The 57671-nt window shown below is 38.9% G+C and carries 49 protein-coding genes (2 of these 49 only partly in view); 31 read left to right on the top strand and 18 right to left on the bottom strand.

Going from position 1 to position 57671, the window contains the following annotated elements; translation table 11 throughout:
• Both rimO and D0T08_RS11740 read right to left on the bottom strand, forming a co-directional pair.
• Nucleotides 1-381: the start of a 30S ribosomal protein S12 methylthiotransferase RimO gene (gene rimO, locus D0T08_RS11735; RefSeq protein WP_116982826.1), read on the bottom strand. The gene continues 930 nt to the left of window position 1, outside the view; the window shows 381 of its 1311 coding nt (coding positions 1-381); the start codon lies at nt 379-381; its stop codon lies off the left edge, out of view.
• A 258-nt stretch (nt 382-639) separates the two neighbouring features.
• On the bottom strand, nt 640-1410 hold the full coding sequence (locus tag D0T08_RS11740) for a DeoR/GlpR family DNA-binding transcription regulator (RefSeq protein ID WP_116982827.1): 771 nt from the start codon (nt 1408-1410) through the stop codon (nt 640-642).
• Between the two features lie 206 nt (nt 1411-1616).
• Between D0T08_RS11740 and D0T08_RS11745 the strand changes: the two genes are divergently transcribed.
• A complete protein-coding gene (locus tag D0T08_RS11745) occupies nt 1617-4787 on the top strand; it encodes a SusC/RagA family TonB-linked outer membrane protein (protein WP_116982828.1) in 3171 nt (1056 codons plus the stop codon).
• A gap of 95 nt (nt 4788-4882) precedes the next feature.
• Nucleotides 4883-6175, top strand: coding sequence for a RagB/SusD family nutrient uptake outer membrane protein (locus tag D0T08_RS11750; RefSeq protein WP_116982829.1), 1293 nt, complete (start codon nt 4883-4885; stop codon nt 6173-6175).
• Between the two features lie 124 nt (nt 6176-6299).
• Here the strand turns inward: D0T08_RS11750 and D0T08_RS11755 are convergent, their stop codons facing one another.
• The 3 genes from D0T08_RS11755 to D0T08_RS11765 all read right to left on the bottom strand — a co-directional run bounded on the left by D0T08_RS11755 (nt 6300) and on the right by D0T08_RS11765 (nt 8918).
• Nucleotides 6300-7298, bottom strand: coding sequence for an aspartate-semialdehyde dehydrogenase (locus D0T08_RS11755; protein WP_116982830.1), 999 nt, complete (start codon nt 7296-7298; stop codon nt 6300-6302).
• A gap of 183 nt (nt 7299-7481) precedes the next feature.
• Nucleotides 7482-8063, bottom strand: coding sequence for a 5-formyltetrahydrofolate cyclo-ligase (locus D0T08_RS11760; RefSeq protein WP_116982831.1), 582 nt, complete (start codon nt 8061-8063; stop codon nt 7482-7484).
• 3 nt (nt 8064-8066) lie between these two features.
• Entirely contained in the window at nt 8067-8918 is an 852-nt protein-coding gene (locus D0T08_RS11765; protein ID WP_116982832.1) for a cupin-like domain-containing protein, read from the bottom strand.
• A 321-nt stretch (nt 8919-9239) separates the two neighbouring features.
• Here D0T08_RS11765 and D0T08_RS11770 point away from each other — a divergent pair, with 321 nt between their 5' ends.
• From D0T08_RS11770 to D0T08_RS11800, 8 genes are all read left to right on the top strand, one after another.
• Entirely contained in the window at nt 9240-9728 is a 489-nt protein-coding gene (locus D0T08_RS11770; protein ID WP_116982833.1) for a DUF4442 domain-containing protein, read from the top strand.
• Nucleotides 9729-9920: 192 nt separating this feature from the next.
• Nucleotides 9921-12329, top strand: coding sequence for a 3-hydroxyacyl-CoA dehydrogenase/enoyl-CoA hydratase family protein (locus D0T08_RS11775; RefSeq protein WP_116982834.1), 2409 nt, complete (start codon nt 9921-9923; stop codon nt 12327-12329).
• 76 nt (nt 12330-12405) lie between these two features.
• Nucleotides 12406-13584 carry an acetyl-CoA C-acyltransferase gene (locus D0T08_RS11780; protein WP_116982835.1) on the top strand — a complete coding sequence of 393 codons (1179 nt, stop codon included), beginning with the start codon at nt 12406-12408 and terminating at the stop codon, nt 13582-13584.
• Nucleotides 13585-13758: 174 nt separating this feature from the next.
• Nucleotides 13759-14010, top strand: coding sequence for a ThuA domain-containing protein (locus tag D0T08_RS27940; RefSeq protein WP_229238949.1), 252 nt, complete (start codon nt 13759-13761; stop codon nt 14008-14010).
• On the top strand, nt 14010-14528 hold the full coding sequence (locus D0T08_RS11785) for a ThuA domain-containing protein (protein ID WP_229238954.1): 519 nt from the start codon (nt 14010-14012) through the stop codon (nt 14526-14528). The genes D0T08_RS27940 and D0T08_RS11785 overlap by 1 nt, the downstream gene beginning before the upstream one ends.
• Nucleotides 14529-14729: 201 nt before the next feature.
• Complete coding sequence (locus tag D0T08_RS11790; RefSeq protein ID WP_116982836.1) at nt 14730-15524, top strand: SDR family NAD(P)-dependent oxidoreductase; 795 nt, start codon at nt 14730-14732, stop codon at nt 15522-15524.
• Between the two features lie 90 nt (nt 15525-15614).
• Nucleotides 15615-16844 carry an MFS transporter gene (locus D0T08_RS11795; protein WP_116982837.1) on the top strand — a complete coding sequence of 410 codons (1230 nt, stop codon included), beginning with the start codon at nt 15615-15617 and terminating at the stop codon, nt 16842-16844.
• Between the two features lie 17 nt (nt 16845-16861).
• Nucleotides 16862-17470, top strand: a complete 609-nt coding sequence (locus D0T08_RS11800) for a DUF1684 domain-containing protein (RefSeq protein WP_116982838.1) — start codon at nt 16862-16864, stop codon at nt 17468-17470.
• Between the two features lie 16 nt (nt 17471-17486).
• On the opposite strand, the gene D0T08_RS11805 is transcribed toward D0T08_RS11800, so the two are convergent.
• From D0T08_RS11805 to D0T08_RS11815, 3 genes are all read right to left on the bottom strand, one after another.
• Nucleotides 17487-18119, bottom strand: a complete 633-nt coding sequence (locus D0T08_RS11805; protein WP_116982839.1) for an acetyltransferase — start codon at nt 18117-18119, stop codon at nt 17487-17489.
• A 69-nt stretch (nt 18120-18188) separates the two neighbouring features.
• Nucleotides 18189-19106, bottom strand: coding sequence for a hypothetical protein (locus D0T08_RS27590; protein ID WP_158561248.1), 918 nt, complete (start codon nt 19104-19106; stop codon nt 18189-18191).
• 4 nt (nt 19107-19110) lie between these two features.
• Nucleotides 19111-19974, bottom strand: a complete 864-nt coding sequence (locus tag D0T08_RS11815; protein ID WP_116982840.1) for a DUF58 domain-containing protein — start codon at nt 19972-19974, stop codon at nt 19111-19113.
• Between the two features lie 113 nt (nt 19975-20087).
• Here D0T08_RS11815 and D0T08_RS11820 point away from each other — a divergent pair, with 113 nt between their 5' ends.
• Nucleotides 20088-20453 carry a DUF4296 domain-containing protein gene (locus tag D0T08_RS11820; protein ID WP_116982841.1) on the top strand — a complete coding sequence of 122 codons (366 nt, stop codon included), beginning with the start codon at nt 20088-20090 and terminating at the stop codon, nt 20451-20453.
• Nucleotides 20454-20479: 26 nt separating this feature from the next.
• Nucleotides 20480-21214, top strand: a complete 735-nt coding sequence (locus D0T08_RS11825; protein ID WP_116982842.1) for a polyprenol monophosphomannose synthase — start codon at nt 20480-20482, stop codon at nt 21212-21214.
• Between the two features lie 2 nt (nt 21215-21216).
• Here D0T08_RS11825 and D0T08_RS11830 read toward each other — a convergent pair whose 3' ends face one another.
• The 5 genes from D0T08_RS11830 to D0T08_RS11850 form a co-directional block, all read right to left on the bottom strand.
• Nucleotides 21217-23025, bottom strand: a complete 1809-nt coding sequence (locus D0T08_RS11830; protein WP_158561249.1) for a MutS-related protein — start codon at nt 23023-23025, stop codon at nt 21217-21219.
• Nucleotides 23026-23082: 57 nt separating this feature from the next.
• On the bottom strand, nt 23083-24282 hold the full coding sequence (locus D0T08_RS11835; protein WP_116982844.1) for a serine hydrolase: 1200 nt from the start codon (nt 24280-24282) through the stop codon (nt 23083-23085).
• A gap of 66 nt (nt 24283-24348) precedes the next feature.
• The gene (locus D0T08_RS11840) at nt 24349-24855 is read right to left on the bottom strand and encodes a hypothetical protein (RefSeq protein ID WP_116982845.1); all 507 of its coding nucleotides are present in this window, start codon (nt 24853-24855) and stop codon (nt 24349-24351) included.
• 71 nt (nt 24856-24926) lie between these two features.
• Complete coding sequence (gene mreC / locus D0T08_RS11845) at nt 24927-25790, bottom strand: rod shape-determining protein MreC (RefSeq protein WP_116982847.1); 864 nt, start codon at nt 25788-25790, stop codon at nt 24927-24929.
• Nucleotides 25791-25872: 82 nt separating this feature from the next.
• Nucleotides 25873-26904, bottom strand: a complete 1032-nt coding sequence (locus tag D0T08_RS11850) for a rod shape-determining protein (RefSeq protein WP_101728069.1) — start codon at nt 26902-26904, stop codon at nt 25873-25875.
• A gap of 369 nt (nt 26905-27273) precedes the next feature.
• Here D0T08_RS11850 and D0T08_RS11855 point away from each other — a divergent pair, with 369 nt between their 5' ends.
• From D0T08_RS11855 to D0T08_RS11885, 7 genes are all read left to right on the top strand, one after another.
• A complete protein-coding gene (locus D0T08_RS11855; protein ID WP_116982848.1) occupies nt 27274-28767 on the top strand; it encodes a GH3 auxin-responsive promoter family protein in 1494 nt (497 codons plus the stop codon).
• Nucleotides 28768-29017: 250 nt separating this feature from the next.
• The gene (locus D0T08_RS11860; RefSeq protein ID WP_116982849.1) at nt 29018-30412 is read left to right on the top strand and encodes a rhodanese-like domain-containing protein; all 1395 of its coding nucleotides are present in this window, start codon (nt 29018-29020) and stop codon (nt 30410-30412) included.
• Between the two features lie 261 nt (nt 30413-30673).
• Complete coding sequence (gene sppA, locus D0T08_RS11865) at nt 30674-32443, top strand: signal peptide peptidase SppA (RefSeq protein WP_116982850.1); 1770 nt, start codon at nt 30674-30676, stop codon at nt 32441-32443.
• A gap of 160 nt (nt 32444-32603) precedes the next feature.
• Entirely contained in the window at nt 32604-33206 is a 603-nt protein-coding gene (gene yihA / locus D0T08_RS11870) for a ribosome biogenesis GTP-binding protein YihA/YsxC (protein WP_116982851.1), read from the top strand.
• A 117-nt stretch (nt 33207-33323) separates the two neighbouring features.
• A complete protein-coding gene (locus D0T08_RS11875; RefSeq protein WP_116982852.1) occupies nt 33324-33782 on the top strand; it encodes a DUF5606 domain-containing protein in 459 nt (152 codons plus the stop codon).
• Between the two features lie 181 nt (nt 33783-33963).
• Nucleotides 33964-34965, top strand: a complete 1002-nt coding sequence (locus D0T08_RS11880; RefSeq protein WP_116983028.1) for an SDR family NAD(P)-dependent oxidoreductase — start codon at nt 33964-33966, stop codon at nt 34963-34965.
• Between the two features lie 255 nt (nt 34966-35220).
• Entirely contained in the window at nt 35221-36633 is a 1413-nt protein-coding gene (locus D0T08_RS11885; RefSeq protein WP_116982853.1) for a tetratricopeptide repeat protein, read from the top strand.
• A 50-nt stretch (nt 36634-36683) separates the two neighbouring features.
• On the opposite strand, the gene D0T08_RS11890 is transcribed toward D0T08_RS11885, so the two are convergent.
• Nucleotides 36684-37778 (bottom strand): phosphotransferase family protein, encoded by a 1095-nt coding sequence (locus tag D0T08_RS11890; protein WP_116982854.1) that lies wholly within the window; start codon nt 37776-37778, stop codon nt 36684-36686.
• A 5-nt stretch (nt 37779-37783) separates the two neighbouring features.
• The gene (locus D0T08_RS11895; RefSeq protein WP_116982856.1) at nt 37784-39268 is read right to left on the bottom strand and encodes a DUF4301 family protein; all 1485 of its coding nucleotides are present in this window, start codon (nt 39266-39268) and stop codon (nt 37784-37786) included.
• A 100-nt stretch (nt 39269-39368) separates the two neighbouring features.
• Between D0T08_RS11895 and D0T08_RS11900 the strand changes: the two genes are divergently transcribed.
• The 6 genes from D0T08_RS11900 (at nt 39369) to D0T08_RS11925 (ending at nt 48996) form a co-directional block, all read left to right on the top strand.
• Nucleotides 39369-40619 (top strand): glutamate-5-semialdehyde dehydrogenase, encoded by a 1251-nt coding sequence (locus tag D0T08_RS11900; RefSeq protein WP_116982857.1) that lies wholly within the window; start codon nt 39369-39371, stop codon nt 40617-40619.
• A gap of 157 nt (nt 40620-40776) precedes the next feature.
• The gene (gene glgP / locus D0T08_RS11905; protein ID WP_116982859.1) at nt 40777-42423 is read left to right on the top strand and encodes an alpha-glucan family phosphorylase; all 1647 of its coding nucleotides are present in this window, start codon (nt 40777-40779) and stop codon (nt 42421-42423) included.
• Between the two features lie 234 nt (nt 42424-42657).
• Complete coding sequence (locus D0T08_RS11910; protein ID WP_147322764.1) at nt 42658-42996, top strand: hypothetical protein; 339 nt, start codon at nt 42658-42660, stop codon at nt 42994-42996.
• 267 nt (nt 42997-43263) lie between these two features.
• The gene (locus tag D0T08_RS11915; RefSeq protein ID WP_116982862.1) at nt 43264-44400 is read left to right on the top strand and encodes an efflux RND transporter periplasmic adaptor subunit; all 1137 of its coding nucleotides are present in this window, start codon (nt 43264-43266) and stop codon (nt 44398-44400) included.
• Between the two features lie 11 nt (nt 44401-44411).
• Nucleotides 44412-47564 (top strand): efflux RND transporter permease subunit, encoded by a 3153-nt coding sequence (locus D0T08_RS11920; RefSeq protein ID WP_116982863.1) that lies wholly within the window; start codon nt 44412-44414, stop codon nt 47562-47564.
• Nucleotides 47551-48996: an efflux transporter outer membrane subunit gene (locus D0T08_RS11925; protein ID WP_158561250.1), complete on the top strand. Its 1446-nt coding sequence runs from the start codon at nt 47551-47553 to the stop codon at nt 48994-48996. Before D0T08_RS11920 ends, D0T08_RS11925 begins: the two co-directional genes overlap by 14 nt.
• A 50-nt stretch (nt 48997-49046) precedes the next feature.
• On the opposite strand, the gene D0T08_RS11930 is transcribed toward D0T08_RS11925, so the two are convergent.
• Together D0T08_RS11930 and D0T08_RS28065 are read right to left on the bottom strand one after the other, a co-directional pair.
• The gene (locus tag D0T08_RS11930; protein ID WP_116982866.1) at nt 49047-51479 is read right to left on the bottom strand and encodes an outer membrane beta-barrel family protein; all 2433 of its coding nucleotides are present in this window, start codon (nt 51477-51479) and stop codon (nt 49047-49049) included.
• 51 nt (nt 51480-51530) lie between these two features.
• A complete protein-coding gene (locus D0T08_RS28065; RefSeq protein WP_255413516.1) occupies nt 51531-51662 on the bottom strand; it encodes a hypothetical protein in 132 nt (43 codons plus the stop codon).
• A 231-nt stretch (nt 51663-51893) separates the two neighbouring features.
• Here D0T08_RS28065 and D0T08_RS11935 point away from each other — a divergent pair, with 231 nt between their 5' ends.
• The 6 genes from D0T08_RS11935 to D0T08_RS11960 all read left to right on the top strand — a co-directional run bounded on the left by D0T08_RS11935 (nt 51894) and on the right by D0T08_RS11960 (nt 56131).
• Nucleotides 51894-52523: a deoxyribose-phosphate aldolase gene (locus D0T08_RS11935; protein ID WP_116982867.1), complete on the top strand. Its 630-nt coding sequence runs from the start codon at nt 51894-51896 to the stop codon at nt 52521-52523.
• A 90-nt stretch (nt 52524-52613) separates the two neighbouring features.
• Nucleotides 52614-53408 (top strand): (Fe-S)-binding protein, encoded by a 795-nt coding sequence (locus D0T08_RS11940; RefSeq protein WP_116982869.1) that lies wholly within the window; start codon nt 52614-52616, stop codon nt 53406-53408.
• 65 nt (nt 53409-53473) lie between these two features.
• On the top strand, nt 53474-53980 hold the full coding sequence (locus D0T08_RS11945) for a hypothetical protein (RefSeq protein ID WP_116982870.1): 507 nt from the start codon (nt 53474-53476) through the stop codon (nt 53978-53980).
• Nucleotides 53981-54002: 22 nt separating this feature from the next.
• Complete coding sequence (locus D0T08_RS11950; RefSeq protein ID WP_116982872.1) at nt 54003-55043, top strand: Atu2307/SP_0267 family LLM class monooxygenase; 1041 nt, start codon at nt 54003-54005, stop codon at nt 55041-55043.
• Between the two features lie 25 nt (nt 55044-55068).
• On the top strand, nt 55069-55560 hold the full coding sequence (locus D0T08_RS11955; protein WP_116983029.1) for a GAF domain-containing protein: 492 nt from the start codon (nt 55069-55071) through the stop codon (nt 55558-55560).
• A gap of 1 nt (nt 55561) precedes the next feature.
• Complete coding sequence (locus D0T08_RS11960) at nt 55562-56131, top strand: bifunctional precorrin-2 dehydrogenase/sirohydrochlorin ferrochelatase (RefSeq protein WP_116982874.1); 570 nt, start codon at nt 55562-55564, stop codon at nt 56129-56131.
• Between the two features lie 205 nt (nt 56132-56336).
• On the opposite strand, the gene D0T08_RS11965 is transcribed toward D0T08_RS11960, so the two are convergent.
• Nucleotides 56337-57671: the 3' portion of an ABC transporter ATP-binding protein gene (locus D0T08_RS11965; RefSeq protein ID WP_116982876.1), read on the bottom strand. It continues 426 nt past the right edge of the window; 1335 of the gene's 1761 nt are visible here — the last part of the coding sequence; its start codon lies off the right edge, out of view — the gene reads right to left on this strand; it ends in the stop codon at nt 56337-56339.

Consider the following 57671-nt stretch of genomic DNA (forward strand, 5'->3'; position numbering starts at 1 on the left):
CTTATAATCAGCTTTTAAGGTCTTTAATATACGTGGTAATTCGTTGGTGCCGAACCAGGCATCAACGGTCGGAATTTCAACTTCTAATTCGTCTTTGTAACGATGTGATAAACAGCCTGTTACATATACTTTATCTACTACACCAGCGTCTTTAGCATCGGTATAGCGAAGAATGGTATCTATTGATTCCTGTTTGGCATTATCAATGAAACCACAGGTATTAATGATAACTATATTAGCATCATCCTTTTTTGACTCATGTGTTACGTTATACCCATTCCCTTTCAACTGTGTGTAAAGCTCCTCAGAATCGACCAGATTTTTCGAACAGCCAAGCGTAACTATATTTACTTTATTTTTAACCGAACCTTTTGTTTTCAACTTTTTATTAATTGGTATATGATAGGCATAGAATAGTTAAACGACTATTCAGCCTACAAAGTTCGGAAAAGAATGGGATATTAAAAAACTTCGGGAGATTAACAGGCTTAATTACAAGTATTTATAAATAAAGCCACATTTATAGAATACAAAATTTTGCCACGATGTACACAATAAAACACAATGTTACACTATAAAAAAATTGTGTCACATCGTGCATTTAGTGTACATTGTGGCAAAATTCATATACCACATTATTCATAATAATTTTATCCCTGCCTGATGATAGCTTGCCAACTCTGGAGCATGATTATCTAATTCAGTAATCAGATAATCTATTTCATTGGGTTTACAGATACCCCCTCTACAAACGGTATTGAGTTTTTCAGAGATAGATAATACCACTATTTTTTTAGAAGCCCTGATCATAGCCTTTTTTACCTGCACTACTTCAAGATCAGAGTCTGTCACCCCAAACTTGGCATCAATACCATTAGTACCTACCATGCATAAGTCGAATGACATCTCGCTTAGTTTCAGAATAGAGTCTCCACCCACAGATATCTTGGCATCTTTTGATAATTTACCACCTATAAAAATTACCTCAATATTCGGGTGTTTCAATAGTTCCTCTGCTGTCATTAGACTTACCGTGCAAAAGGTAGCGTTCAGGTCTTTAGGCAATAGCTTGATTACCTCTCTCAAAGTAGTTCCTCCACTGGTTAGAATCAGCATCCCATCCTGAATAAGGCTGACTGCTTTTTTCGCAATAATCAATTTTTGCTCCCTGGCATAAACCACATCCTCGCTACTATTGCCCGAATAAGAAACCGATAAAGCCCCGCCGTGCACCTTAACCAATTTACCGCTTTCTGCCAGTTCGTTCAGGTCTCGTCTGATGGTGTCTTCTGAAACATTGAGCTGGCTGCAAAGGTCTGACGACAGAACTTTATTATGTAAATTAAGTTCTTTAATAATGAAATCCTGACGTTCTTTTTTTAATAGCAGAGGCGTTGCGACTTTGTGCATTATTGATTTGCGGTTTTATGCAATTTTATATAAGCTAAATTATATAATTTTTCTCAAAGGTAAAGTAAATCGAATAAATATTTCAAATAAGTATTTTACAATCAATTTTTTAGTAGTAAATATGCAAATCAATCTGCTATTCAGAAATGCGGTTTTATGCGTTTTTCAAACAGCTATTTACTTAATCATATTAAACTCTTATTCTTATGATGAAAAATTACCAGGTAAAATTAAGGACTTTTACTTATGTAGCTGTGATGCTGCTATGCTCGCTGAGCGTATGGGCACAAAGAACAGCTTACGTAATTAAAGGTAAAGTTTCAGATGCTTCAGGAGGTGTGCCCGGAGCAACTGTTAAAATTGACGGAACAGCCTTTGGAACGATGACCGACTTAGAAGGGTCATACACATTGAATGTCAATCTTAACCCGGGAAGATACAAAATTTCGGTGAGCTCGGTAGGATATGCTACGAAAGTACAAGAAGTAAATCTCGATAATCAGACAGTAATTACCTTAGATGCAACCCTGACAGATGATGTAATGAACCTTGATGAGGTGGTGGTAACGGGTTCTACTATCCGTACGTCCCGTCGTGAGTTAGGAAATGCCATCAGTGCGGTGAATGCCGACCAATTGAAAGAGACAGGATCATCAAACCTGGTAAGTGCCTTACAAGGTAAAGTACCCGGTGCACAAATTACCCAGAATTCAGGAGACCCTGCCGGTGGAATTACCGTTCGTTTGCGTGGGGTAAAATCAATTCAGGGCAGTTCAGACCCTTTATATGTAATTGACGGGGTTATTGTGAGTAACTCATCTGCCAACGTTTCGCAAACAGCTTTGGGTAATCAGGTAGGTGCGGCAACCATCGGTACCAACCGTTTGGCTGATATCAATCCGTCAGATATTGAAAGCATCAATGTGATTAATGGTGCGGCAGCTGCAGCGCAATATGGTTCGCGGGCAGCGAATGGAGTGGTTTTGATTACCACCAAACGTGGTAAAACAGGTACTCCCCGCGTTACTTTTACAACCAGTGTTAATGCTAATGAGCTACGCAAAAAGGTATTTATCTCTACGTATGGCAAGCAGTTTGGTTTTGCAGGACTTCGTTTGCATACGATTGGCGTTGTTTCACCCGCCCAGATTGCAGCTAATCCGGGAACAACTGTTGTAAATATTCAACGTGACGGAACCAATAACAATCTGGCTAGTAACCTCGTTGATGTAAAACGCTACGATTATCAGGACCAGATATTCCAGACAGGTCTGGGAACAGATAATAATGTATCCATCAGTGGTGGCAATGATAGAACCCAATATTTTGCTTCGTTGTCGTACATGAAAAATGAGGGTATCATTAAAGGTACAGATTTCAACCGTTATGGGGTAAGAGCCAGAGTTGACCAACGTCTGGCCAACTGGGCAAAAATGTCGGTAGGTCTAAGTTATACCAATAGTTTTTCAAATGAAAAAGCCAATGGTAACGTATTCTACAGCCCTATCAACTCGGTTAATATCACCAATAATATTTACGATATTACCGTACGCGATGCAGCAGGAAATTTACAAGCAGTTGAGCCAACCCGTGTAAATCCATTGACTACTATTGAAGCCATGAAGTTTACGCAAGCTGTTAATCGTACAGTAAATGACTTCCAGTTAAACCTAACGCCTTTTAAAGGTTTTGCTATTGACTGGATTGTTGGGGTTGATGCTTATGCAGCTTTAGGTAAAAACTATATTCCGGCTTACCCTTATCAGGCAGTTGCAGGTCTTCCTGCTGAGCGCTATCCGAATGGTTATGCAGCTAATGCCAACAATAACTCTTTGCTTTTCAATACTGACTTAAACATTTCATATCAGCGAGAATTAAGCAAAGATTTCACCATGAACCTGATTGCAGGGGGTAACTACCAATCGAGCAAAGTAGAATTTGCCAGGGCAAGTGGTGAAAACCTTGCTCCTTTCATTGAAACGGTAAGTGGAGCGGCAAGTACAACCGTAACAGCAGGTTTTGGTGTAGACCAATACAATCTAAGTGGATTTTTCGGACAGGCTACTTTTGGGTATAAAAACCTGGCTTTCATAACAGGAGCTATCCGTCAGGATCGTTCGTCTAAATTCTCTCCAAGCGAAACCAAACAATTATATCCTAAGTTAAGCGGTAGCTTCGTACCATCTGATCTGGATTTCTGGAAAAACAGTAAAATTAACAATATCATAAGTGGTTTAAAACTACGTGCTTCGTGGGGAGAGGCCGGAAACCTGACAGGTATTGGCTCTTACGACCGTTTCTGGCAATTCCTGCCTGTACCGCTTTTAGGAAGAAACACGATTGTTCCGAGTTCAACTTTAGCTAACCCAAGTGTGCGTCCTGAACGTATGACCGAGACAGAAGGTGGTGCAGACCTTTCGTTCTGGAAAAACAAAATCAACTTAGGTGTAACAATTTACAAACAAACTATCTCAGACCTTGTGGTAAACCGTGTATTAGCAGCTACAACAGGTGGAACAAGTATCGTTAATAACGTGGGTACCATGGAGAACAAAGGACTTGAAATCGCTTTGAATGTAACACCTGTTAAAACAAAAGATTTCAACTGGGATTTCACCATTATTTACAACCGCAATCGCAACAAAGTTATCAGCTTGGGTAGTCCAACTGTAGCTATTGCCAATGCAGCCGGTGCTCCTGTTTTCTTGATTCAGGGACAACCAGCCTCTGTATTCTATGAGTTCCCTTACGCCAGAAACACAGATGGAACTTTATTGCTTACCTCACAAGGTTTGCCACAACGTGAAAGAGGTACACAAGCCAATAATGCTGTTGTATATGAACCAAAACGCGATGCTGCAGGACAACCTTCGTACGAGGCAGGAACTACTTTTGTAAGAACAATTATTGGTAACCCTAATCCTGATTGGACAGGCTCATTCGTTAACTCACTTGGCTGGAAAAACTTCAGTTTCAGATTCTTGTTAGATGCCGTGCAAGGGGTTAGCGTATTCAATGCTGATAAACGTACAAGAAACAACGTAGGAATAGGTGATATTGCAGAAAAAGAAATGACCGGAGAATTACCTCGTGGGTATGTATTCTCATTGGCGAACATCAGCGAATATCGTGTGGATAATGGTTCATTTGTGAAGCTACGTGAATTGTCGTTTGGCTACCAATTGCCTAATATCATTAAGGGTATCAGCAATATCAATCTTACTTTGGTTGGTCGTAACCTGATGTCGTGGGATAAATACAATGGCTATGACCCTGAAACCAATGCTGGTGGTAACAACGATTTATTGCGTAACGTAGACTTCGGTAACGTACCGATTCCGAAAACTTATCAGGTTCAGTTAACAGCTACATTCTGATAATCAGTTCATTTGGTTCTTTTCAAAAAACAGATTTCATGCATATAATTTACCCCGAAGCATGAGAAGCATTTGACAGGGGATTTAAAAAAAAGATGAAAAAAACATTCATATATTCAGTTCTGACGGCTACTACTCTGTTGGCAACTTCTTGTAATCAGGAGTTCCTAAACCCGAGTGCTGCCAGTGAACAACAGGTAGTCAACGACGTGAACGGTCTGATTGCCTTAGCCAATGGTTTACAATATCGCTTAACTATCGGGCGTGCAAGCCCGGGTTATGCACTACCGACAGCCATTGGTTTAACAACCAAAGAACTAAAAGTACTCAACGCAGGTAATGGCGATGAGGCATTCCTTGAAACTGGAGCAGGCAGCGTACAAAACCCTAACTCGGTTATCTCGAACCTTTGGAATCAAAGCCACTTAGTGAAAGCAAATGCTGACAATATCTTAAATAATGTCAATATTGTGCAGGATGCAGGTACCAAGAGCGGTCTGATAGCTTATGCCTCTATTTTCAAAGCATTGGCTTTGGGAAATCTGGCAACAGGTTGGGAACAAGCGCCATTGGTAGTAGGTACGAACGCCGCCTTTGTTCCGCGTGCAGATGTATTAAAAGCTGCCATAACAACACTTGAAAGTGCTGCTACAGCCTTGGCTACTCCAGTTTCTGCTAGCTTCACCAGCCGTATTGTGCCGGGCATTGACTTGGCCAACACCATTCAGGCGCTTATCGCTCGCTATAGTATTATGCTTGGTGATTATGACAAAGCTTTAGCAGCTGCTGCAAAGGTAGATTTAACCAAAAAATCGGCCTTTAATTTTGATGATACTTCCCGTAACCCGATGTTCGACGTTGTATTCAGCAACCGTAACGTAACTGAACCTACTAATACTGACTTCGGCCTTCCCGCTAGCTTGAAACCAGAAGCGGCTGATAAAAGAATTCCTTTCTTTTTCCAGACTTCAAGCGCCACTAACAACTTAGGCAGAGCAAGTTTTTATACAGCCAATAACTCTGCCCTTCCGGTGTATTTACCGGGAGAAATTATCCTGATTAAAGCAGAAGCCCAGGCTCGCAAAGGTAACCTTGATGCCGCAGTAACAGAATTAAATAATGTTTTAACCAAAACTACTGATGCCTGGGGGATTGGCGCAGGCTTACCTGCTTATGCCGGAGAAAAAACTGCAACGGCTATTCTGACAGAGATTTACAGACAGCGCAGTATTGAATTATTCCTGCAAGGCTTCCGCTTAGAAGATAGCCGTCGCTTTGGTCGCCCAGGCCCAGGTACCGCAGGTGCAGAACGCACCCGTAACTGGTATCCTTACCCAACGACCGAGAAAGATAACAATACCAATACGCCAAATGACCCGGCAATCTGATATTTTACAAAATAGCCTATTAACCATAGGCTATTTTGTATCGCTAAATTAGTCGCAAACACTTCATCTTCAAACAAAAAAGGGTCTCTATTGAGACCCTTTTACTTTTCTTATATGCTTGCTATTAAGCCAGTAAGTTTTTACCTAATAGATATTCTGCAATTTGTACAGCGTTGGTAGCAGCACCTTTGCGAAGGTTATCTGCTACAATCCAAAGATTCAAAGTTTTTGCCTGAGACTCATCACGACGGATACGTCCTACAAAAACTTCGTCTTTACCATGCGCATTGATTGGCATCGGGTATACAAAATTCTTAGGGTCATCCTGAACAATTACACCCTCTGTTTCGCTCAACAATTTTGAAACTTCTGCCAAATCGAAATCATTTTCAAACTCTATATTTACCGCCTCTGAGTGACCACCGATAGTTGGGATACGAACAGTAGTAGCTGTAACAGCTATACTATCATCACCCATGATTTTCTTGGTTTCGTTGGTCATTTTCATTTCCTCTTTGGTATAACCATTGTCAAGGAAAACATCGATATGAGGCAATACATTCAAATCTATTTTGTGTGGGTATACTTTCTTAGTTGCATCGTCATCGCCACCTCTTTCTGCAAAAAGCTGGTCAACTGCTGCCTTACCTGTACCTGTAACCGATTGGTAAGTTGAAACAACCACACGTTTAATCTTGTATTTATCGTGCAATGGTTTCATTACAACTACCATCTGAATAGTTGAGCAATTCGGGTTAGCAATAATTTTGTCTTCTGCTGTTAAGGTATCAGCATTTACTTCCGGCACTACCAGTTTTTTGGTAGGATCCATTCTCCAGGCTGATGAATTATCAATAACCGGGATGCCTGCTTCTGCAAATTTCGGAGCCAACGCCAACGAAGTACTTCCACCAGCCGAAAATATTGCCACCGCAGGCTTCATCTTGATTGCGTCTTCGTAGCCTACTACCGTAAACTGCTTACCCTTAAATTCAACCTGCTTACCAATAGATTTTTCAGAAGCAACAGGAATAATTTCGGTAACGGGGAAATTGCGTTCCGCCAAGACTTTCAAGATTTCAGTGCCTACCAGTCCGGTAGCACCTACAACTGCGATTTTCATGATTGAAACCCCACGGTTTACATGGGAAAATTTTAGTTAGACATATATTTACAAGAAAGCCCCAATTTGCAAAGGGGCTGGGAGTGCAAAAATAATAGAAATTTTTGTTTGTTTTTCTTGGAATAATACAAAATATTTTAAAAGTCTGTTTAAAAATTATAATCCGACCTGCAGAGGCAATATTTAAACAGATTCGAAATTCCAGATTCCGTTAGGTGTAACGCAATAATTAAGCTTTACATCTTCACCATTTATATCTTCAATAACATCAACAGGTTCAAAAAAAGAAACACCAATTTTCACTACATCCGGTCGGCATTCGGCTAAAAAGCGGTCATAATACCCCTTTCCATACCCTACTCGATACCCTTGTTTATCGAAAGCCAATAGAGGGAGTATTACTAAATCAACTTCTTTAGGATCTACTTTCAGTGGCGAACCATTGAGAGGCTCGGGTACTCCGAATTTATTTTCCAATAAGATAGTATCATCTTTAAGCGGATAATGGGTCATGCTTCCATCATCATGGCTTTTAGGTATCACAATATCAGCCTTAAAATCTTTTCTTAAAGTATCAATTACCAGATGCGTATCAACCTCGTTCTTTCTTCTGATAGGCAAAAATGTATGAATCACAGCATAGTTATGCATAGGAAAACTCTTGAAAATCCAATCATGGATTTTCTTCGAATACCCTTTAATATCAGTATTCGGCAGGTCGTTCCTTTTTTGAAGATATTCTTTCCTTAATGCTGCTTTCATCATAAATCATGCTTCCTGTAACGATTGATTTGCTTTTTCCTGGGCTTTATTTTCTTTCCATTCTTTCCACTGCGGGCCTAACATCTTGGCCATTCCTTTATCTACAAAAGTATGACGCACCAGATTCCAGCCACCTCTTACAGTTGTAAAGATAGAGTCATTCGCTCTTAGTGCCAGACTAAAACCACCATCTACATACTTGATATAGTGCCACCATAACGATGGAATGAAAGCTGTTTCGCCGTGACCAAAAGTAGCTTCATAACCTACCGATTTTTCGAAAGCAGGGAATTTCTTGAAGTCTGGTTTTAATGGGTGTACGTGACTTTGTACCGTAAATGGGTGATGGTACAGATTAACGCTTTCTTCCTGTGGAAAAAGGACGATTTTCTTACGAGTCTGGAATTGCGTCAGGAACACGTGCGAGCAATCCATATCATAATGAAGGTTTACTTCAGCATCCTGACCACCAAAAAACATAAATTTATAGCTTTTCAAAAAGCCATCCATAATCGTCGGGAAACGAATGTCGTTAGCCAGTTCGGGTACTTTCTTAAAGATATCAAATAAGAAAATACGTAATTCGGTAGGCCCTTGCTCTATTAGACTCAGATAATCGCCAAAAGGCATGGTTTTAGCAGCCTTATAGTAATTTTTGGCATCATGAACTTTATTATCAAATAATGGTACTTCAATGTGCCCGTAATTTGTTCGAAGCCAATCAAATGTCCATTTATCCAAAGCAGGCCAATCTTTCACAAGGTCAGTAAAAATAACTGGTTTCTTGGGCTTTAGATAATTCTCGATGAACTCTTCTCGACTTAAGTTGCTGCGTCTTTCGATAGGTATCAGTTTCATAAAAACAATAGTGATTTTTAATTTTTATCGAATAATATCAAATCAATAAAAAATAATAATAATGTAGCGAATTATATCTGAGTGTTATTAATAAAAACCAATGCCACAAAAAAATGGTTTCATAAAAACACTTGCCAATCAAAATTTTTATTGTCTGATTTATCCGGGATTTATTACAAATAAATTTTATATTAGTATGCTTGCATAATATTTTCTTTACTGTATCTTTGTTGTGAAATTATGCTTGCATACTATTTTTTTAGTCGCAGAATGGTTAGTAAAAAAATCATTTAAAGATACTAAATCTTTCTCTCAATCCTAATGGAATATAACAACGCCCTTAACCGAAACCTTGCAAAGGTTCAGAAAATGCCAGCTTTTCTGCAAAATTGGTTACGCGATTATTCCATTGGTAAATTCGTTAAATTCGTTGGCACAGCAGGTATTCATTTCGAAAAAATGACTTGCCACGAGGTCGTAATTATACTTCCCAATAAAACCAGAGTCCAGAATCATATCGGACAAATTCATGCCGCCGCCACTACCCTTTTAGCTGAAACCGCTACGGGTATGGTTGTGGGTATGAATATCCCCGACAACAAGCTCCCTTTGATGAAAAATCTCTCAGTGAAATTCATCAAACGAAGCCAAGGGCAACAAAAAGCGGTTGCTACGCTAACGGAGCAGCAAATTAGTCAGATTCGGGAAACTGATAAAGGCGATGTAAACGTAGCCGTAAAAATCACCGACGAAACGGAAGAAGAAGTTGTTGTGACAGAGATGAATTGGGCGTGGATTTTGAAGAAGTAGTTTTCGTCAACAGAAAATGTAAAAAGTTCTGATATACTTTATTTAAAAATTTTAACCACGGAGTGACACAGAGTTCAAAACATGGAGTTTCACGAAGTTAAATATTTTTTCGGTGAAACTCCGTGCCTAACTCATTGCTACTCCGTGGTAAAATAATTTATCTATTTGCTATAAAAATCATATTCAATCAGCATGAATCGTAGTATAAAAAAAGTAGTTGTTTTAGGTGCGGGTATTATGGGTAGTCGTATTGCCTTGCACTTTGCTAATATTGGAGTAGAAGTATTGCTACTCGACATGGTACCGAAAGAACCCAATGATGCTGAAAAAGCCAAAGGTCTTGATACTACTCATCCGGCGGTACGCAATAGAATCGTTGGTGAATTATTTCAGGCGGCCGTTAAAGCTAGTCCATCTCCTGTTTTTAGTCAGCAGTCGGTTACTCGTGTGAAATTGGGTAATTTCGATGATGATATGCCTAAAATCAAGGATTACGACTGGATTATTGAGGTAGTCGTTGAGCGTCTGGACATCAAGAAGTCGATTTATGAAAAAGTAGAGCAATTCCGTAAACCAGGCACATTAATTACTTCTAATACTTCGGGTATTCCTATTCACCTGATGGCAGAGGGACGTTCAGAAGATTTCCAGAAACATTTCTGTGGTACACACTTCTTTAACCCTCCACGTTATCTGCGTTTGTTGGAAATTATCCCAACTCCACAGACAGACTCGGCCATAGTTGATTTCTTAATGCACTATGGCGATTTGTATCTGGGAAAAACCACTGTATTGTGTAAAGATACCCCTGCTTTTATTGCTAACCGCTTAGGAATTTATGCGATGGTGCAAACCATAAGAGTAGCTGAAGAAATGGGCTTAACGGTAGAGGAAGTTGATAAACTGACAGGCCCGGTAGTAGGTCGCCCCAAATCAGGCACCTTCCGATTATCTGATGTAGTTGGTTTGGATACAACTGTGAATGTCTGTAATAACCTGATAAAAGTTTTGCAACATGATGAGTCAAAAGATGCTTTCCAGTTGCCTCCGGTAATGGCTAAGCTGATGGAAAACAAATGGCTCGGTGATAAAACCGGGCAAGGATTCTATAAGAAAACCAAAGACGAAAAAGGTCAGACAGTTATTCTGGCTTTAGACCTGAAAACTTTTGAGTATAAGCCATCTCAAAAAGTAAAATTCGCTACACTTGAAACTACTAAGAGCATTGATGATTTGAAGAAACGTTTCTCGGTGCTATTGGCAGGAAAAGATAATGCGGGTGAGTTTTATAGAAAAACATTCGCCGATTTCTTCCGCTATGCTACCAATCGCATTCCTGAAATCTCTGATGAACTATATAGAATAGATTCAGCTATATGTGCGGGCTTTGGTTGGGAATTAGGTCTTTTTGAAACATGGGATACCATTGGTGTAAAATCAATGCTCAAAATCATGGAAGATCTCAATATGAAACCTGCCGCATGGGTATACGAAATGTTGGAAGCTGGCAATGAGACTTTCTATAAAATAGAGGGTGGCAAGAAGAAATACTATGATATCCCGAGCAAGGCATACAAAGTAATTCCAGGTACTGAGTCGTTTATTATCCTTGATAATCTTCGTCAAACTAACGTCATCTGGAAGAATGCAGGCTCTACTATCTTCGATTTAGGGGATGGCATTGCGGGGGTAGAGTTCCATTCAAAAATGAACACTTTCGGTGCTGAGGTTGTGGAAGGTTTAAACAAGGCCTATGCCATTGCAGAGAAAGATTTCAGAGGATTAGTAGTGGGAAATGATTCAAACGAAGCATTCTCAGCTGGTGCAAATTTAGCCATGCTATTCATGTTTGCCATTGAGCAGGAATACGACGAAATCAATATGATGATTGCTCAATTCCAGCAAACGATGATGCGTGCCAGATATTCATCAGTGCCTGTAGTATCGGCTGTTCATAGCCTTGCTTTAGGTGGTGGTTGTGAATTGAACCTACACGCTGACAGAGTTTTGGCCCATGCCGAAACCTATATGGGTCTGGTTGAATTAGGCGTTGGTCTCATTCCTGCGGGTGGTGGCACCAAAGAAATGGCGGTTCGTTGCTCAGATATGTATCAGACAGGTGACCCTGAACTGAATATTCTGCAAGGGGCTTTTATGAATATTGCCCAGGCAAAAGTGTCAACCTCAGCACAAGAGGCATTTGATATGAATTACCTGAAACCGGATAAAGATAGAATCGTGCTGAATCGTAGCCGATTGATTGCTGAGGCAAAAGAAGAAGCTATCAAACTGGCAGAAGATGGTTATACACAACCTAAACAACGCACCGACATAAAAGTACAAGGTAAAACCGGAATCGCCCTTTTCAAAGCCGGAATTACAGGTATGTTAATGGGTAAATATATCACTGAACACGATGCTAAAATTGCAGATAAATTAGCCTATGTGATTTGTGGTGGCGATTTGAGTTATCCGCAGAAAGTTTCAGAACAATATCTTTTGGATCTTGAAAGAGAAGCATTCCTTTCTTTGACAGGTGAAAAGAAAACCCTTGAACGTATGCAGGGATTATTAAGCGGTGGGAAACCTCCAAGAAATTAATATTGTTATATTAGTATAAATCATTTACTCTTGGTTATTTCGAGAATGACTAAGAATTTAGATAAAAGGACAAAACATGAATGCATATATAGTCGCTGGCTACCGTAGTGCAGTCGGCAAAGCACCAAAAGGGGTATTCCGTTTCACCCGCCCCGATGATTTAGCAGCTGATGTTATTAAACATCTGATGGCAAGTGTACCTAACTTAGACCCTGCTCGCGTAGAAGACGTAATTGTAGGGAATGCAGTGCCGGAAGCCGAGCAAGGCATGCAGATGGCGCGTTACATTTCATTATTGGCTCTAGGTAAAAGTGTACCTGGTGTAACAGTGAACCGCTATTGTGGTTCGGGCATAGAAACCATTGCCATGGCAGCCGCTAAAATCCACGCCGGGATGGCTGATTGTATTGTGGCAGGTGGTACAGAATCGATGTCTTTAGTACCGACCATGGGTTGGAAAACTGCCTTGAACTATAATCTGGCTTCTACTCACCCTGATTATTATATTGGCATGGGCTTGACTGCTGAGCAGGTAGCACAACAATTCGGTATCAGTCGTGAAGACCAGGACTTATTTTCTTATAACTCTCACCAAAAAGCCTTAGCTGCGCAAGCTGCCGGTAAATTTGATGAAGAGATTGTGCCGATAAAAGTACAGGAAACTTTCTTCGACGAAAATTCAGGTAAGAAGAAAACCAAAGAATATACCGTTACGAAAGACGAAGGCCCACGCGCTGATACAAGTGTAGAAGCGCTAGCCAAGCTAAAACCAGTGTTTACGATGGGTGGAAGTGTAACTGCCGGAAACTCTTCGCAAACCTCTGACGGTGCAGCTTTTGTGATTGTCATGTCAGAGAAAATGGTGAATGAATTAGGTTTGAAACCAATTGCGCGAATGATGGCATATGCTTCGGCAGGAGTTGAGCCTCGTATTATGGGTATTGGTCCTGTGGCGGCTATTCCTGTTGCTTTAAAACAGGCTGGTCTGAAACAGGATGATATTGATGTAATAGAACTGAACGAAGCTTTTGCTGCACAGTCGTTGGCGGTTATCAAAGAATTAGGATTAGATGCCAGCAAAATTAATCCGAATGGTGGAGCTATTGCATTAGGTCACGCTCTAGGCTCTACAGGTGGTAGATTGTCTGTTCAGGTATTGAATGAGCTTCGTCGCCAGAATAAAAAATATGGTATGGTAACTGCCTGTGTAGGTGGTGGACAAGGTGTAGCAGGTATCTACGAATTCCTAAACTAAGAGACCTTACTGTTTATATAGCAATATAGTTTACTAAGGGGAGATTAAAATTATCAGAGGATAGTTTTTAATCTCCCCTCTTTTGTTTGTTGCTATCAGACAAAATAATACATTTGTTAAATTAATAAGTGTTTTTTTGACACTAAATATTTATTCTACCTTAATTATTAAACAATGAAACTACTACTTACGCCTAAGGCATTACTAGTGCTTATATTAGCGCTTTGCTTTTCTGCCTCTTCTTTTGCCCAAAGAAAACAATTCAGAGTACTTTTATTCAGCAAGACCGATGGCTTCCATCATGAATCAATCAATGAAGGTGTAACGGCTATCAAGGCTATGGCTGAAAGACAATTCTTCTCAGTTAACTGGCAGGAAACGCTTCAGTTTTCAATGATAAAGACCTGGCTAATTATGAAGCGGTAATTTTTCTAAACACTACCGGAAATATTCTAACCCCTGAGCAACAAACGGCTTTTGAGAAATTCATTCAATCTGGCAAAGGTTATGTAGGTATCCATAGTGCTAGTGATACCGAATATGATTGGGAATGGTATACTAAAATGGTGGGTATGATGTTCAAGATTCACCCGACTATACAAACTGCTTATCTCAAAGTAGAAGACAAGAATTTCCCGGGTATGGAGCGCCTGCCGGCCAAGTTCTTATGGACAGACGAATGGTATGAGTTCAGTCCTGCCGTTTCGAAAGACTTACATTTTTTGATTTCTATTGATGAGAAAACCTACAATCCAAATGTAAAGTGGGGTACTAACGAGGGAAAAGGTATGGGCTTCCACCCAATATCATGGTATCATACCTATGATGGTGGCAGAGCCTTTTATACGGCTATGGGTCACGTACCACAAAATTTCAGCGATCCGCTTTTCCTTGACCATTTGTTTGGTGGCATTTATTGGGCAGCTACCGGGAAGGGGTTGTAATACTCAAGTATGACAGCGAATAGAATTCGCCGTCTAAGATAACAAAAGTATTTTTTGTATACATTGCCGGACTCAAGTCCGGCTAACATTATAAAAACATTTCATGTGGCGGCCCAACGGCCGCCTCTATTATTTTAGTACCGAATTCATTCGGTGAAATCTGAATTTTATTACTTTTGACTTTCAATATTCTATTCAACCATGCGATTAAAAAATAAAGTTACACTCATTACAGGTGCCGGACGTGGAATTGGCGAAGCTATAGCATTAGGATTTGCCCGAGAGGGTGCCGATGTCATTATCAACGAAGTAGCAGGAGCTAATTATGCTGAAGAAGTAGCTGCTAAAATCAGAGCGATGGGCAGACAATCGGAAGTGATGTATGCCGATATTTCAAAAGTTGCTGAAATCAGAGAGATGTTTGCAAAGATTGCTGAGAAGTATAAAAAATTGGATGTATTAGTCAATAATGCAGGTATTACAGGCTGGAGCGACTTTTTTGAAACTGATGAAGCTGTTTTTGATACGGTAATGGGAGTTAACCTGAAAGGTACTTTGTTTTGTTCTATTGAAGCCGCCAAAATCATGCGGGTCAATGGAGGCGGAAGCATTATTAACATTTCTACTATCTGCGCTGCTTTAAGTGTGAAAAATCTCATTACTTATTCTACCAGCAAAGGCGGTATTCATGCAATGGCCGAACAAATGGCGGTTGAATTAGCGCCTTATAATATCCGTGTGAATACCTTTGGCCCCGGCCCTATTAATGTTGAGCGTAATCTCAGAGAAGACCCTAACTACCGTACTAACTGGGGCGGTGTAGTACCATTGGGCCGCACTGGTGAACCCGAAGAAATGGTTGGTCCAGCCGTCTTTTTGGCATCTGACGACTCGAGTTATGTTTCAGGACAACTATTCTTTGTAGATGGTGCCTGGAGTGTACAGGGTAAAATTCCCATAAATAGTATGGATAGTCAGTTAGCAAATAGCAAGTAAGTAGTGAACTACGCCAGGAATATTTTCGTTGGAAATATAGAGTCTGTTTAAATATTCAAATAAGCTCATATACCTCGAAGATATTCTGTGATGAGTTCAAAAGAAAAACTACTACTTTTCGTACTTGCCTGCATCAACTTTACACATATTGTTGATTTCATGATTATGATGCCCCTTGGGCCTCAACTCATGGAAATTTTCAAAATCTCTCCCCGACATTTCGGATTCATTGTCTCTGCTTATGGTTTGAGTGCCGGAATTTCGGGGTTTTTAGCCGCTTTTTTTGTAGATAATTACGACCGCAAAAAAGTAATCCTATTTGCTTATATAGGCTTCGTTGTAGGCACTTTTGCCTGTGCCTTTGCCCCTACTCATCAGTTTTTGATTGCAGCGCGGGTGATAGCTGGTACTTTCGGTGGACTTTTAGGTGCGCAGGTCATGTCAATTGTAGCTGATACTTTTGATTATCAGCGCAGAGCCACTGCCGTAGGTTTTGTCACTACCGCCTTTTCTATAGCTTCTGTAGTAGGTATTCCGGCAGGTTTGTTTTTAGCTAATAAATTAGGCTGGCATACCCCTTTTCTGGTTGTGGGCGCTCTTGGGCTTATTGTAATTTTTCTCATTATCAGGTATGTTCCTGTATTGGATAAACATCTGAAAAACCGTCGGGAAAAGCCGAACCCTCTGGCTGTTATCACTAATATTCTCAAAAATCCGAATCAGTTAAGAGCCTTATTATTATCAGTGACTATTATGCTAGGGCATTTTAGTATTATTCCTTATATCGCTCCTACGCTGGTTGCTAATGTTGGTTTTAGTCAGAACGATATTTATCTGATTTATCTTGTTGGAGGGGCCTTGACTATTTTCTCAGCGCCTATGGTGGGTAAATTAGCCGATAAAAAAGGTAAGTATCCTATTTTTGTCATATTCGCGCTCTTATCCCTGATTCCAATTTATCTCATTACCAATATGTTCACTGGTGCATTATGGGCTATTCTGGGAGTATCAGGTATATTTTTTGTATTCTCCAACGGGCGCATGATTCCGACTCAAGCTATTATTTCTAACGTAGTAACCCCTCAGCAAAGAGGAAGTTTTATGGCTATCAACTCGTCTTTACAATTGTTTGCACAAGCGATGGCTGCCAATATTGGTGGTATTCTTATTCATAAAACAGCATCTGGATATATTGAGAACTATCATTGGGTTGGTTATTTTTGTATAATTATGATAAGCCTGAGCATTTTTATTGCACGGGCAGTGAAACCAATTCCGCAATCAATTGTTACTAATGAAAGTCCTGTAAAAGTTTCATAGATAAACCTTTTAAGACCATGCTACGTGTAAACAACTTTCTGACTTATGTATTCATACTGTTATCAATGAGTACATTCGCACAAGATTTCAAGACTGAGATAGGACAATTCAGAGAAGAATATAAAGCCGAATTTTTGAAGTCAAAGTTTGCGCCTTTAAAAGAAGACGATTTTAAGTATCTACGCTTTTATGAGCCCAATGAGAAATTTCGGGTAGAATGCCAGTTTACAGCTACTACAGGTGGTAGACCTTTTCAGATTCCCACTACTACAGGTGAAACTAAGACTTATGCCAAATTTGGAGAGTTGAGTTTCCAGATAGATGGTAAAACTTACAAACTATCAGTTTACAGGTCGCCTGATTTACAACGCATACCACAATACCGAGACTATCTTTTTATTCCGTTTAAGGATTTAACCAATGGAAAAGAAACTTATGGCGGAGGGCGCTATCTTGATTTACGTATGAAGCAAATCGAGAATGAAAAAATCATTCTCGATTTCAACAAAGCTTATAATCCTTATTGTGCATTCGGTGCGGGTTATAGCTGCCCGATACCGCCGAGAGAAAATCATTTACAAGTAGCTATTGAAGCCGGAGAGCAGAATTATGCCAAAGAGCATTAAGAGGCTAATATGAAACTTAAACTTTCTTGGCCGGGTTTCCGAAAACAGTGGCGTTATCAGGTACGTCTTCTATCACTACCGAGCCTGCTCCTACACGTGCATTTTTGCCAACTTTAATACCTGTTACAATAATTGAACCTGAGCCAATAAAGGCACCTTCAGCCAGTTCTGCCCCTGCGTTTATCATGGCCCCTGAAGCAATAGTTATATAGTCAGCTACTTTAGCATCGGTATCTACTACTGCCCCAGATTGCACAATACAATGGTTACCTATCTTGGCAAATGGGTTAATAGCTGCGTTAGCCATCACTAGGTTCCCATGTCCGATTATAGCAGTTTCCGAAACGATTGCACGGTCGTGTATGGCATTTACGGGCATTACCTTGCGACGTTCAGTAAGAATCTCAACTATTTTCTTCTTTACTTTTGCATTGCTGATGGCTACAAAAGCTTCTGTTTTTTGTCCGATAATTTTAAGGAAACCATCATCGTCTGTATCACCTAATATTACTATCTCTCCTAGCTCGGTATTATGCAGTTTTTTATCATCATCTAAAAAACCATATACCAATACATTATTACGGTTAAAAATGTCCAGAGCAATTTTACCAAGAGTACCAGCTCCAAAAATCAATACGGGGTTCTGCATTTCTTAATTTCTTTTATTGAATGATTGTGTAGCTTACCATCTGATGAGGTGTCAATCAAACTACTTAGTTTATGAATTGAGTGCCATTTCTTCACGGCGTTTCCGAAATAATTCAACAGCCTTATCTAATAAAACGTTCATTGCTATGGGCATATGTGTAGATAGAATACCCCCATAAATGGCAGTGTCTACATCTCTCAACGATTCTTCTAGAGATTCACTTGGGAGTCGATTAATGATTTCTTTACTGGTATAAGAAGTATATGGGCGTTTTTCCAGCCATTCTAGATGCTCTTTCCACATTACCAGTGCCTTACCTATATTGTCGCTATCAAGGGTGCCTTTGGTTATCTTTTTATAACTGGTTACAAAGTCTTTATGCTTACGACCAAACATAAATAGTCTGTACTGTTTCTCAATCCATTTACCAAAAAAGGCGTAGATAATACCTAAAATACCTAATATACCCAGCAGGTAGCCCAGAATCTTAGGATAGTTTACCTGTTGCTGCAAGGGCATCAGTTTGGTATCTGTCTTAAGTGTCAGAGAATCTACGCTTGTTTTAATCATCTCTTTCAGAAAAACCGAATCTAAGGATGCAAATACAGCTGTACAATCCCGTTTGCCTAAAACATATACAGGCAAGTTAAATTTCTGTGTTTTGCTAATATCGAAAGTTACCAGAGTATATACTATACTGTCCAGGCTTCGGTTGTTATTGGTACTGGTTGTGAAATAGTTTCGACGCACCATTTCGAATGGATAGAAATTATAGGTAGTATCAGGAAAAAATATTTCAGCAGAGGGGGAATGATAATAGCTTAAGGCATACTCAAAGGGACGGCCGAGTTCGACACTATCTGTTAAAAAACGTCCGATTGGTTTTTGCGCATAGGTTTTATTAAACATCAAACATAAAATCATTATCCCACTATATACGATACGAATAGCAGAAAAACCGAATCTATGGGATAGAGAATAAGACATCACTTTACTTTCTGACTCTAAACAATTGTATAAGTTTTGAAACATAATCTTCTCTTGAATCAATAGCCAGATAGTTCGCATTGTGTTGTTTACAGAGTTTCTCCAAGCGTTCTTGGTTATCTTCAAACATCTCTTTCATTTCTTTTTTGAAAGTAGGCGAAGACGTATTTACCCATACAGTCCTCTTAGTTTCTTTATCAAGTACTGGAATAATACCCAGGCTCGGGAGTTTTATCTCTCTCTGGTCGTAGATATGAATTACAACAAGATCATGTTTACGTGCAAGGGCTTTTAGATTATGCTCGTAGCCTTTATCCAGAAAATCAGAAATCAAAAATACGACACTTCGGCGTTTCAGGATATTGAGTGCAAAACCTATGGCAGCAGGGATATTGGTTAGCTGCGATAACGGTTTCATTTTAAATAAACTCAATATAATTTCATATCCATGCTTTAAACCATTGGCAGGCTTAAAATAGAGTTCTTTCTGGTCTGAGAAGCAATATAACCCTACGTGCCCGGCTTCCTTAATAGCTGATAATGACAATACACCACAAATCTCTTTGGCCGTATCTAATTTCAATTGTCCGTTATTTCCTACTTCCTGCGAGGCACTCACGTCTAACATAAAGAAAACCGTCTGCTCTTTCTCTTCCTTGAAAATCTTTACATAAGCCCCATGACCTTTAGCAGTGGTTATCCAGTCGATAGTCCGAACATCATCGCCATACTGATAGGTACGTAAGTCGCTAAACTCCAAGCCGGAGCCCTTGAAAACCGAACGAAAGTTTCCGTGCATCTGCGAATCTACAGCCTTACGGATTTTTATTTCGTACTTATTGAGTTTAGATATTATATCTTCTACCACTGTCTTTTAGCAATTAATATCCCGAATTTTTTTAGCGTGATTAACAAACTTTAACGTATTCAATCTCTTATTTTTTTCCGTAATTTGTTCTTTAATCTGAAAACGAAGATAAAGTGAAAATACTGACAAAAAAAATATTCTTGCATTTAGCCATTATTTCAACACTTATTTCCTGCATTGGAGACCCTACTCCTCCCAGCGATGTGATTGATATAAAAACTATGGCAAAAATTCTGGCAGATATTCACTTGACAGAAGCAAAAGTAAACCGGATAAGTTTTCAGGTGTATGATTCGACAAGAGTAGTTTATTTAGAATATGAACGTAGAATTATGGCCAAGTACAAGGTTGATACTGCTCGCTATAAGACCAGTTATCAATTCTACGTGCAGAATCCCGGGCTGATGGTAAAAGTATATGATGAAACGCTTAATATTCTGGACGAGAAGAAAAAAAATAAACAAATCAAAACTGACTAATAGAACCCACAAAAGAATCCTGAATAATGCCTAAAGAGAACCTTGTTATTATACCGACCTACAACGAAATTGAGAATATCGAAGCTATTATCAGAAAAGTGATGCACCTGGATGAAAGATTTGATGTGCTGATTATTGACGATGGCTCACCCGATGGCACTGGCTTTCAAGTAAAAGAACTACAGTTGGAATACCCGAATGAACTGCATCTGATAGAGCGTAGTGGTAAACTGGGCTTGGGTACGGCTTATATTCACGGTTTCAAGTGGGCTATAGAACAAGGTTATGAATTTATTTATGAAATGGATGCCGATTTTTCTCACAACCCCGAAGATTTGGTACGTTTATATAAAGCTGCTAAAATAGCTGGTTTTGATGTGGCGGTAGGTTCAAGGTATATCAAGGGGGTTAATGTAGTAAACTGGCCTATGGGACGTGTATTGATGTCTTATTTTGCCGGAGTATATGTGCGATTCATCACGGGCATGAAAATCATGGATCCTACTGCTGGATTCATCTGCTATCGACGGGAAGTATTAAAGACTATTCCCCTGGATAAGATTGTCTTTGTAGGCTATGCTTTCCAGATAGAAATGAAATTCAATGCGTTTCTGTATAAATTCAATATAACTGAAGTACCTATCATCTTTACCGACCGTACCAAAGGTGTCTCCAAAATGTCGACCAAGATTTTCAGAGAGGCTGTTTTCGGCGTTATTATGATGAAAGTCTGGAGTTGGTTTAAGAGTTTTAAGCGATAAAGCTATACAATCCCCATTTGCTTCATCAGAAACAGGGCATTCATATTTTGGGTAACTCCTGCCCGTAGTTTATAATCGAATGTCATTTTGTCTCCATCGATGATAATTTCAAAACAGATATTCTTGATTTTTTCGGGATATTTAGCAGCCATATTGGTCAAATCTAAATCATGAGTAGCAATCATTCCAAAGGCTGTTTTATATTGAATGAGTTTCTCTAAAAACAACTCTGAGCCTTGAAGCTTATCTTTTGAGTTTGTGCCCTTTAGTAATTCATCTAATATCACAAATATCTCTTTTCCAGTTTCAAGCATTTTTACTACGTGCTGTAAACGTAATAATTCGGCATGGAAATATGATTCTCCCTCATCTATCGAATCTGTGATCCGCATACAGGTATATACCTGGATTGGCTTGAATACAAACTTTTCTGCATGTACTCTTGCCCCAAGCATAGCTAAAATAAAATTTGATCCCACTGCACGTAGGAAAGTACTTTTCCCGGCCATATTAGCCCCCGTGACAATAAATATCTGTTCATTTTTATTAACGCTGAAATCGTTATTTACACTTTTGCCTTTTTTAAGCAAAGGGTGACCTAACTGAGTAACATCAAGAATTACGCTATCTGAAACCTCAGGAACAGTATAAGTATTATTGGCATAATCATAGCAAGCGATACTCACTAAAACTTCCATCTCGTGCAATATCGTAAAGGCTTGCAATAGAGCTTCACTGGATTGTCTTTTCCATATTTCGAATCTGTGTGCACATTGGTAATCCCATAAGAAAAAGGCATTCAGTATGGGTGCAAAGAAGCTATTTCTGATGGCAAAATAAGCCGAGATAGTAGCCAGTTTCTGAATAGCAACAGAAATATAAGCCGGTTTGGTCAAAGTGTCTTTCCAGGCACTTAAGATTGGCGCTTTAAATTCCTCTTTTTCTATTAGTTGAAATAGCTGAATATATCTTTGTAAATTCGATGTATTCTTGCTTATATTCAGATACATCGCATTCAGTTTCTTACGATTAACAAATGAAAAGACTGATTGCAGAATTAAAGTCAGCAACCAAACTTTAAAGGAAATTACACCGAAAATCCATAGGCCTAATATGATGGCGTTAATTGCAGGTACTAGCCACAATAGGATTCTATATTTCCCCATCAAATCAATATCTTCGCTTTTCAGCCAGGTTATCAATTGCTGATATTTGGCTTCGTCTTTTTCTAAGAGATTCCCTGTCGCTAAAAAATCAACTCGCCAATCAATTTTCTGGCCTAGTTCTTCAACGGCAGCCTGTCTTGACTCAATAGCCTCTCTTGTAAGAAAAGGGAATTTTAGTTGATTAGCCAAAGAATCACTGCCTGATTTGGTGATGCTTCTATTGAGCAATTGAAAAATGGAATGATTGCCGAAAATATCTAAATCGTAAGAAAAATAATGTATTTTATCTTCGTATTCTTTTCCATCTGCAAACTGGTCGTAAACACCCTCTGTGGCTAAAATTTCTTTCTCACAAACCTTGAGTTTTGATTCATAGTATTGAATCTTTTCGAGGATTTTCTGGTGCAAATTAACAAAGAAGAAAAATGCAGCTAAAACCACTAAGGCACTAATGACTAACCAGGTAGTAGCGCCATCTCTAATAATCATAAACAGGAGATATGCCTCAATAATAGCTAAAACCAGCCTTAAATAAGAAATGACATTAGCGGTGGATTTATTCTTTTCTATAAATGCGGTAGCATCGTTGGCGATACGGTTATAGCTCATAATTTTGTTTTGTGGGTCGATTCTATAAAAAAGCATGTTTAAACCGGATTTAAACATGCTCTCAATTAATACTCTCTATAAGTTGAAAAAGTTCTATTCGTCCAGAATATTTTCTTCTACACTCGATTGTTTGCCTCCGTGCATAATATCTACAATTTCTTTAATATTATATACAGAGCGGTTATAACGATTACTTAGGAGAATAATCACAAAGTCTTCGCGAGGGTCAAAGAACATGATGGTATTATAACCTTTCCACCAGCCTGTGTGGTAGATATAGTCGGTTTTCTGTTTGGCGTCAACCCACAATCTGAATCCATAACCATAATTACGCAAGCCAGGGTGTTCGAAACTACGGGGCAATATCATTTCTTTGAAAGACTCTTTTGAGATAAGCGTGTTATCTCTTAAAGCTTTATACCATTTCAACAAGTCTTCTACCGTCGAATATACCCCCTTATCACCTGTCACATCATCGTAATAATCTTTTGGCAAGCGTTGACCGAACTGGTAGCCATAAGTACGATTGATATTGATAGAATCATTTTTTGTGGTACCAATGAAAGAATTTTTCATACCGATTGGTAGAAAAATATTTTCACGCATATATTCATCAAATGATTTCCCTGAGGCCTTTTCGACTAAGGCCGCCAGAATAGCATAATTGGTATTGTTATAGCTAAAGAAATGGTCAGGTAAATTAAATCTTGGCGGAACAGGTATTGCCTTAGCAAACCATCGCATAATATCCTGATTAGTCGGATAAAGCTTCCCCTCCCTTACCAATTTATCGAAAGTGTATTGATAAAATGGCAAACCCGAACGGTGACAAAGCAAACTGCGAACCGTTACACCATCGTAAGGAAAATCAGGAAAATAGTCTTTTACGGTATTATCCAGTCCTAACTTACCTTGCTCGGTCAGTTTCATCACTGCTACTGCCGTAAAAGTTTTAGATAAGGAGGCTAACTGAAATTTTGATTGCAATACATTGCGGATGGTATCTTTAAAATTGGCATAGCCAAAGGCTTTTTCGTAGACAATCACATCTTTCTGGGCCACCAATACATTGCCATTGAAACCTTGTGCCAGTTTTTTCTGCATTATCTCTTCAATCAAAGCTGCTTTTACATCAGCTTTAATATCTTTCCTGATTTTGGCTTCTTTTCTTTTTAATTCGGCACTATCTACTACTGTTAAAGGCGCCTTAGTGGAATCAGCAGTTTTGGTTTGGCATGAAAAAAGAGAAACAGAACAGAAGAAAACAAAAATATATAAATACAAACGCATCATTAAAACCCTCTAAATAAGTTCTTACAATAACCTCAACACGATTGATAACAATCGTGTGTGCCAACATTAGTTTCCTCTTACGTACTGCAGAATAATAATCATGAATGAAGTGAAAACTACGCTACAAATGATTTTCAGAATCGTAATAAGAAAGAAAGCAAAACCTCCTGCTTCCACAAAGAACAAAGTCGAGTGATGTATCAAAGTCAGAATTGCAACATACCGAACAAAGCGCTCGGCGCCCATATCCTTTAAGGATATGACAATCTCATTTTCAATACCTTTTGTCGGAAAAAGGAATTTTATGATATAGCCTCTCAGATACCCTACCAATACACTTGCCGAGGCATGTACTCCTGCCGTATTATAGAAAATATCGACCAGTAACCCAGTAAGGAAACTTATAAGGATAACCCATACCGGTGGAATCTCGTCTGGCAATAATAAGATACAAGCAATATAAACGAAGCAAAAAGCCACATCAAAAAATACAAAATTGCGAAGCACCACAATTTGTAATATCAAATAAATAAAAAAAGTAACGATTAACCGTATGACTGTTTGCGAATTCATTTATAGTCCAGGGTATGATTAAAATAGCTTGTGTAGTATCTACATCTACTATTTATGGTTTGTCTGAAATCTTATTTTTTAACGTCAACCTTTGTGCTTTCTTCTAATTTCTCCTGTTCGTTTTTCAACTTATTGTTCACCACATATACATAAGAAATGTTCTGAAAATCGGTTGCTAACTCTACTTCAATATCAAAGAAAGCCTGGTCTTGTTTAGCGCTTAGTTTGCGTATTTTACCGACCATTGTTCCTGATGGGAAAATTACATTTTGCTCTGAAGTAGTGACAGAGTCACCTTTCTTGATTGGCTTAAATCTGTCGATAGTAGTCAGGTCAATCACTCTCGGGTTTAGTCCACCCCATTTGGCAATACCTAATGCTTTATCACTTTTCACTCTTAATGCCTGATTTCTTACCTCACTTGATACATTGAAGTCTGAATGAAGAATAGAATATACACGCGAGAAATGGTCTGAACATTGCATCACCTGTCCAACTACTCCTTGCGGACAAATAACACCCATGCCTGGCTCAATACCATCTAATTTACCTTTATCAATAGTCAGGTAGTTTTTCGATAAATTAACCGTATTATTCACCACCTTGGCGACCTTAAAGTCAAATCTTTGTGCAAAAGCGGAATCTACCTTGTAGTAGTCTCCCTCACGACCTTTAAACTGTTGCATGGCAATTACTGCCTTATTCAGTTCAGCATTTTCTTTTACCAACTGTTCGTTTACATTTCCCAAGTTCATGTAACTCTTCACGTAATTGGAAGTTTCGAGGGTTTTAGCAGCATAGTAGTTTGAGGTATTAAAAAAAGATACGTCCCAGTAATAATCATTCTTGACTATTAACCAGAAACTAACTAATTCTAAAATCACAAACAATAGGAAATTTCGTATCCGAAATATTAAACGGAAGAGTTGCGACATAAGTCTTTGTTGTATTGAAACTACAAGCTACAAGTCATAATAGTACAACTTGTAGCTCATAGCTTGAAGCTTATTAAATCTACTACTGAACAATAACAGCTCTATATTTTTCTATGTTTTTCAAAACTTCGCCAGTACCACGGACTACTGCACGAAGTGGATCGTCAGCTACGTGAATCGGCAATTTTGTTTTGATAGCCAAACGTTTGTCTAGGCCATGTAATAAGGCACCACCACCTGTCAGATAAATACCGTTTTCGTAAATATCGGCAGAAAGCTCTGGCGGAGACATCTCAAGTGCACGCATGATAGCCTCTTCAATTTTAGAAATAGATTTATCTAAAGCGTAAGCTATTTCGCTATACGTTACTTTAATTTCTTTCGGAATTCCAGTCATCAAGTCACGACCACGGATTTCAATATCAGCCGGAGGATTATCCAGATCAGGTAAAGCTGCACCTACCTGAATTTTGATAAATTCTGCTGAACGCTCCCCAATTAACAGGTTATGCTCACGGCGCATATAATCTACGATATCTCTTGTAAACAAGTCACCTGCGATACGGATAGATGCCTCACAAACAATGCCTGAAAGCGCAATAACCGCAATCTCAGTTGTACCTCCACCAATATCCGCAATCATTGACCCATTTGGTTGCTCAATATCAATACCGATTCCAATAGCCGCTGCAATAGGCTCGTGCACCATATATACTTCTTTTGCACCTGCGTGTTCGCAAGAATCCTTAACCGCACGTTTCTCTACCTCAGTAATACCAGACGGAATACAAACTACCATGCGGTGCGATGGTGAAAAAAACCAGTTACGTCCGGTTTCAATCATTTTAATCATCCCGCGAATCATTAATTCGGCAGCGGTAAAGTCGGCAATTACACCGTCTTTTAATGGACGGATAGTTTTTATATTTTCGTTTGTTTTTTCATGCATTTGCATTGCTTTGTGTCCTATCGCCAACACTTTTCCGGTAATTTTGTCCAAAGCAATAATAGAAGGTTCATCTACCACAATCTGGTCTTTGTAGATAATAAGGGTATTTGCTGTACCCAGGTCAATCGCGATGTCACTCGTGAGAAAGTTAAACAATCCAGCCATATCGAGCTTTATGAGTTAATGAGTTTTTTAAATTTGCCCGCAAATTTACAATTATTATTTGCAAAGTTCTGTGAAAAATAAATTTTTTACTTTTTAATTGGTGCAATAGTATAAATAAATTCAACAGAATCTTCCTCTATTTTATTTTTGGAAGTTTTTTTTGAATTTTTAGGAGAACCTACCATTTGTAAATAATTCAGATTACCAGGTAATGCTTGGTTTTAATTGTAATTTTGCATAAATGTTATAACAAATTCCCTTTTCATTTGTTTAGAAGCATTGCAAAAGGTGTGGATAAATTTACTCCATAAACAAACTAATAACTAGTTTTAATTAAAATTTATTCTAAAATCCTATATTTGCCACATTATGGGAATACGTTCAATATTAAGTAAACCTCTGGCGGCTTATGTAGTTGCCCAACAAAAAAAATGGATTGCGCGCTCGGCGGAAGTACAGGCTGAATGGAGAAAAAAACTCGTTGAGCAGGCAGGCAATACCACCTTTGGCAAAGACCATCATTTTAAGGATATACAGTCTTACGAAGATTACAAACAGGCTGTGCCTGTGCGTGATTATGAAGATGGGAAACACTATATCAATCAAATTTTAGCTGGTGAGGAAAATGTATTATGGCCTGGCAAACCGCTATACTTCGCCAAGACTTCGGGCACTACTTCGGGCACAAAATATATTCCAATCTCCAAAGACTCTATACATAATCATATTGATTCGGCTAAGAATGCTTTGCTCAATTATATTAACGAAACAGGCAAATCAGCGTTTCTAGATTACAAACTCATTTTTCTATCAGGTAGCCCCGAATTGAAAGAAAAACACGGAATTCATATCGGGCGACTTTCTGGTATTTCTACCCACCATGTTCCGGCCTATCTGCAAAGTAACCGGATGCCGTCGTACGAAACTAATTGTATAGAAGACTGGGAAGAAAAACTTGAGAAAATCATTGACGAAACCATCAATCAACCCATGAGTCTTATCTCAGGCATTCCACCCTGGGTACAGATGTATTTCGACCGAATTCAGGCACGCACGGGTAAAAAGATAAAAGATGTGTTCCCGAAATTTGATCTGTTTGTGTATGGTGGTGTAAATTTTGAGCCTTACCGGGCCAAGCTTTTTGAATCTATTGGTAAGCCCGTTGATTCAGTAGAATTATACCCGGCTTCCGAAGGTTTCTTTGCCTATCAGAATGAGCAGCATGATTTGGGTATGTTGTTGCTATTAGATACTGGAATCTTTTATGAATTTATTCCTGCGGAAGAATATTTCAGCGAAAAACCTACTCGCCTGAGTATTGAACAAGTAGAGCTTGGCAAAAATTATGCATTAGTCATTAACAACAATGCCGGACTATGGGGATATTCAATTGGCGATACAGTGAAGTTTGTTTCATTAAACCCATATAAAGTGATTGTTTCGGGTAGAATTAAACATTTTATTTCAGCTTTTGGAGAACATGTGATTGGGGAAGAAGTGGAGAAGGCTATGAAATTTGCCTGTCAGCGCCATCCGGAAGTAGAAGTGATTGAGTTTACCGTTGCTCCTATGGTGAGCCCCGAAGAAGGATTGCCTTATCATGAATGGCTGGTTGAATTTGCTACCCCACCTAAAGATATGGAACAGTTTATTGAAGATTTGGATAAGAAAATGACTGAACTGAATGTCTATTATGATGATCTCATTACAGGTAGTATTCTTCGAAAACTAGTCATTACTTCGGTAAAAAGAGATGCCTTTATTGACTATATGCGCTCGCAAGGAAAATTAGGTGGGCAAAATAAAGTGCCGCGTTTGTCTAACGACCGCAAAATTGCAGATGTGTTGGGGAAAATGGTGTAAATAATAGTTTTTTCGTAGAGACGTATTGCTATACGTCTTCATTGGTATGTATAAGTGAGAATAATATCTATCCCTTAGATTTTTCAGTAAATACGTTTATTGAAATGCATAGTCCTTTGGAGACGTATTGCAATACGTCTCTACCAAATTAGTCAAATTTTTAAATTGATGTTCATTTACACTAAAAGCGTATATGAACATTTTTTTTTAATTTCACGTTGGAAAATCAACCAACATTGCATCAACAAATATGAAAGTCGAACAAATCTACACGGGTTGTCTGGCACAGGGAGCCTATTATATTGAATCAGACGGAGAAGCTGCCATTATTGACCCACTGCGTGAAGTAAATACCTATATTAATAAAGCAAAGAAAAGTGGAGCGACCATTAAATACATTTTTGAGACCCACTTCCATGCAGATTTTGTTTCAGGCCATGTAGAATTGTCAGAAAAAACCAATGCACCCATTATCTATGGTCCCAATGCCAATCCGGCCTTTGAAAGCATCATTGCTACTGACGGACAAGTATTTGAATTAGGCCAAATCAAAATCAAAGTTTTGCACACGCCCGGCCATACAATGGAATCTTCGTGCTATTTATTGTTCGACGAAAATGGCAAAGAATATTGTATTTTCACTGGTGATACTTTGTTTATAGGAGATGTTGGTCGCCCGGACCTTGCTCAAAAATCAGACCTGACTGTGCATGATTTGGCAGGAAAGTTATACGATTCTTTAAGAACTCAAATTCTTCCCCTACCCGACCATCTGATTGTCTATCCGGCTCACGGAGCAGGCTCAGCTTGTGGCAAAAATATGAGTAAAGAAACGTTTGATTCTTTGGGGCATCAGAAACAGGTAAACTACGCCTTGCAGAAACAAAGCAAGGAAGATTTCATTAATGCGGTAACTGATGGGTTGACTCCTCCACCCTATTACTTTCCAAAAAACGTACAACTGAATAAAACAGGCTCGGCAAGTCTTGAAACCGTGATGGAATCAGGTTTGCAGGCGCTATCACCTGAAGCTTTTGAAGTAGCTGCCAATGAAACCGGAGCAATCATTCTTGATACTCGTCAGGCTACCGATTTCAAAGATGCTTTTATTCCTAATAGCATCAATATAGGTATCAAAGGCGATTTCGCTCCTTGGGTAGGTACACTCATTACAGATATTCAACAACCCATTATCTTCGTGGCCGATGAAGGTTTGGAAAAAGAAGTAATTACGCGCTTATCGAGAGTAGGTTATGACAATATTCTGGGCTATCTCGCAGGAGGTATTGAGGCGTGGAAAGAAGCAGGTAAAGAAACGGATAGTATTGAATCTATTTCTCCGCAAGAATTTGCTGACAGATACCAACAAGAAGATTTATTAGTTAAAGACGTTCGGAAAAATACAGAGTTCGAAACTGAGCATTTAGCCAACGCTGAAAATATACCTTTGGCTTATATCAGCGAAAATATGGCTGAGTTTTCCAAGAAATCCACTAATTATATTCATTGTGCAGGCGGCTATCGTTCTATGATTGCTGCCTCTATACTCAAATCGAGAGGTTTCGACAATGTAGTGAATGTTGAAGGGGGTATAGGTGCTATTAAGCAGCTATTACCTGCATCCGATTTAGTCTCTTCTCATTAAAAATCAGGCACTTGTACCCTAAAGAGTATAAGTGCCTTTTTACCTTATCCTCTCAAATTTCCTCTTAGCTAAATCTTCTGCCATTTATCATAATATTGACGCAAATTACTGTATATACATATACTTTTGTACAATAAAACTATTTGGGGATTACTGTAGATATTTTTTATCGTCAAACTGCTGTTTATTTTGTACCCTGCAATAAGTTTTACAGTTTTAATATAACGTGAAAACTCTAATAACTATACCGTTTTATAAATTATGTTACAATTTTTGAAATATGTCTTTGCGACAATCGTCGGGCTATTTTTGTTCCTTGTGTTTTGTTTCTTCATTTTAGTGGGTATTGGCTCAATGATGTCGAGTTCTGACGAGAAAACTTTTGTTTCTAAAAACTCTGTCCTTAAAATAGATCTTAATCAAGTCATACGGGAAAATACACCACAAGACGACCCATTTACTGAAATTTTATCAGGTGGCCGTGGCCCCGGTCAGATAGGCTTACCACAAATCAAAGAAGCCATTGCTAATGCCAAGCTAGACCCGAATATCGAGGGTATTTATCTTCATGCCGAATATCCATCAGCAGGTTTTGCTACGTTAGAAGAAATCAGAAGCTATCTGGAAGATTTCAAGAAATCTAAAAAGTTTGTGTATTCTTATGCCGAAGTGATGTCAGAAGGGTCTGTTTATCTTTCTTCTGTGGCGGATAAAATTTACCTGACCCCAAGCGGTGGCTTAGATTTCAATGGTTTAAATGCCAAATATACTTTCATGAAAGGCTTATTCGAAAAGATTGGGGTAAAACCAGAGATTTTCAGAGTAGGTGAATATAAAAGTGCAGTTGAACCGTTTTTCAGAACCAATATGAGTGAGGCTAATCGTGAACAAACACAATCTTTTATTAATGATATTGCAGCCCGTTTCTATGGCGATATTTCAAAATCAAGAAATATCCCGATGGATGAATTGAATAATATTCTGAACAATGCTTTGATACAAGAACCGGGTGATGCAGTAAAATATAAATTGATTACCAATACGGGTTATTGGGATGAATTTGAGCAGGCAATCCGCCATGAATTAGGAGTAGAGAAAGATAAAAAAATTGAATATGTTACCCTACATAAATACCTGAAAGCCGAGAAATACGTAAAGGAGGGAAGTCTTTCTAAAAAAATTGCAGTGATTGTAGGTGAAGGTGACATTGTAACAGGAGAAGGTGCTGAAGGAAGCATTGGTTCTGATAAAATTGTGAAAGAATTACAGAGAGCTCGTAACGACTCTAAAGTAAAAGCAGTAGTACTAAGAATCAATTCAGGTGGTGGTAGCTCGTTAGCTTCTGATATAATGTGGAGAGAGGTTGAATTGACAAAAAAAGTAAAACCTGTGATTGCTTCTATGGGCGATTATGCCGCTTCGGGAGGTTATTATATGGCGATGGCTTGTGATACTATAGTGGCTCGTCCGACTACTATTACAGGTTCTATCGGTATTTTTGGTATGATTTTCAATGTTGAGACGCTGATGAATCAGAAATTGGGAATTACTTTTGATGCAGTTGGTTCACATAAATTCTCTGATTTCCCATCGGCAACCCGTACCATGAGTGATGCTGAAAAAATGATGATTCAGAATAGTGTAAATCATGGTTATGAAAGCTTTACATCTAAAGCAGCCAAAGGTCGCCGAATGAGCGTTGAGCAATTAAAATCTCTGGCAGGTGGTAGAGTATGGACAGGCACACAAGCCAAAGCGAATGGTTTAGTTGATGTATTGGGCGGTATAGATGATGCCATCAGAATTGCGGCACAAAAAGCCAAATTGAAAGAAGGTGAATATCGTGTAAAATATTATCCAATCGAAAAATCAGGCATTGAAGCTGTCTTAGATAAATTTGGAAAAGATCAAGAAGAAGAGAAAGTGAGAGCTTATTTAGGTGCGCTTGCTCCATTTGCGAAGCAGATAAAAACACTTCAAACGATGGATAAATTACAGGCAAGAATACCGTTCGAATTGGAAGTAAAATAATAATAGCAAGCTTATTAAAACATAAGCCCAGGCAATAAAACCACAAGAAGAGAGAAAAAAGTGCTACCTTTGTGCTTTATTCTCTCTTCTTTTTTGTGGCTAATAATCCCATAAGAAGAAAAAATGCAATCACTTATGATTGTCTGAATCTGAAAATAGCATGAAATTCACCGAAGCAAAATTTGTTCAAAGCGCCTCTGATTATCGCAAAAGCCCTAAGCCTTTGCTACCCGAATATGCCTTTATTGGCAGATCAAACGTAGGCAAATCGTCTTTGATTAATATGCTCACGGCTAATAAAAACTTAGCCAAAACTTCCCAAACACCTGGTAAGACTCAATTAATTAACCATTTTATCGTAAATAATAATTGGTTTCTGGTCGATTTACCCGGTTATGGTTTTGCCAAAGCACCTAAAGCCGAACGTGAGAAATGGGATAAAATGATTTGGGATTATCTGGCGCACAGAGAAAACCTGATGTGTGTCTTTGTGTTGATTGATATAAGAATAGAGCCTCAAACGGTTGATTTGAACTTTATAGATGCCCTCGGAGAAAAAGGCATTCCATTTTATCTGATATTTACCAAAGCCGATAAAGTAGGAAAAGTAACGGCCGAAGAAAACATTGACTTATTCAAGAAAACGATGTTAATGACCTGGAGTAAGGTTCCACCTTATTTTGTTACTTCTTCTGAAAAAAGAATAGGTAGGGAAGAATTATTGAAAGCAATAGACGAGTTAAATCAGTCTTTTAAAAAATAATTTATAATTTTGCATCAATATGAATCGTTGATTAGCATAGCTATCAGCTGAATTTATCCAACAATTTAGAACTCTGGCAAGTACATTGCCATTCATAAAGCTTACTTTATTTATCAAATGGAATTATTAAGAGACATCGCCCATATTTCGGGAAAAAGCGGATTGTATAAAATTTTAAAACCTGGTCGTGGTGGCGTAATTGTAGAAACGCTTGACGATAAGAAACAACGTGAAATGGTAAGCGCCAATGCACGTGTATCTGTATTAAAAGATATTTCGATTTATACCGAAGACCAGAACAAATCTATACCACTTTCGGATATTTTCCTTAAAATCCGTGAATTACACGGCGAAACTGTGGCAGATGATTATAAGAGCTTTTCAAATAATCAACTATTCGATTTCTTTGCACAGGTAATGCCTGATTTTGACCGTCAGAAAGTATATCCGGCAGACGTTAAGAAAATTGTTGGCTGGTATAATCTTCTTTCAAAAAACCTGCCTGAGGTATTCATTGCCCCTACAACAGAAGAAGCAACTGAACCGGTAGCCGAGGATACAAAAGCTGAAGCATAAGATATTAGTTTTATAGATACGTAATCCCTGATTAAGCAATAGCTGTAATCAGGGATTTTTTGTTTAGAACAATGTATCTGCATTTTATCTTCCTGACAGACTTTAGGACTTTTTTTTATTTGTTTTGCTATTACCTTTGCAGTAATGTATGCGAACTGGAAGTTCGCACCACAAATATCTTATGAACCGTATTCTTATAACAGGCGCTAACGGGCTGCTGGGTAGTGCTACCGCTAAAAGATTTGTTGAAGCAGGTTTTGAAGTACTGGCCTTGTGTCGTGCTGAAAGTGACCTGACTGCCCTGAAAGATATTGCCAACAAAATAACTATCGTAGAAGGTGATATTCTGGATGTTGTTGCATTAGAAAAAGCCTTAGAGGATGTAGATTTTGTAGTGCATTCGGCGGCAGTGGTGTCTTACACTCCAAAAGACAAAAACCGCATGTATAAGACGAATGTGGAGGGTACGGCTAATGTGGTAAACGTATGTTTGATGAAAGGCGTAAAAAAGCTTTGCCATATCAGTTCTATTGCTGCCTTGGGCAAGCCTGCTGCCCCTCAGAATTTATCGAACAAGGATACTATCATAGATGAAGATCAGAAGTGGGAAGACTCCCCTATCAATTCCAACTATGCTAAAACCAAATATCTTTCTGAACTGGAAGTATGGCGTGGTAAAGCCGAAGGCTTACCTATTGTCATTGTCAATCCATCTGTAATACTAGGCGAAAGCGACTGGACTAAAAGCAGTACTCAATTGTTTAAATATGCCTACGATGAGCATCGTTTCTACAGCGAGGGCAATATGAACTACGTAGACGTAAAAGATGTGATTGAAGCTATTTATCAATTAACTATCTCAGATATTGAGGGCGAAAGATTTATCTTAAATGGTGGAACTGTTAGTTATAAAGAATTCTTCGAAAAGGTTGCCAGACTATTCAATAAAAAACCTCCTACCAGCAAAGTTTCCCCTATACTCACCGAAATCATCTGGCGGGTAGAAGCCCTCAGGTCTTTTATTACCGGAAAAGCTCCGCTGATTACCAAAGAAACCGCCAAAAATTCTTTAATGAAGTTTGTTTACAGGAGCGATAAGATTCGTCAATCACTCAATTTTAAGTTTACTGATTTCGACGAAACCATTAAGCGGGTAAGTATGTTTTTATTAAAGAGTCATTGATCTTTTGAGTAGATTCATGCGTAAAAATAGCTTTTATCCAGCTAATCCTTACAGTAAATTTATTGAGAGAAATCCTTGACATTTGATAAAAAATACTTATATTGAATCATAATTGTTGTCGGGATTGAGTATTTTTAATTGAAAACACTTTAAATCCTTTATTTAAAGCTGTTTATAAAAGATTAAGACTATCCGAGCAAATATATATAATTACCGTCCTATGGTTGGGCCGTAAAAAACTTTGGGTAATCTTACATGCAACACGAATTCAGCGACAGATTCGAAAACTTCGATGGCGCAGATGTAAAAGCGACTGTTGAACGTTTTGAAGGAATGCTCAAAAGCCAAGAAACGGTCTTCTTCGATGAAGAGACGTATGAACAACTCTCTGAGTACTATCTTCTAGCCGGAAAATGGGAGATGGCTATGCAAGCCTGTCAGATGGGACTTGAACAGTACCCTTACTCTCTCGACCTCCTTTTGGATCAAGCACAGATTCATGCCAATAATGAACGGTTTGAAGAAGCAATGGAAGTGTTGGACAGAGCCTCCACTTTTAATCCGGCAGACAATGAAATCACTTATATGCGTGGTGTGATATGTAACCTTATGGGTAGCTACGAAGAAGCTATTGAGCATCTGAGAGAAGCATTGTTGATGTCGGAAGAAAAAGAGTCGGTGTATTTCCAATTGGCTCAAACTTATCAGAACTGGCAGAAATTTGAAGAAGCCGCTCATTTCTACAAAAAGGCTATCAAACATCAGTTTAATGAAGAAATAGCTTTTTATGAATTGGTTTTCTGCTTAGAGCAACTAAATAAATTAGACGAAAACGTATCCTATTTTCAGGATTTAGTAGATAACAATCCGTATTCTTATCTGGCGTGGTTTGCGTTGGGTATGGTACACGGAAGGTTGAATAATCATAAAGATGCAGCGTATGCATATGATTATGCAGTAACCATTAACGAAAAATTTGCTTCGGGATGGTTTAATCTGGCATATACCTATATCAACCTCGAAAACTACCTTGATGCCAAGGAATGTTATCTGAATGTATTGAAGAACGAAAAGCCTACTGCTGAAGTGTACACGCATCTGGGAGTGGCTTGTGAGAAACTGGAACAATTTGAAGAAGCGTATAAATACTACAACGAGGCCGTTAATCTGGATGAGAGTTGGGATGAAGCCTGGTTTGGTATGGGTTCGGCTTTGTATGAGTTAAACCGCTGGTACGAGAGTATCCATTTTACGCAGAAAGCTATTAAGCTCAATGAAAGCAATGCTGAATACTGGCTTTTATTGGCAGATACAGAAGCAAAGTTGGGTAATTTTTTATCAAGCAATGAAGCCTATAGATTTGCGATGGGTCTTGACCCTAAAAATCCGGATATCTGGTTGAGTTGGTCTTTGCTTTTCTTTGAGAATGGTGAGTACACCAAGGCTTTTGAGATTATGTATGATGCCCTCACAGAACTACCGGAAGAGGCAGATTTGTATTACAGAGCAGCCGTATATCTGATTTTAGATGGCAGTTTCAACGAAGCCTATAAATATCTGGAATCGGGCTTAACATTGAATTATGATGCTCATGCGCAGGTTTATGACTTTTTTCCGAACCTGAATACACAGAAAGCATTGTTTCGGATTATAGAACAATACAAATAGAAACTGGGCTTTGAGCAATCTCAAAGCCCAGTTTGTTTATAAGCTTTTTTTTACAACATCTTCCCTTTTTCTATGGAAGTGACACCTTTCTTCGACAAAGCTTTTACCCCATAAATTAACTCGGCAAAACGCTCATCTTTGGTTAAGCCCTTTTTATATCGGCTATATATCTGCTGAATGACAACCGAGTTTTTAAAAAGCCCGAAAACGTAGAAGTATAGAATATTTGATATATCTCTCCCACTCTTTTCTGCATAGCGTTCGGCAAATTCCTGACGGCTCAAATTTCCGGGCAACCAAGATAAGTTGAAGCCTTTTTCAAACATGCCATCGTTGGCCTCTGCCCAATAAGATAAGGTAGTACCTAAATCCATCAGAGGATCTCCAACGGTTGTCATTTCCCAGTCTAAGACTGCTAATATATCTGACCAATCATCTACATTCAGCACCAGATTATCGTACTTATAATCGTTATGAATCAGCGTTGGCTTTCCTTCGGTAGGGAGATTTTCTTTTAACCAGTTCGCCAGATTATCCATTGCAGGTATCTCATCAGTCTTTGAGGCTAAATAGCGTTTATGCCAACCCTCTACCTGACGTTGTATGTAGCCTTCCGGCTTACCGATATTAATTAAGGCAGGTAGATCTGCGTTTGTAGCTTCAATATCAATGGCGTGGAGTTCTACTAAGTTATCGCACAAAGCTTCTGACATTTTGCGCATCATTTCGAGGGCTACATTACCCATCAACTTCGGTGCATCTTTTGCCCGCAGAATAATACCTTCTACCCGTTCCATAATATAGAATGGGCAACCCATTACCGATTCATCTTCGGTGTATATAACAGGCTTAGGTATTTTCTTATAGCCGCTGTTTTGTAAAGCGCTTAATATTTTGTACTCCCGACCCATATCGTGCCCGCCTTTGATGTCTTTTGCACCAAAAGGTGGCCGTCTCAAAACATATGCTTTACCTGCTGTTTTTAATAAATAAGTAAGATTAGAATATCCGCCCGGGAACTGGGCGATTTCGACAATAGGTTCAAAATCAGGTGAAGCTGATTGAATAAATTCGTTCAGCTTTACCAAATCAATTTCTTCGCCCTGCCTGATGCTTGTAGGAGAATCTATTTTAATAGGGCTCATGTTTATCAGGCTGGTTGGTGCTCGCTCCTCAATAAATCATTTACCGTTTTAACAGGGTTAAAGGTAATGAGCGGAACTTCTACAAAAAGTGTATTCCAGTCTGACATGGCACCATTCCAAAGACCCGGTAATTCCTGGGCTTTCAGGTCTTTACCACTTTGCGATTTCTGGGTAATGAAACCAGTCTGTGGGTCGCGGTAATTCAATAAATTGAATTTATTGCCTTTATAATCTTTCACCGAACATATCAAATCCACCGGATTAAAGTGTGTTGCTTTATCGAAGATTTCTTTTTGCTGTGCATTACCTAAATCAATTTGAGCCGACTCTACTACCTGTAACGAAACCGAACTATCAGGATCTTTTGCCCAGAATGGTCCACCACCCGGTTCGCCCACGTTTTTCACCATACCACACAAACGAATCGGTCGATTGAGTTTGCGTTTACAATAATCCATTTTGGCATCAACTGAATAACTTCCGAAGCCCTCTGGAGGTAATGTACAAAGCTTGGTTTCAAGGAAATTCAGGATTTCCTTTAATAGTTTTTCATCTACTTCCTCACTATATAATTTCTTTAAATAGGAGAATATTTTTTCCTGATAGTCTAACAATAGACCTGCCAAAGCCTTTTTGTAGAGAATAGTTTTACTTTTCAAACGGTCAGGTACTACATTATCTACATTTTTAATGAAGATAATATCAGCCTCCTGTTCGTTCAGGTTCTCAAGTAATGCCCCGTGTCCGGCTGGACGGAAAAGTAGGTCTTCACTACCTGTGCGGAATGGTGTATTATCCATATTTACCGCAATGGTATCAGTAGAAGGCTTTTGCTCTGAAAAACTGATGCTGTACTTTACTTTATATTTGGCTTCGTATTTAGGCAATACAGAGTCTATTAAAGTTTTGAATTTCTTTCTATGCTCTGGCGAAACTGTAAAGTGCAATTTCACTTTGCCATTGCTATTGGCATATTTTGCGCCTTCTACCAGATGCTCTTCCACAGGCGTTCTGGCAGTTTTGCCGTATTTATGAAAATGCAATAAACCTTTAGGCAAACTACCATAATCTAGTCCTTTATCTGTCAGTAAATATTCCAGAACAGTCTGATAATCACCAGATTCAGCACCTATAGCTTTCACAAGCGTATCATAAAACGCGAAGTCTTTTAGCCTCTCTAAAAACTCATTCACCGATTTGTCCAGCTTTCCTTCATCCTTGGCAGAAAATAGAGATTTAAACATACGGGTTGCTGCCCCGGAAGCAGGTACAAATTTCAATAGTTTCAGTTTTGGGGCTCTGCTATCAAAATACTTCGCATACTTACCTGCCTGAGAGTCAGAGAGCGCGATAATGCCATCGCCAATAGTCGCAGCTTTTATTACATTCAGATACGGAAAACCTTTTTTAAAGTTTTCTATCTGCTGCTGAATCGTTTCGAGGTTTGCACCACGAACTTTAATTTTGTCAAGGTCTTTTTCGATGAACATATCACTTGTTGTATTTATACTTTTGTTTGTGATTATTGCGACGTAATTTTACAAAAATTTAGAATCAAGGCAATACTTTGGGGTTATTTATTAAAAATTTATGAATAGTATTCTTCCTCTTCTCCAGGCTACTCAGCAGGCATCGGCAGGTATCAGAAATCTATCAAGCGAACAAAAAAGTCAACTATTAAATCGCCTGATTGTTTTAATCGAACAGTCAAAAGAGTTAATCATAGCTGAAAACAAAAAAGATTTAGACCTGATGGATAAAGCCGACTCCAAATACGACCGTCTTTTACTGAACGAAAGTCGTATTCAGGGCTTAGCTGATTCGTTGAGAGAAGTGTCCCTATTGCCTGACCCAACAGGGCAAGTCCTAATGAATAGCCATCTGGAAAATGGGCTAACTATTAAAAAATTAGCCGTTCCGATGGGAGTAGTCGGCGTTATTTATGAATCTCGCCCGAATGTAACGATTGATGTAGCATCACTTTGCCTACGCTCGGGTAATGCCTGTGTGTTGAAAGGAGGAAAGGAAGCCAATTTCTCTAACCAATGTCTGGTAGGTTTGATTCATCAGGCTTTAGAAGAAGCCGGAGTAGCGAAAGAGGCCGTATTGTTATTACCGACTGATAGAAAATTTACAGAAGAATTATTGAAAGCAACTCGCTTTGTGGATATTATTATTCCAAGAGGTTCGGATTCTTTAATACAATACGTTCGTCAGAACTCGTTGATTCCTACGATTGAAACAGGTGCAGGGGTTGTGCATACTTATGTAGAAAAGACCGCTGATCTAGCAAAGGCAAAAAATATTATCGTCAATGCACGTGTCTCTCGCCCGTCTGTTTGTAATTCCCTTGATTGCGCGATTGTAGATGAAGCTATTCTAGCAGATTTTCTGCCCTTGTTGATTGATGACTTTAATAAATGGGATGTAGAAGTCTATGCTGATGCACCTGCCTATGCTGTTTTTAAACAGGCAGGCTATGAAAAACTCCATGAAGCGAAACCTGAAGATTTTGGCAAAGAATGGCTGGATTATAAAATATCTATCAAGACAGTTAATGGTATTGATGAAGCCTTATCACATATTCAACAATATTCATCCCGACATTCAGAAGCTATTCTGACAGAGGATCAAGCTTTGGCCGAACAATTTTTAAGAGAGGTTGATGCGGCTGCTGTTTACCATAATGCTTCCACCCGTTTTACAGATGGCGGACAGTTTGGTTTAGGTGCTGAAATCGGTATTTCTACCCAGAAACTACATGCAAGAGGGCCATTTGCCTTAGAGAAATTAGTGACAGAAAAGTGGGTGGTGACTGGTAGCGGGCAGGTAAGATGGTAATTTTTTAAAATAAATTTCTTAAAAAAAAGACAAAACATAGCTAAGAGGCGTTATACGTAGAACATGTTTAAATATTGTTTTCATGCCCGAAAAGAATATTTATTAATAAATCCATAGAAATGTTTTTTATTTGTGCCACACAAACCTATGATCGTTTATGAAGAATTTGCCTGAGCAGTATGCTCATCCTTACTCTTTCGCTCCAAAATTCAAAAAATCTGTTGTTTACTTCTCTATGGAATTTGCCATAGACCAGGCATTGAAAACCTATTCGGGTGGGCTTGGGTTTCTGGCAGGTTCGCACATGCGTAGTGCCTATCAAATGAAACAAAATTTGATTGGTATTGGTATGTTATGGAAATATGGGTACTATGACCAGACCCGTAATACTGACAATAGCATGGCTGTACAATTCCGTGAAAAAATATACAATTTCGTCAAAGACACAGGGATTCGCTTTCAGATAATTATTCAGAATCGCCCGGTAAGGGTTGCCGCTTTTTTTCTTACACCAGATACTTTTGGGTCGGTACCCATGTTTTTCCTGACCACTGATATCGAAGGAAACGATGCCTGGGCTCGCTCACTATCTTATCATTTGTATGATAAAGATGCTTCTACTAAAGTTGCCCAGTGTATGATTCTGGGACTCGGAGGCATGAAACTCTTAGATGAACTCAATTACCAGCCTGATATTTATCATTTCAACGAGGCCCATGCCGTCTCAGGAGTATTTCATCTGTACAAAAAATTTGGGAAAGTTGCTGATATTAAAAAGAATGTGGTATTTACTACACATACGCCCGAAGAAGCCGGTAATGATAAACATGATATTAATCTTTTGGAGAGCATGAGTTTCTTTAATGGCATTCCATTGACAGAAGTACGCAAAATAACGGGAATTAAAGATAACATTTTTAATCATTCGCTGGTAGCGCTTCGTTTCAGCAAACAAGCCAATGCGGTTTCAAAACTTCATGGAGATGTATCACGCACCATGTGGAGTGGGCATAGTGGCGTAGCGCCGATTACCCATGTAACCAATGCACAGAATAATCTGTATTGGGCAGATGAAGAATTAGAAAAAGCGCGTAAGAAATCAGATACGAAAAAAATAACAGCGCGTAAAAAAGAATTGAAATCGGTTTTGTTTAAAACCGTAGCTGACCAATGTGGAAAGTTATTTAATCCCAATACACTAACCATTGTATGGGCCAGACGTTTTGCCGCTTATAAGCGCCCTGATTTACTGACACGTGACAGAGAGCGTTTTGAAAGAATCATGCGGAATACCCGTTACCCGATTCAGTTTATCTGGGCAGGAAAGCCTTATCCTTTCGATAATGGAGCAATGGGTATATTTAATGATTTATACTATTTGAGTCACTTGTTCCCAAATATGGCAGTATTAACCGGCTATGAACTGGCCTTGTCAAAGACTTTAAAAGATGGAGCTGATGTATGGTTAAATACGCCTATTGTAACCCGCGAAGCATCTGGCACGAGTGGTATGACGGCGGCTATGAATGCCGGATTGAATTTCTCAACTTTTGATGGGTGGGTATGTGAGTTTGCCAATGACTCAAACTCTTTTGTGGTTCCGGTAGCACAGGGTTATCCGGAATGGGAAAGAGATAATACAGATATTCATAACTTATTAGATATGCTTGAACATAAGATTCTGCCGATGTATTATGATAATCAGGCTGAATGGCAAAAGATGGTTTTGCAAAGCATGAATGATGTGAATGCGTTTTTTGATTCTGATAGAATGGCTACTGAGTATTATGAAAAGGTTTATTGAGAACAAGCATATTTTAATTATCTCAAGAGGTTTTACGATTCCGTATTCGTAAAACCTCTTGCTTTTATACAATTGATAATTTTACTTTTAAAACACCTGTGATAAATAATTTGGTCGAGTAAATACAGGGATTGATAGAGAAAATTTACTAGTTAGTTGAACCATTGGCAGAATTTTGCTTGTTACTACCTATATTTGTCTCCATATCCTTTTTCTAAAGAAAACACAATGTCGGTGCTTAAGAAAAAAATAACTTCTAAAGCGTATTTTTTATTGATACTGATGTTCTCTTTTATTTGCAGACAATTCGTAACTGAAGGTTTCCGGATTTACGAATTAGCTATGAATAAAACAGAGCAGTGTTTAGATATTAGTCTGGAGGATAGCTGTTCTTTGGAAACACAAATGTCTGGCATTGAAGAAGTAGAAGCATCTATTGCTTCTCATTTATCCAAGCCTGTCATGATGGAGTTTACTTTCTGTAAAGAAGCTATTTTTACTGCCACCAATGTACATGAAGTGTACTTAGGCCTCAACACCCCCCCACCTGAGCAAATGCGTTTGCTCGCTTAAGTGTATTTTATAGGTTTTTTCTTGCTGCAAAGATTCTTTGTGGTTAGAATATTCTTTTCTATAAAATACCCTGATAGCTTCTCGCACAAAATGTTGTTTTTTTAAGAGGCAATTCCCTTGTCGGGTTACTGCTGTATGTATCATTGTACGATTCCAATAAAAGAAAGTGACTTTCAAAGAATTACTTGGATTAATAATTTATTAACAATAGATTTAATTTAAGACCCTGATAGTCTGTCTTTTACGAATCACCAAAGGAACTTTTTTATGAAAAATCTTACACTCTTAGCATCGGTGCTATTATTGGCATCGTCCTGCTCCTCTAATAAGGAAGAAAAGCAGGCACAGGAAATGGAAAAATTTCCTGTAACGTCTCCCATTTCTATTGACACCACATTGCCAATCGACTATGTAGCAGAAATCAATGCTGTTCAGAATGTCGAAATCAGAGCAAGGGTCAAGGGATATTTAGATCATATCTATATCGACGAAGGAAAATACGTGAAGCAGGGACAATTACTCTTCACTATTAATAACCCCGAGTTGAATGAAAATATTGTAAAAGCTACGGCTATTCTGAAAAGTGCTGTTACAGAATTAAAAGCCACTGAAATAGAGCTGAAAAATGTAAAATCTCTCGCAGATAAAAACATTGTTTCAAATACTCAACTTGAAATGGCTAAGAACAAAGTTGATCTGGCTAAAGCAAAAGTAGAAGAAGCACAGGCCAACGAAACATTTGCCAAAATTCAGTTAACTTATACGCAAGTAAAAGCACCATTCAGTGGCATTGTGAACCGTATTCCGAACAAAACCGGAAGTTTGATGGAAGATGGCACTTTGTTGACCAGTATCTCTAAAAACGATGAAGTATTTGCCTATTTCGATGTTTCAGAAAAAGAATACCTCAACTATGCCTCCAATCTGAAAACAGATGCTGAGCAATCGAAGAATGTGACTTTGATATTAGCCAATGGCGAAGAGCATCCTTTTAAGGGAAAGATTGAAACCACTGAGGGTGAAATAGAACCAAGCACAGGGAATATTGCTTTTCGAGCCAGATTCAGTAATCCGGATAAGATTCTGAAACACGGTGCCAGTGGTAAGATACGTCTGCAAAGAAAATATAAAAACGCATTGATTATTCCGCAGAAAGCTACTTTTGAAATTCAGGACAAGATGTATGTCTATGTAATTGATAAAAGTAATAAGGTTAAATCCAAGCCAATCACTACCAATAGCCGGATGCCTCATTTTTATATCATAGAATCAGGTTTATCACCTGATGACAAGATTATTTATGAGGGGATTCAGAACATCAAAGACGGCATGACCGTAGACCCACAATTTGTGGAAATGAACGAAATATCGAAAGAATTTGCGGCCAATAGCGCCTCAAGATAAGCCTTATTAACATGTTTACAAATTTTATCAACCGACCGGTACTATCGTTGGTTATATCCATCTTTATAGTACTCTTAGGGGTTTTGGCTATGATTGGCCTGCCAATCACCCAATATCCCGACATTGCTCCTCCAGCCGTTTCGGTTACAACCAAATATACGGGTGCCAATGCTGAGGTATGTGCCAAAGCAGTGGTTACCCCTTTAGAGCGCGCCATTAATGGTGTGCCGGGCATGACTTATATGACCTCTGTTTCGGGTAATGACGGAACAAGTATCATACAGGTATACTTTGAAGTAGGTACTGACCCCGATGTAGCTGCCGTAAACGTGCAGAACAGGGTTACTACTGTACTAGACGAGTTGCCAGAAGAGGTAATCAAAGCCGGGGTATCGACCGAAAAAGAGGTGAATAGTATGTTGATGTACATCAACCTTATTAGTGATGATACTTCATTAGACGAGAAATTTATTTACAACTTTGCTGACATCAACGTTTTAGCTGAGCTTAAACGGATTGATGGAGTTGGTTTTGTAGATATTATGGGCTCACGTGAGTATGCCATGCGTGTATGGCTGAAACCAGCCCGAATGGACGCTTATCAGATATCAGCCGAAGATATTATTCAGGCATTGAAAGCCCAGAATGTGGAAGCTGCTCCCGGTAAAATCGGAGAAAGCTCAGGGCGTCAGCATCAGTCTTTACAATATGTATTGCGCTATACAGGTAAAATGACCACGAAAGAGCAATACGAAAACATCGTGGTTAAGGCATCTGACAATGGCGAATTGCTCCGTTTGAAAGATGTAGCCGATTTGGAATTTGGCTCCTTGGATTACGACGTATTGTCGAAAGAGAATGGCAAACCATCGGCCGCCATCGTTCTGAAACAAAGACCGGGTTCGAATGCCAGCGAAGTAATCGACAATATTAAGTCTCGTCTGAACTTCCTGAAAGAAACGACTTTCCCCCCGGGCATGACTTATACCATCAGTTATGACGTTTCACGCTTTCTGGATGCTTCCATTGATGAAGTAATCAAAACACTTATCGAGGCATTTATATTAGTTGCCATTGTCGTATTTCTATTCCTGCAGGACTTCCGTTCTACACTTATTCCCGTGTTAGCGGTGCCTGTTTCGCTGGTAGGTACATTTGCCTTTATGCAGTTGTTTGGCTTCTCTATCAACCTCCTTACACTTTTTGCCTTGGTATTGGCTATCGGTATTGTAGTTGATAATGCCATTGTGGTGGTAGAGGGGGTGCATGCCAAAATGGAAGAAAAACACCTTGGCCCTAAAGAAGCTACCATTGAGTCGATAGGTGAAATCAGTAGTGCCATTATTGCTATTACCCTGGTGATGTCGGCCGTGTTTGTGCCTGTGGCATTCTTATCAGGCCCTGTGGGTGTATTCTACCGACAGTTCTCTGTTACGATGGCGATTTCCATTGTTATTTCAGGGGTTAATGCCCTGACTCTTACACCTGCACTATGTGCCATAATGCTGAAAAACCCACATACTGAGGAGAAGAAAAGTAATCTTTTGACCCGATTCTTCGATAAGTTTAACCAGGGGTATGATAAGCTATCTGATAGATATAAAAGTTTATTAAGACTGATTGCTAATCGTCGTTTGGTAACAGTGCTTGTATTAGTAGGTTTTAGTGTGGGTACCTGGGGTGTTGGTAAAGTATTACCTACCAGTTTTATCCCTACAGAGGATCAGGGGACTATCTATGTGAACGTAACTACACCTGTAGGTGCTACCTTAGAACGTACGGAAGAAGTGATGAATGAGATTGACAGAATTGCCAAAACGCTACCGGAAGTAGAATCTATTTCAAGCTTATCAGGTTTCAGTATGATGACTGATGGGGTCGGCGCCTCATTTGGTATGAGTACCATAAACCTGAAAGCGTGGAAAGATCGTAAGGCAACAGCCAATGATATTATCGCACAAATGGTTGAAAAAACCAGGCATATCAAAGATGCAGAAATCCAGTTCTTCCCCCCACCTGCGGTACCGGGCTTTGGTAATGCCAGTGGTTTTGAGGTACGTATGCTTGATAAAACAGGCTCAGGAAATTTGCAGAGAACGGCAGAGGTAGCTGATGAATTTATGAAAGAGCTCAAAAAACGTCCTGAAATAAAAGAAGTGTTTTCGAGTTTCAATCCTAATTTTCCACAATACCTGATTCATGTCGACCAAGATATGGCTGCCAAGAAAGGGATTTCGGTAGATGCTGCGATGAGTAACCTGCAATCGTTGATTGGTAGTTTTTATGCGACTAACTTCATCTTGTTCGGTCAGATGTACAAGGTAATGATACAGGCTGACCCTAAATACCGTGCTCAGCCTGAAGACATCATGAAACTGCGCATCAAGAATAAACATGGTGAAATGGTGCCTTATGCCATCTTTAGCCGCATAGAACGTGTCTATGGTCCTGAACAATTGACCCGTTACAATATGTATGTATCGGCGATGCTGAACGGAGAAGCAGCTCCGGGTTATAGTAGTGGTGATGCCATCAGAGCCATTGAAGAAGTAGCTAAAGCTAAATTACCAAGAGGATATACCTACGAATGGTCGGGTATGACTCGTGAAGAGGTACTTTCGGGTAATCAGGTAGTGTATATTTTCATTATCTGTCTACTGTTTGTGTATCTGCTGTTGGCAGCACAATATGAAAGTTTCATGCTTCCATTGCCTGTTATTCTCTCATTGCCTGTCGGTATATTTGGTTCATTGTTTTTCTTATGGCTGTTTGGTCTGGAAAACAATATTTACGCACAGGTAGCAATGGTAATGCTCATAGGCCTCTTAGGTAAGAATGCCATTCTGATTGTTGAGTTTGCCGTTCTGCAACAAAAAGAGGGTAAAACCTTACTAAAGGCTGCCATAGGTGGTGCAGTTGCCCGTTTCAGACCTATCCTGATGACCTCTTTTGCTTTCGTAGCAGGTTTAATTCCGCTAATGTCTGCTTCAGGTGCAGGTGCTATTGGTAACCGAACCATTGGTACTGCCGCTGCCGGAGGTATGTTGTTCGGAACCATCTTCGGGGTTATCATCATTCCTGGGTTGTATGTCATCTTTGCAGGAATGCCTAAACGCAAGAAAAACACGAAAAAAATTAACAAGGAATCGTATGTTGAAGCTTAAATATATTTATCTGTTTGCCTGTATCATTTTTTTGGGTGGATGTAAGCTTAAAGAAAATTTACCACAAAATAAGCCGGTAGCTATACCATCAAAATTCAGTGCAAAAACAGACACAACCACTACACAATTAGCCGGCATGCAGGATTTCTTTGCAGATCCTGCCCTTATGGCGCTTATAGACACTGCCTTAAAAAATAATTTCGATTTGCAGATAGCAATGCAAAATATCGAATTAGCCCGCGCAGGCGTTCGTTTTACCCAAGGGATTGATATGCCCGATTTATCAGCCGCCGCGAGTATGGGCGCTCGTAAATTCGGAAATTATACCATTGATGGAGTTGGTAATTATGATACCCAGTTTTCTAATAATCTGGATAATAAGCAAAAATTACCATCACCGGTTATTCCTGACTTTTTTATTGGACTACAGTCTTCATGGGAAGTTGATTTGTGGGGAAAACTCAAGAGTAAAAAGAAAGCAGCCGCTGCCCGATTTATTGCGAGTGAACATGGTAGAAATCTGGTGGTTACTTCAATGGTTTCAGAAATTGCCGATGCCTATTTTCAGTTATTGATTTTAGATAACGAGCTGAAAATATTAGAAGATAATATCAAATTGCAACAATCGGCTTTAGAGATTGTAAAGGCGTTAAAGCAGGCAGGGGAAGCAAACCAATTAGGGGTTGAACTCATGAGTGCCCAATTGCTTAGTTCTCAATCTCTGAAAGTGGAAGCCAAGCAGAAAATCGTTGAAAACGAAAATAAGATTAACTTTCTGTTAGGCAGATTCCCACAATCGATTAATCGTAGAACTGTGGCCTGGGAGAACATTGTTCCTCCTAAACTATCGACCGGAATACCATCGGCTTTATTACAAAACCGACCTGATATTAAGCAGGCTGAATTTGATTTAATAGCTGCCGATGCCGATATTTATTCGGCTAAGGCGGCATTTTATCCCTCGCTTAATCTGAATGGCTCTATGGGATTACAGGCTTTCAGGGCAGCAGTTCTATTTAATCCGGGCTCCTTTGCTTATAGTGTGGCCGGTGGTTTGTTTGCTCCATTGCTCAATAGACGACAATTAATTGCCGATCTGATGGCAGAAGAAGCTGAACAAAAAATGGCGTATACCAACTATAAGAGAACCATCGTGAATAGTTTTACTGAAGTGTATAACTATCTGAATCTGATTGAGAATACCAACGAAATACACGAGTTGAAATCGAAAGAAGTAGATGTATTGAAAAATTCAATCACGACCTCCATTGAATTATTCAAATTTGGTAGTGCTACTTATCTGGAAGTAGTGACAGCACAGAAAAATGCCTTACAGGCACAAATGGAATTGATTAATTTAACAAAGAGTCAATATGGTGCAGTAATAGGGCTTTATAGAGCTTTAGGCGGCGGTTGGCGGTCGGAGATTTGATAATAAAAAAAGGCTGTTCAATTCGAACAGCCTTTTTAGTATCTAAGCAATCAGGAAGCTTTCACTCGTTGCTGTTCACTTTCTGAGCCACCATTCTGGCGTACTTTCAGCGTCTGACCTTTGCTGAATCTAAAGGCAAACGAAATGGTTACTACGCGGGTATCTAAATAACTAAACCAACTGGCCACAGCATTTTTGATATTACGAATATCTCCGCCAACCTGATTTGTATAAAACACATCATTTACATTCAGTCTTAAGGTACCTTTATCTTTCAGGATTTTTGTTGATACCCCTGCTCTGATAGAACCAATTGGAATAACAAGGAATTGGCCTGATAATACTTTGGTCTGATAAGAACCTGCCAATTCGGCACTCCATTTTTTGTTGATAACAAACTGGTTGGTTGGCACAACTACCCAAAACCAACGTGAATCGTTGAGGGTTTCGGTATAAATCGGACTTTCAAATTTGTTATTCAAATAAGCTGTATACAATTGAAGTGTCCACCATTTTTGTATCTTGAAGGTACCGTTTACTTCTACTCCATAAGAAATCTGCTTCGCAAAATTACCCGGGCGACTATAATAAATATTTCCTCTTTGCTCGTTAGTCTCCGAAATTACATTGTTCGATTGGCTATACTGCAAAGTCGTTGTTACCATATTATTATAGGTATATGATAACTCTGCATTATATGAGAAAGTAGGTTGTAGGAACGGATTACCACCATAATAGGTAAATCTATCCATCGGATATGTAAACGGATTCATATCCCTATAATTAGGGCGGTCGATACGTCTGCCGATTGACAAGCCTATTACGTGTTTAGAAGCTGAATCGATTTTATATTGTGTGTAAAAAGTAGGGAAAAGGTTGGTATAATTTCTTTTGAATGAAGAGTCTTTCACAACTATATTGCCTAACTGGTTGCCGACGATGCTGGTATTCTCCAGGCGTAGACCTGCCTGAATTGAGATTTTCTTGAAGTCTCTTGAATAATTCAGATAGACAGCATTGATATTTTCTTTGTATTGAAAATTATTCGAAAAAGTATAATTCGGCACTTTCTGATCATCCACCACATCGTAGAAATCGGCAATGTTTCCCGTTTTCACAAAGCTTGTCTTAGCTCCTGCTTCAATTCTTCCACCTTTGGCAAGCGGATTAAGATAATCAATCTTTGCAGCTCTGATACTAATGTCAGATGGCAGGTTTGATTCTAAAATACTTTTGTTAATCAGACCCCCATCAGGGTTCAGGTTTTTATTTTCAAGTCTTTGCTCAACCTTTGATTTATAAACTATATTATCAAGGTTGACTGATATTTCTCTGCCTTTCGTATTCAATTGATGAGTCATATTCAGATTTACACTACCGTTTTTAAACAGAATATCCGTTGGATTATAGGCATCAACCAGGCCAGTTATTTCGTTCTGTCCGTTTCTGATAGCAGCTTTATTTGTCAGATTCCTACTTGATGGGTTAATGAAACCGCTCAATGCTACACCTATTGTAGTCTTTTTGGTTATGTAATAATCAAGCCCTAATTTCAGGTTATTGCTCCTGTTAGTAGGTCTGATATACGAATTCTGAATGAATGTTGAACTGAGTTGTCCTTCAGGTGTAAAGTACTTACGGGTAATGGTTAAGTCCTGATAGCTACTATTTTGATTGGCACTCAGATTGGAAAAGAAGTTGAATTTATTAATGCGGTAATTGAAATTAAAGCTATTGTTGGTACGCATAAAACGCCCTTGTCCGTAAGACAGATTCAAGCCGCCATTCATACCTCTGGCAAGGTTTTTCTTCAAGCGGATATTAATCACCCCGGAATTTCCTGCGGCATCATATTTGGCAGGCGGATTAGTCATGATTTCAATAGATTCGATAGTAGATGAGGGAATTGTACGTAAGTAATTGGCTAGATCAGAAGCTGATAGATAGGTAGGCTTATCATCAACAAAGACCACTACTCCACCCTTTCCTCTAAGTGAAATATTACCATTTATATCAACAGTTACACCCGGTGCTTTTTCCAGTACTTCAAGCGAAGTTACCCCTGCATTGCTGATTAAAGCTTCCGGATTAATAACAGTTCGATCAATTTTCTGCACAACGAAAGCTTTCTGTGCTGTTACAGCCACCTCTTGCAGTTCGTTCGTGCTGTTGGTAAGCGTAATACTTCCTAAATCGATGGTAGAATTTTGTGCATTTAAAATGATTTTTCCGGAAGTATATTTATTCATACCTACAAAACTTACCTCTACTAATAGTGTATCATACTTTAGTTTTTCAAATTCAAATTTGCCATCTACATCTGTAAAAGAAGATTTTAAAATCCCTTTCTGGCCTTTTGATAGTATAATAGTTGCTCCGACCACTGCCTCTTTTTTGTCGTCTTTTATAAGGCCTTTAATAGTTCCGTTTTGTGCCTGGGCTAAGCTTGTGATGAAGAATAAAAAGAATAGTTTTTTGTACATAATTTGTTGTATGCGCTTAATTTAGGTTGGTAATAAAGATTGCATGGATGATTAATGGAGTACTACAAAGAGCCATTGACCTGTTGAATATCCGGCTTTAAAAATGGCAATAGCACCCCCAACAATGAGCAGTGGCAGCATGAATTGGAGAAATTGCGATTCATGTAATTCTTGTTTTTTCATAATTGTATAAGATTGTGATTATAAAGAGAAAATGCAAATACACCGGAGGAATAGCCAATTTTTATCTTGGCGTAAGTGGGGAGTATAGCTTTTTCATAATTTTCTTCAAAGAAAATGCTATTTCAGTTTTTCGGCAGGTTGTTTTTGATAAAAGGTTATTTTCTATGAAGAACGAAAATACATTTCATGAAACCACCTATCTGATATTAGCAAATACTCTATATTTGTTTTATGCAAAACCTCTTTCCATCTACCGAACTTCAATTAACGCATGCTAAAGTCAGCGTTGAAGAAATGTATAGGGCACTTAATCAGGTTCAGCAAAATAACCTAGCAGGTTTGTTAGTACCTCCTTTCTGGGTAAAAAAAATATATAGAGATTGGGGTGCTGATAATCAGGCCAATCTTGGAACAGTCGTTGGTTTTCCACTTGGCTATCAGCGTACAGAGGTAAAACAGTTAGAAACAGAGCTAGCTTTGAAGGATGGTGCTACTGATATTGAAGTAATGCTCAACACCTCAGCCTGGTTTTCAAACCAGAATAATTGGGTGAAGATAGAATTTGCCAAATTAGGTAAGCTGATACATCAACAAGAAGCATTTTTCACAGTTGCTATTGATGCTTCATATTTTGATACCATTAATCTGCAACTTGCCATAAAAGATGCTATTGACGCAGGTGTTGATTATATAAAAATCTATCAGCCTTTTAATCTTGTGCAGTCTTTACAAATCAAACAATGTATTCCGGATAGTGTGGGTTTAAAGATTTTTGCTGATAATGCCGCTTTAACAGAGATGCAGCAATTGATTGATGCAGGAATAGAGCGAATAGTTCTTACTGAATTTCTACTAAAATAATATTTCTTTGCTTCGCTTGCAAATATTATGCAAGCATACTATTTTTGCTCATATATCACGATTGTTTAAATCGTGTAAAGCAACGAAACTATGGCAGATACTATTGAATATAAAGTGCCCACTATGGCCGAAATGGCCATGAACGGACAAGCGCCTGAAATTCTTTTCTGGGTAGGTTGCGCAGGTTCTTTCGACGACCGTTATAAAAAAGTAACCATTGCTTTTGTCAAAATTCTGAATAAAATCGGGGTTAATTTTGCTGTTTTAGGTACAGAAGAAAGTTGCACAGGAGACCCAGCCCGCAGAGCCGGCAACGAGTTTACTTTCCAGATGCTGGCGCAGCAAAACATTCAGGTTCTGAATGGATATGGGGTAAAAAAAATAGTAACTGCCTGCCCCCACTGCTTTAATATCCTGAAAAACGAATATCCCGAATTAGGTGGTACATACGAAGTTATTCACCATTCTCAATATCTTCAACAATTAATCAACGAAGGCAAAGTAAAAGTAGAAGGTGGTGGCACTTTCAAAGGTCAGAAAATCACCTACCATGACTCCTGCTATTTAGGCCGGGCTAATGAGGTTTACGAAGCGCCACGCCAGGTACTGGAAATATTAGATGCCGAGTTGGTAGAAATGAAACGTTGCCGCACTAACGGGCTATGCTGTGGTGCCGGAGGTGCACAAATGTTTAAAGAGCCAGAAAAAGGGTTTAAGGATATTAATGTGGAACGTACTGAAGAAGCTCTGGCAACAGGTGCTAAAACCATAGCAGTAGCCTGTCCTTTCTGCATGACAATGATTTCTGATGGTGTAAAGAATAAAGAAAAAGAACATGAGGTAAAGGTCTATGATTTGGCAGAATTGCTAATTCAAACATTGTAGTTCGCTTCCTGACAGAACTTTTACAGGCGTATCGAATGTTTAGCTAACAGAATAAAACCTGTATTATGTATATTTCTTTTGAACAAATCCCTCAAAGCGCTCGTATCTGGGTTTATCAGGCCAATCGCACCTTAACTGATGCAGAAATCAGTGATATAGAAACCACTTTAAAGCCGGCCGTAAGCCAATGGGCAGCTCATGGAGCCTCATTATTAGCATCAGTAAAAGTATTGTATAATCGCTTTGTGGTGATTGCGTTGGATGAAAATCAGAACGAAGCCAGTGGTTGTTCGATTGATGCTTCTACACGTTGGTTCGTAGAATTAGGCAATCGCCTTAACATTGATTTCTTCGACCGTTCGCAGGCTTATATTGATGGAGACGAAATCAAAACCTTTTCGATTTTCCAACCCAAAAAAGCGATTGAAAGCGGGCTTATTTCTGCCGATACTATCCTCTTTGTTAATAACAATAATCTTCACACATTAGCTGATTTATCTACCCAATGGAAAGTACGTGCTTCAGAAAGCTATCTTAAAAGGTTTTTCAACAACGTAGGTTCATTAGCATAAATCAAACTTCTCTTTACAGACTATGGAATTAGGTATTAGTACATTTGGAGAAGTACACGCTGACGGAGTAGCAGGCAAAGCAGTTAACGCCCATATACGTATGCAGGAATTGATAGCTGAAGGCAAACTGGCCGATGAAGTGGGTTTAGATGTATTTGCCGTAGGCGAACATCACCGTCCGGATTTTATTATTTCTGCTCCTGAAGTAGCTTTGGCTGCCATTGCAGCCGTTACCAAAAATATACGTTTGTCTAGCTCGGTAACTGTTTTAAGTTCTGCGGACCCGGTTCGTACCTTTCAGAATTTCTCTACCTTAGACCTTATTTCTAATGGTCGGGCAGAAATCCTAGCAGGCAGAGGGTCATTTATTGAGTCTTTCCCATTATTTGGTTATAGTCTTGACGATTATAATGAGTTATTTATTGAAAAACTTGACTTGCTTACCAGGATTAACCAATCTGAGATAATTTCTTGGAAAGGTAAATTCAGAGCACCTATTCACCAATTAGGTGTTTATCCCCGCCCTATTCAGGAAGCACTTCCGATATGGTTGGCTGTAGGTGGGACTCCAGCTTCTGCTATAAGAGCAGGCAAGATGAACCTTCCTATGACTCTCGCTATTCTGGGTGGTCGACCAAGCCAATATGTATCGTTTGTGAATCTTTATAAGCAATCGTACAAAGCAGCAGGGCACGACCCGGCTAAATTTCAATTAGGCATTAACTCACAATTTTATATTGCAGAAACCTCTCAGCAAGCTGAAGATGAATTCTGGCCATCGTATGAGAAGCTAATGAATCGTGTAGGTAAAGAAAGAGGATGGTCGCCTATTACCCGTGAGCATTTTGAATATCTTTGCATGCCTGATGGACCTTTGTTTGTGGGTAGTCCACAACAGGTGATTGATAAGATTCTTTATCAAGCCGACCTCTTTAATCATACACGTTTTCTGGCACAAATGGTAAAGGGCGATATTCCTCATGCCAAAATCATGAAAGCCATTGAGTTGTTTGGTACAGAGGTTGCTCCGGCGGTCAGAAAGGCTTTGAATGCAGCTCAATAGATTATTATTTTTATTATCAGAAATTATGGCAGAAACCTTATATATACCTCAGACCACCGCACGCAAAGAAATTTATGAAAGCCTGTTACCACAGGTAGAGGGCTTGATAAGCGGTGAAACAGATACTATTGCCAATCTGGCAAATTTAGCCGCTGTGCTGAAAGAAGCTTTTAGCTTTTTCTGGGTAGGTTTTTATATTAAAAAAGAAAATCAATTGGTTTTGGGACCGTTTCAAGGACCAATCGCGTGTACACGTATCAATTTCAATAAAGGGGTTTGTGGTTATTGTTATCGTACCAAAGAAACGGTGATTGTACCTAATGTAGATGAGTTTCCGGGACATATTGCTTGTAGTTCAGCTTCGAAATCAGAAATTGTTGTACCTGTTTTTGACCATACAGGTGAGGTACTCATGGTATTGGATGTAGACAGTGATGAATTAAATGATTTCTCGGAGGATGATAAAGTGGGTTTGGAGAAAATGATGAAATTATTAGAAAAGACTTTTACGGTATAAAATGAATAATCTGTTCCCCATATTTTTAAAACTGGAAGAACTACATACCTTGATTGTAGGAGGTGGAAATGTGGGGCTTGAAAAATTAGAAGCGGTTTTACGTAATTCACCTAAAGCAAAAATTACCTTAGTAGCACCTGAAATCAAGGACGAAATCAAGGCATTGGCAGAAAGTCATAACCTAAGTTTGATTTTTGAGAAGTATGATAATAAATACCTTGAAGGTATAGATATAGTCATTGCAGGTACGGATAATAAAGCTGTTAATCAACAGGTTCAACAGGATTGTAAGGTCAGAAAAATTTTGGTAAACATTGCCGATACGCCTGATTTATGTGATTTCTATCTGAGTTCAGTGGTAGTAAAAGATGATTTGAAAATAGCGATTTCAACTAATGGTAAGTCTCCTACTTTTGCCAAGCGTTTTCGTGAGGTATTAGAAGAAATATTGCCTGATGCATTGCAGGAAACCTTAGATAATCTGCAAAGCATCAGAAACAAGCTAAAAGGTGATTTTCAGGATAAAGTACAGAAATTGAATGAGATTACTAAAGTGATGCGGGGTGAATAGTAATTATTTTAATTTCTTTACGATTGAAATAATTAGTCCCTTAGGGACGATATATCGGTAGAAAATATAAAGTTATGAAGTTGAAGTCCCGTAGGGACGATATATTAAAAATAATATATCGTCCCTACGGGACTTCATTTAATATCAAATCAGGAAGTTTCTACCAATATATTATCCCTACGGGATACAGTACAAATTTATTATTTCACGCTACTGCCAACGTATTCTTTCTTTCCCCAATCTGTTGTCTCCACATGGCATAGTACAATCCTTTTTCGGCTAATAGTTCTTCGTGTTTACCTACTTCAATAATCTGCCCCTGCTCTAATACAAAGATTCTATCGGCGTGCATAACTGTACTTAAACGGTGGGCAATCATTACTGTAATATAATCACCTTGCGCCGTAACAGCTTTTACTGTATTGGTAATTTCCTCTTCTGTTAATGAATCCAAGGCTGAGGTGGCTTCGTCAAATACAAAGATTTTCGGATTTCTCAATAAGGCTCTTGCAATAGAAAGGCGTTGTTTTTCACCTCCCGAAATTTTGATACCTCCCTCACCTATAACCGTATCGATACCATTATCCGCACGAGCTAGTAGTGTCTGGCAAGCCGACTTTTCTAACACATCCATAATCTCTTTATCGGTAGCATTCGGTTGTGCGAAAAGAAGGTTTTCTTTAATGGTGCCCGAGAACAATTGAGTATCCTGCGTTACAAACCCAATCTGTGAGCGTAATTCTTCGATATTGATTTCGTCTGCCGGAAGATTATTATAATAAATCGTCCCGTGTGATGGATTGTATAGGCCTACCAGCAGTTTTACCAGAGTTGTTTTACCTGAACCTGATGGCCCTACAAACGCCACGGTTTCGCCCTCTTTCACTTCAAAATTCACATGATCTAAGGCGTTGGTGTGGGCCGACAGATGCTTGAAAGTCACATTTTCAAATTGCAAATAGCTCACTGTGCCCAAATGCGTTGGAAATTCAGGAGTAACTTCAATTGGTTTCTGTAATAATTTATCGAAATTATTCAAAGATGCTTCCGCTTCCCGATAGGCTATAATCACATTGCCGATTTCCTGCATTGGGCCAAAAACGAAGAATGAATAGAATTGTAAGCTCAAAAGCTGCCCTACGGTCATTTGTTCTCTGAAAATCAAGAATAATAATACAAACAAGATACACTGACGCAGGAAGTTCACAAAAGTACCCTGCACAAAGCTGATACTACGAACCCCTCGCACTTTCTTCAACTCCAATTGCAGAATTTTAAAGGTATTCTGGTTCAGACGTTTAATTTCCTGTCCGGTTAATCCTAAACTCTTAATTAATTCAATATTGCGAAGAGATTCAGTAGTTGTTCCGGCTAAAGCCGTTGTCTCTTTCACAATTACTTTTTGTATTTCCTTGATTTTTCTACTCAATACTCTGGTTAAAGCAGCCAATGCAAAAGCGCCAACGAAATAAATACCTATTAACCAAGAATTAACACTTAATGAATAGATGGTCAGGAAGACAATACCTACCAAAGAAGT

It is taken from the genome of Emticicia sp. C21, assembly GCF_003418935.1.
Classification (GTDB): Bacteria; Bacteroidota; Bacteroidia; order Cytophagales; family Spirosomataceae; genus Emticicia.

Coding starts and splice junctions, on each gene's coding strand:
- D0T08_RS11740 (WP_116982827.1), bottom strand. CDS start 1,410: ATGCACAAAGTCGCAACGCCTCTGCTATTAAAAAAAGAACGTCAGGAT.
- D0T08_RS11745 (WP_116982828.1), top strand. CDS start 1,617: ATGATGAAAAATTACCAGGTAAAATTAAGGACTTTTACTTATGTAGCT.
- D0T08_RS11750 (WP_116982829.1), top strand. CDS start 4,883: ATGAAAAAAACATTCATATATTCAGTTCTGACGGCTACTACTCTGTTG.
- D0T08_RS11755 (WP_116982830.1), bottom strand. CDS start 7,298: ATGAAAATCGCAGTTGTAGGTGCTACCGGACTGGTAGGCACTGAAATC.
- D0T08_RS11760 (WP_116982831.1), bottom strand. CDS start 8,063: ATGATGAAAGCAGCATTAAGGAAAGAATATCTTCAAAAAAGGAACGAC.
- D0T08_RS11765 (WP_116982832.1), bottom strand. CDS start 8,918: ATGAAACTGATACCTATCGAAAGACGCAGCAACTTAAGTCGAGAAGAG.
- D0T08_RS11770 (WP_116982833.1), top strand. CDS start 9,240: ATGGAATATAACAACGCCCTTAACCGAAACCTTGCAAAGGTTCAGAAA.
- D0T08_RS11775 (WP_116982834.1), top strand. CDS start 9,921: ATGAATCGTAGTATAAAAAAAGTAGTTGTTTTAGGTGCGGGTATTATG.
- D0T08_RS11780 (WP_116982835.1), top strand. CDS start 12,406: ATGAATGCATATATAGTCGCTGGCTACCGTAGTGCAGTCGGCAAAGCA.
- D0T08_RS27940 (WP_229238949.1), top strand. CDS start 13,759: ATGAAACTACTACTTACGCCTAAGGCATTACTAGTGCTTATATTAGCG.
- D0T08_RS11790 (WP_116982836.1), top strand. CDS start 14,730: ATGCGATTAAAAAATAAAGTTACACTCATTACAGGTGCCGGACGTGGA.
- D0T08_RS11795 (WP_116982837.1), top strand. CDS start 15,615: ATGAGTTCAAAAGAAAAACTACTACTTTTCGTACTTGCCTGCATCAAC.
- D0T08_RS11800 (WP_116982838.1), top strand. CDS start 16,862: ATGCTACGTGTAAACAACTTTCTGACTTATGTATTCATACTGTTATCA.
- D0T08_RS11805 (WP_116982839.1), bottom strand. CDS start 18,119: ATGCAGAACCCCGTATTGATTTTTGGAGCTGGTACTCTTGGTAAAATT.
- D0T08_RS27590 (WP_158561248.1), bottom strand. CDS start 19,106: ATGTCTTATTCTCTATCCCATAGATTCGGTTTTTCTGCTATTCGTATC.
- D0T08_RS11825 (WP_116982842.1), top strand. CDS start 20,480: ATGCCTAAAGAGAACCTTGTTATTATACCGACCTACAACGAAATTGAG.
- D0T08_RS11830 (WP_158561249.1), bottom strand. CDS start 23,025: ATGCTTTTTTATAGAATCGACCCACAAAACAAAATTATGAGCTATAAC.
- D0T08_RS11835 (WP_116982844.1), bottom strand. CDS start 24,282: ATGATGCGTTTGTATTTATATATTTTTGTTTTCTTCTGTTCTGTTTCT.
- D0T08_RS11840 (WP_116982845.1), bottom strand. CDS start 24,855: ATGAATTCGCAAACAGTCATACGGTTAATCGTTACTTTTTTTATTTAT.
- mreC (WP_116982847.1), bottom strand. CDS start 25,790: ATGTCGCAACTCTTCCGTTTAATATTTCGGATACGAAATTTCCTATTG.
- D0T08_RS11850 (WP_101728069.1), bottom strand. CDS start 26,904: ATGGCTGGATTGTTTAACTTTCTCACGAGTGACATCGCGATTGACCTG.
- D0T08_RS11855 (WP_116982848.1), top strand. CDS start 27,274: ATGGGAATACGTTCAATATTAAGTAAACCTCTGGCGGCTTATGTAGTT.
- D0T08_RS11860 (WP_116982849.1), top strand. CDS start 29,018: ATGAAAGTCGAACAAATCTACACGGGTTGTCTGGCACAGGGAGCCTAT.
- sppA (WP_116982850.1), top strand. CDS start 30,674: ATGTTACAATTTTTGAAATATGTCTTTGCGACAATCGTCGGGCTATTT.
- yihA (WP_116982851.1), top strand. CDS start 32,604: ATGAAATTCACCGAAGCAAAATTTGTTCAAAGCGCCTCTGATTATCGC.
- D0T08_RS11875 (WP_116982852.1), top strand. CDS start 33,324: ATGGAATTATTAAGAGACATCGCCCATATTTCGGGAAAAAGCGGATTG.
- D0T08_RS11880 (WP_116983028.1), top strand. CDS start 33,964: ATGAACCGTATTCTTATAACAGGCGCTAACGGGCTGCTGGGTAGTGCT.
- D0T08_RS11885 (WP_116982853.1), top strand. CDS start 35,221: ATGCAACACGAATTCAGCGACAGATTCGAAAACTTCGATGGCGCAGAT.
- D0T08_RS11890 (WP_116982854.1), bottom strand. CDS start 37,778: ATGAGCCCTATTAAAATAGATTCTCCTACAAGCATCAGGCAGGGCGAA.
- D0T08_RS11895 (WP_116982856.1), bottom strand. CDS start 39,268: ATGTTCATCGAAAAAGACCTTGACAAAATTAAAGTTCGTGGTGCAAAC.
- D0T08_RS11900 (WP_116982857.1), top strand. CDS start 39,369: ATGAATAGTATTCTTCCTCTTCTCCAGGCTACTCAGCAGGCATCGGCA.
- glgP (WP_116982859.1), top strand. CDS start 40,777: ATGAAGAATTTGCCTGAGCAGTATGCTCATCCTTACTCTTTCGCTCCA.
- D0T08_RS11915 (WP_116982862.1), top strand. CDS start 43,264: ATGAAAAATCTTACACTCTTAGCATCGGTGCTATTATTGGCATCGTCC.
- D0T08_RS11920 (WP_116982863.1), top strand. CDS start 44,412: ATGTTTACAAATTTTATCAACCGACCGGTACTATCGTTGGTTATATCC.
- D0T08_RS11925 (WP_158561250.1), top strand. CDS start 47,551: ATGTTGAAGCTTAAATATATTTATCTGTTTGCCTGTATCATTTTTTTG.
- D0T08_RS11930 (WP_116982866.1), bottom strand. CDS start 51,479: ATGTACAAAAAACTATTCTTTTTATTCTTCATCACAAGCTTAGCCCAG.
- D0T08_RS28065 (WP_255413516.1), bottom strand. CDS start 51,662: ATGAAAAAACAAGAATTACATGAATCGCAATTTCTCCAATTCATGCTG.
- D0T08_RS11935 (WP_116982867.1), top strand. CDS start 51,894: ATGCAAAACCTCTTTCCATCTACCGAACTTCAATTAACGCATGCTAAA.
- D0T08_RS11940 (WP_116982869.1), top strand. CDS start 52,614: ATGGCAGATACTATTGAATATAAAGTGCCCACTATGGCCGAAATGGCC.
- D0T08_RS11945 (WP_116982870.1), top strand. CDS start 53,474: ATGTATATTTCTTTTGAACAAATCCCTCAAAGCGCTCGTATCTGGGTT.
- D0T08_RS11950 (WP_116982872.1), top strand. CDS start 54,003: ATGGAATTAGGTATTAGTACATTTGGAGAAGTACACGCTGACGGAGTA.
- D0T08_RS11955 (WP_116983029.1), top strand. CDS start 55,069: ATGGCAGAAACCTTATATATACCTCAGACCACCGCACGCAAAGAAATT.
- D0T08_RS11960 (WP_116982874.1), top strand. CDS start 55,562: ATGAATAATCTGTTCCCCATATTTTTAAAACTGGAAGAACTACATACC.